Genomic DNA, 49,349 nt, shown 5'->3' with positions numbered 1-49,349 from the left:
ACCCGCCGAAGCGCTCGACGCGCTACTGTCCGAACACGACAACCCACCCGGTGTTGCACTCACCGGTTGAATCCACCCGCGACCGAGCGTGTCGAAACCCCGCAAGAAGGAATCAGACCGCAACCACTGCCCGCTCTCCGGGTAGCGAGCTGCACAAGTGACGGCTCGGGCACTTCCGAGCCCGCACAAGTGACGGCTCGGGCACTTCCGAGCCCGCACAAGTGACGGCTCGCGGCTAGGACGGTCCCGGGCCGACGACGGCGAGGATCTCGGGCTGGGAGAACAGCGCGTGGGCGACGGCCCGGACGTCGTCGTGGGTGACGGCGTCGATGCGGTCGAGGACGTCGTCGACGGCGAGCAGCTCGTCGTACACCAGCTCGGCCTTGCCGAGCCGGGTCATCCGGGCGCCGGTGTCCTCGAGGCCGAGCACCAGGCCGGCGCGGAGCTGGCCCTGGCCGCGCTCCAGCTCCGCGGTGGTGATGCCGTCGGCGGCGATCCGGGCCAGCTCGGCCCGGACGGTGGCGAGCACGTCGTCGACCCGCCCCGGGAGGCAGCCGACGCAGACGCCCACCAGTCCGGCGTCGGCGTGGTGGGACGCGAAGCTGTAGACGCTGTAGGCGAGGCCGCGGCGCTCGCGCACCTCCTGGAACAGCCGGGACGACGTGCTGCCGCCGAGGGCGGCGTTCAGGACGCCGAGCGCGTAGCGCCGCTCGTCGTGGCGGGTGAGCCCGTTGACGCCGATCACCAGGTTGACCTGCTCGAAGGGCCGCTCGGTCGCGATGCTGCCGGCATGGACGCGGCGGACGCGGCTGCTGGCCCGCGGCACCACCGGCGGTTCGTGGGAGGCGAGGAACCCGTTGCGCCCGAACGCCTTGCGGACCTGCCGGACGACGGCGGTGTGCTCGACGTTGCCGGCCACCGCGACGACCGTCTGGGACGCTCGGTAGTGGCGGCGGTAGAACCGTGCCACCTGGTCGCGGGAGAGCCCCTCGACGGACGCCGAGGTGCCCGCGATCGGCCGGCCCAGCGGGCTGTCGCCCCAGGCCTGCTGCGCGAAGAGGTTGTGGACGACGTCGTCGGGGTCGTCGTCGTGCATCGCGATCTCGTCGAGGATCACGTCACGCTCCGCCTCGACGTCGTCGGCGGCGATCTGCGAGTCGGTCACCATGTCACCGAGGACGTCGACCGCGAGCGGCAGGTCGTCGTCGAGCACCCGCGCGTGGAAGCAGGTGTACTCCTTGGCGGTGAAGGCGTTGAACTCGCCGCCGACCGCGTCGAGGGAGGCGGAGATGTCCATCGCGGACCGGCTGCCGGTGCCCTTGAAGAGCAGGTGCTCGAGGAAGTGGGAGCAGCCGTGGAGCGCCGGGGTCTCGTCGCGCGAGCCCACGCCGATCCAGACCCCGACGCTGGCCGAGCGGACGCCGGCCATCTGCTCGGTGATCACGCGCAGCCCGCCCGGCAGGACGGTACGCCGGATGCGCGACGTCACCTGTCCGGAGCGGTCGCGCACCGTCTCCAGCGTCCGGGTGACGCCGGTCTTCTGGTCCACGGACAACCGGCCGGCCGCGCGCCGCGGCCGGCCGGTCGTCGTGCGGGTGCTGCTCGAGGTCACTCGGACTCGTCTTCGTCCTCGTCGCTTGCGGCCTCCTCGGCCTCCTCCACCACGGGAACCAGCGACAGCTTGCCGCGGTCGTCGATCTCGGCGATCTGGACCTGGATCTTCTGGCCGACGGCCACGACGTCCTCGACGGCCTCGACCCGCTTGCCGCCGGCGAGCGCCCGCAGCTTGCTGATGTGGAGCAGGCCGTCCTTGCCCGGAAGCAGCGAGACGAACGCACCGAAGTTGGTCGTCTTCACGACGGTGCCGAGGTAGCGCTCGCCGACCTCGGGCATGGTCGGGTTGGCGATCGCGTTGACCGCAGCCCGAGCGGCCTCGGCGGCCTCGCCGTTGGTGGCACCGATGTAGACGGTGCCGTCGTCCTCGATGGACAGGGTGGCGCCGGTGTCGTCCTGGATCTGGTTGATGACCTTGCCCTTCGGGCCGATGACCTCGCCGATCTTGTCGACCGGGACGGTGATCGTGAGGATGCGCGGCGCGTGGACCGACATCTCCTCGGGCGCGTCGATGGCCTCGGCCATCACGTCGAGGATCGTCATCCGGGCGTCGCGGGCCTGGGTCAGCGCCGAGGCGAGCACCTCGGCCGGGATGCCGTCGAGCTTGGTGTCGAGCTGCAGGGCCGTCACGAACTCCCGGGTACCGGCGACCTTGAAGTCCATGTCGCCGAAAGCGTCCTCGGCGCCGAGGATGTCGGTCAGCGCGACGTACTGGGTCTCGCCGTCGACCTCACCGGAGATCAGGCCCATCGCGATGCCGGCCACCGACGCCTTCAGCGGGACACCCGCCTGGAGCAGGGCCAGCGTCGAGGCGCAGACCGAGCCCATCGAGGTGGAGCCGTTGGAGCCCATCGCCTCGGACAGCTGCCGGATGGCGTAGGGGAACTCCTCGCGGGAGGGCAGCACCGGCAGCAGCGCCCGGCGGGCGAGCGCACCGTGGCCGACCTCGCGGCGCTTGGGCGAGCCGACCCGGCCGGTCTCGCCGGTGGAGAACGGCGGGAAGACGTACTTGTGCATGTAACGGCGGTGCTTCTCCGGGGAGAGCGTGTCGAGCTGCTGCTCCATCTTGAGCATGTCGAGGGTGGTGACGCCCAGGATCTGGGTCTCGCCCCGCTCGAAGAGCGACGAGCCGTGGACCCGCGGGACCACGCCGACCTCGGCGTGCAGCGGCCGGATGTCGGCCAGGCCGCGGCCGTCGATGCGGACCTTGTCGCGCAGCACGCGCTGGCGGACCAGCTCCTTGTTGACCGAGCGGAACGCCGCGCCGATCTCCTTCTCGCGACCCTCGAACTGACCGGCCAGCTGCTCGAGCAGGCCGGCCTTGATCTCGTCGAGCCGCTCCTCGCGCTCCTGCTTGCCGGCGATGGTGAGCGCCTCGGCGGTCTGGGTGCGGATCGCCTCGTCGACGGCCTGGTAGACGTCGTCCTCGTAGTCGAGGAAGACGGGGAACTCCTGGACGGGCTTGGCGGACTGCTTGGCCAGCTCGACCTGCGCCTCGACCAGCTGCTTGATGAAGGGCTTGGCCGCGTCGAGGCCGCCGGCGACGACCTCCTCGGTCGGCGCCTGGGCGCCGCCGCGGACCAGCTCGACGGTCTCCTCGGTGGCCTCGGCCTCGACCATCATGATGGCGACGTCGCCGGTGTCGGTGACCCGACCGGCGACGACCATGTCGAACACGGCGCTCTCGAGCTGCTCGTGGGTCGGGAAGGCGACCCACTGGCCGTCGATCAGGGCGACGCGGACGCCGCCGACCGGGCCGGAGAACGGCAGGCCGGACAGCTGGGTCGACATCGACGCGGCGTTGATGGCCAGGACGTCGTAGGGCATGTTCGGGTCGAGCGCCATCACGGTGATGACGACCTGGACCTCGTTGCGCAGCCCCTTCTTGAACGTCGGGCGCAGCGGCCGGTCGATCAGGCGGCAGGTGAGGATCGCGTCCTCGCCCGGCCGGCCCTCGCTCCGGAAGAACGAGCCGGGGATCTGGCCCACGGCGTACATCCGCTCCTCGACGTCGATCGTCAAGGGGAAGAAGTCGAAGTGGTCCTTGGGCTGCTTGCCGGCAGTGGTCGCCGACAGCAGCATCGTCTCGTCGTCGAGGTAGGCGGTCACCGCGCCGGCAGCCTGGCGGGCCAGCAGGCCCGTCTCGAACTTGACGGTGCGGGAGCCGAACGAGCCGTTGTCAATGACGGTCTCGACGGCGGAGATGGTGGGTTCGGAGCCGGTCATGGGGCTCTCTTTCTGTTTCGCGGAGCGATCCCGCGAATGACCCGCGCGGGACCGCTGGTCTGTCCTGGGTCCCGTGGAGCTGGCCGGTCTTCGATCGAGGCCCGCAGATCGCCGCGTGACGCGGCAGCACCATGAAGGGATCTGAGAGCCACTACCGAGGACCGGGCCGACGTTCGCGGATCGCTCCTTGGATGGGTTCTGGTGTTCAGTTGTGAATCTAGCGCGTGGGATGCAGCAGGGCCCGCACCCCGTGGTCGGGAAGCGGGCCCTCGCGTGTCAGCGGCGCAGACCGAGCCGCTCGACGAGCGAGCGGTAACGATCGATGTCGGTGTCGCGCAGGTAGTTGAGCAGCCGGCGGCGCTGGCCGACCAGCAGGAGCAGCCCACGACGGCTGTGGTGGTCGTGCTTGTGCTGCTTGAGGTGCTCGGTGAGGTGGCTGATGCGGTGGCTGAGCAACGCGACCTGGACCTCGGGAGACCCGGTGTCCCCGTCCTTGGTGGCGTACTCGGCGATGATCTTCTTCTTGGTCTCCGCGTCGGTTCCGATGGCCAAGGCGGGCTCCTTCCGGTGTCTTCCGTTGCGCGGCGCGCCGGGGCCTGTTCACCCGGGCACTCTCGATCCGCGGCCGTTGCACGGCAACCGTCGGAGATTATCAGCGCGCAGACCGGCCACCCAAAACGCCAGAGGTGGCAGGGGTCCGGGACAGGCGGCGCGGCTGCGGCGGGTCGGCCACTTCTCCGTGGACACCGACCAAGGTCAGACCGCGGGCGGGGGATCCTGCCGCTCGGTGGTGCGCTGCTCGGTGGTCTGGCTGCCGTCGCTGTGCGTGGTGGTGGCCGTGGTGGTGTGCTGCCGCCGGGCGTTGGTCTGCACCGCGGTGAGCACGAGCACCAGGACACCGGCGAGTGCCAGGATCCAGCCGATCAGCGTCAGGTCGATCGCGTCGATCACGTCCTGCACGGCCAGGGCCAGGATCAGCCCGAGCGCGGTGAGGAAGACTCCGAGTCCGTAACCCATGTTCGTCCCTTCCGTGGGCCGGTCACGGTTGACCGGCTCCCGGGCAGGTTAGACCCAGTCCCTGCCCCCGACGGCGTCCCCCGCCGCGACTCACCCGGTCGGGTGGAGCGCGACGTCACGTCCTGCTCCGCCTACTCACCACCCGAACGGTTCTTCGCCCCCGGCTGGTCCGCCTGCGGGGCGGGAGCCGGCAGGGCAGCTCGACCGGCACCACACGCTGAGCACGACCGCCAGCCGTGTGAGCAGCGGGCCAGGGGCGGCCACCATCGACACGCCGTGTGGGAGGGTCGAGCCGTGGCTCCCACGACCAGGATCGGCGTCTGCAACATCTGCGAGGCGATCTGCGGGCTGCGGATCACGATCGACGGCGACCGGGTGACAGACGTCCGCGGCAACCCCGACGACCCGCTGTCGCGCGGGCACATCTGCCCCAAGGGCGTCGCCGTCGGCGACCTCCACCACGACCCCGACCGGTTGCGACGGCCGGTACGCCGCGACCGCGCCACCGGCGAGTGGCACGAGGTCTCGTGGGACGAGGCGCTCGACCTGGTCGCCGACGGGATCGCCGGAGCGATCAACGAGCACGGCCGCGACGCGGTCGGCGTCTACCTCGGCAACCCCAACGCCCACTCGCTCGGGTTCGCCACCCACGGCGTCCCCATGGTCAAGGCGCTGCGCACCCGCAACCGGTTCAGCGCCAGCACCGTCGACCAGGTCCCCCACCAGCTCGTCGCCCACCTGCTCTACGGCCACCAGCTGCTGATCCCGGTCCCCGACATCGACCGGACGTCGTACTTCCTGGTGTTCGGCGCCAACCCGATGGCCTCCAACGGGTCGCTGATGACGGTCCCCGACTTCCCGCAGCGGCTGCGCGACCTGAAGGCCCGCGGCGGCCGGATGGTCGTGGTCGACCCGCGCCGCACCGAGACCGCCCGGGTCGCCGACGAGCACGTCTTCGTCCGACCGGGCACCGACGCGGTGGTGTTGCTGGCGATGCTCCAGGTGCTGTTCGCCGAGGGGCTCACCCGCCCGGCGGCGTACGTCGACGGGGTCGAGCGGGTCGGCGATGCGGTGTCCGGGTTCACGCCCGAGCACGCCGAAGCGGTCAGCGGGGTGCCGGCCGAGACGGTCCGCCGGCTCGCCCGCGAGCTCGCCGCGGCCGAGGGTGGGGTGGCCTACGGGCGGATCGGGCTGTCGACCCAGGGGTTCGGGACCGTCTGCCAGTGGGCGATCGCGTGCCTGAACGCGCTCACCGGCCAGCTCGACCGGGAGGGCGGCGCCCTGTTCACCGAGCCCGCGATCGACTTCGTGACAACGCGCCTGATCGGCCGCGGCCACCACGACCTCTACCGCAGCCGGGTCCGCCGGGCGCCGGAGTACGGCGGCGAGCTCCCGGTCTCGGTGTTCGCCGAGGAGATCGAGACCCCGGGCGAGGGCCAGGTCCGCGCGGTGCTCACCATCGCCGGCAACCCGGTGCTCTCGACCCCCGACGGGAAGCGGCTGGGCGCGGCGTTCGAGTCCGTCGACTTCATGGCGGCGGTCGACGTCTACGTCAACGAGACCACCCGCCACGCCGACGTGATCCTGCCGCCGACCACGATCCTCGAGCGGGACCACTACGACATCGTCTTCCACGGCCTCGCGGTCCGGAACACCGCGCGCTTCACCGAGGCCGTGTTCGACAAGCCGCGCGACGCCCGCCACGACTGGCAGGTCTTCCGCGACCTCACGCAGCGGATCACCGATCGCCTCGACCGCAAGCCGTCGCGCCGGGCGCGACTGCGCACCCGGCTGCGACTGGCGACCAGCCCGACGTTCGCGATCGGGATGCTGCTGCGGCGCGGTCGCCGGACGACGATCACCGACCTGCGTCGCGCCCCTCAGGGGGTGGACCTCGGCCCGCTCCGCCCCACGCTGCCGGACCGCCTGCAGACCGCCGACCACCGGATCGACCTCGCCCCGGCGGTGGTGCTGGCCGACCTCGAGCGGGTACGCCGCCACCTGAGCGGGTCGCCCGACGGGCTGCTGCTGATCGGTCGCCGCCACCAGCGTGACAACAACTCCTGGATGCACAACGTCGAGCGGCTGACCCGCGGCCGGCCCCGGCACCAGCTGCTCATGCACCCCGACGACCTGGCCGAGCGCGGCATCACCGACGGCGCCCGGGTGTCGGTGTCGTCGCGGGTCGGGTCCGTCGAGGTCGAGGTGGCGGCCAGCGACGACATGATGCCCGGCGTGGTCTCCCTCCCCCACGGCTACGGACACCAGCAGCCCGGCACCCGGATGGCCGGCGCCGCCACCGTCCCGGGCGTCTCGATCAACGACCTCACAGACCCCGACCGGCTCGACCTGTCCGGGAACGCCGCCCTCAACGGCGTCCCGGTCTCGGTCGAGCCGGCGGGTCGGACCTAGCGGCCGGCCAGCGCGTACGCCGGCTCGGTCTCCACGACCTGCTGGCCAGGCTGGCCGGACCGGCGGCCCGGCCACCAGGCGCGCTCGCCGAGCAGGACCAGGATCGCCGGCAGCATCACGAGGCGGATCACGGTCGCGTCGAGCAGGATCGCGGCCGACAGGCCGACGCCCATCATCTTCATCTCCAGCATCGACAGCGTCGCGAAGATCGCGAACACCGAGACCATGACGGCGGCCGCGCTGGTCACCACGCCTGCGGTGTCGCTGACGCCCCGCTCGACGGCCAGCCTGGTCGGCAGCCCGCGGCCGACGTGCTCACGCACCCGGCTCAGGACGAACACGTGGTAGTCCATCGAGAGCCCGACCAGGACCACCATCACGAACAGCGGGATCCAGTCGATGACGAAGCCCGGGCTGGTGAAGTCGAGTGCGCCCTCGAGGTAGCCGTGCTGGAACACGACGGTGAGGATGCCGAAGGCGGCCGCGACCGAGGCCAGGTTCAGCACGGTCGACACCAGCGCGATCGGCATGCTGCGGAAGGCGATCCCCATGAGCAGCAGGGTCAGCAGCAGCACGGTGCCGATCACGATGGGCAGCCGCTCCTTCTGCTGGTTCACGAAGTCGAGCGACTCAGCGGCCCCGCCGCCCACGGCGTACTCCGCGTCGAGGTCGTCGAGCGCGGCCGGCGCGAGGTCGGAGCGCAGCTCCTCGATCGCGGTGTCGACGCGGTCGTCGGACTCGTCGTACGGCATCGCGAGCCGGAGCACCGACGTCGTCCCGTCGTCGGAGACCTCGACCTGCTCCTGTGCGGTGTCGACGAAGTGGTCGGTCGCCGCGGCCTCGGACGCGAGCTGGTCGAGCGCCTCCGTCACGGAGTCCTCGTCCGAGGCGTGGGCCTTCACCACGAGGGCCGCGGTCGTGCCCTCGGCCGGGAACGCCTCGGTCATCCGCTTGAACGTCTGCACCTCGGCGATGTCGTCCGGCAGGGTCTCCAGGTTGGCGGAGTGGAGCTTCAGCCCGAGCGCCGGCAGCGCCAGCAACCCGACGACGGCGGTGGAGGTGGCCAGCGCGACGACCGGGTGCCGGGTGACCGGGGCCAGGACGCGGCGGCTGATCCCGCCCTGTCCGATCCGGCGGTTGAGCCGCCACAGCAGCGGCACGCGGGGGCGGTCGACCCAGCGACCCAGCTTGGCGAGCAGGGCCGGAAGCACCGTGATCGAGCCGAGGACGGCGACCGCCACGACCAGGATCGCCCCGGTCGCGAGGGAGTCGAACGTCGCGTCGCCGATGACGTAGAGGCCCGCCATGGACGCGATCACCGCGCCCCCGGAGACGAGGATGGAGTGGCCCGACGTGGCCGCGGCGATCTCGACCGCGTCGACGGTGCCGTGGCCCTTGGCCCGTTCCTCGCGCTCACGCTTGAGGTAGAAGAGCGTGTAGTCCACGCCGACGGCCATCCCGATCAGCACGATCATGCTGCCCACGGTGGGCTCGGCCGGGACCAGGTAGGACAGCGGTGCGGTGATGCCGATGGTGGCGGCCACGCTGGTGGCGGCGATCAGCACCGGGATCCCGGCCGCGATCAGCGCGCCGAACGCGAGCAGCATCAGGACCAGGGTCACCGGGATGCTGAACTTCTCGGCCGACGACAGATCCTCGGCGACCCGCTCGTCGATGCTCTCGTCGATGGTGATGTCACCGGCCTGGCTGATCTCGAGAGCCGGCTGCTCGTCCTGCACGCGTTCGGTGAGGTCGACCAGCGGCGCGACGTCGTCGTGGTCGCGGGCCAGCTGGATCTCCAGGAGCAGCGCCGAGCGGTCGGGGCTCCAGACCGGGTCGGACACGGCGTCGACCCCGTCGAGGCCGGCCGCGGCCTGCCGGATCCGGGCGGCTGCGGTCTCGGCCGCCTCCTCGTCGACGGCCTGGTCGCCGCGGGCGGTGATCAGCACGTTCTCGGTGTCCGCGCCCTGGAGACCGGCCTCGTGCACCATGGCGTCCGCCCGGCCGGACTCGCCGAGGCGGTAGTCCGCGTCGGTCGGCTCCTGGGTGGGGATGGCGATCGCCAGGCCCACCGCCACGAGGACGAGGACGAGCCAGGCGAGGATGGCGCGCCACGGGTGGGTGGCGCTCCAGCGGGCGGCCCGCAGCGGGACGCCGGTGAGTGGGTTCCGGACAGACATGGCGCATCTCCTGGGTGTGAGGACGGGTGCGAACTGCGTGTGTCCAGCCTCACGAGCGCGGGTCCACAGGTCAGGGGCGTCAGGTCCCTGACCGGGGTGGACCCAGCACCACTGTCCGACGCGAGGTCATCGGCGAGAATCGAGCCATGACCACCGCGGTACGGCGCCCACCCGGCCGGCTCCGGCTGACGTCGTACGCCGCCTGGCAGCTGGCGCTCTGGGTGCCGTCGCTCCTGGTCCTCATCTTCCTGGTCGTCGGCGGGGTGCTGGCCATCGTCGTGGTCGGCGTGCTCCTCCTGCTGGTGGCGGTCCCGAGCTGTCGCTGGATCGCCGACGAGCACCGGCGGATGGCGGCCGACGTCCTCGGCACGCCGATCCCCGACCAGTACCGCCGCACCGAGGCCGGCGGCGTCGGCCGGGTGACCGGATGGGCGCTGGACCCCATGACCTGGCGAGACCTCGGCTGGCTGGTGGTCTCGTGCACGCTCGGCTTCGCGGTCTCGCTGATCGCGGTGCTGCTGCTCCTGCTGGTCGTGACGGGGCTGTTCTGGTGGTACGGGATCGAGCCGATCATGCGTGCCCGCGCCTCGCTGGACCGGTGGATGCTCTCCTACGGGCACACCGAGGTCCTCGAGCAGCGGGTGCAGCGGCTGACCGAGACCCGGGCCGACGCGGTGGACCACTCGGCGGCGGAGCTGCGCCGGATCGAGCGGGACCTCCACGACGGCACCCAGGCCCGGCTGGTCGCGATGTCGATGAACCTCGGCCTCGCGGAGAGCCTGATGGAGAGCGACCCGGAGGCCGCCCACCGGATGATCGCGGAGGCGCGGTCGACCAGCACGGCCGCGCTCGGGGAGCTGCGGTCGGTCGTCCGCGGCATCCACCCGCCGGTGCTGGCCGACCGCGGCCTCGGTGGCGCCGTCGAGGCCTTGGCGATCGACATGGCGATCCCGGTCTCGGTCGACGTCAGCCTCCCGGGCCGACCGCCCGCACCGGTCGAGTCCGCCGCCTACTTCGCGGTCGCCGAGTGCCTGGCCAACATCGGGAAGCACGCCGACGCCGACCACGCGTGGATCACGGTGGTGCACGAGTCGGGGGTCCTCCGGGTGACCGTTGGCGACGACGGACGTGGCGGCGCCGACCCCGGCTCGGGGACCGGGATGCGGGGCGTCATGCGGCGGCTGTCCGCGTTTGACGGCACGATGAGGGTGTCGAGCCCCGAGAGGGGGCCCACGATCGTCACCCTGGAGGTTCCGTGCGACTTGTCCTCGCCGAGGACCACGCCCTCCTCAGGGCCGGCCTGATCCAGCTGCTCGAGCTCTCCGGCTTCACCGTCCTGGCCGCGGTCGACAACCTGCCCGAGCTCGAACGGGTGCTGCAGGACCCCGCGGCCGAGGCGGCCGTGCTCGACGTGCGGCTGCCGCCGACCCACACCGACGAGGGACTGCGCGCCGCCATCGCGGTGCGGGAGGCCCGACCGGGGTTCCCGGTGATGGTGCTGTCGCAGTTCGTCGAGCACCTCTACGCCCGCGAGCTGCTCGCCAGCGGCGAGGGAGCGGTCGGGTACCTCCTCAAGGACCGGGTCTCCGACGTGGCGGAGTTCGTCGACGGCGTCCGGCGGGTGGCGGCCGGCGCCACGGTGCTCGACCCCGAGGTGGTGGCGGCTGTCATGGCCAAGCAGCGCGAGCAGCCGCTGGAACGCCTGACGGCCCGCGAGCGCGAGGTGCTGGCGCTGATGGCCGAGGGCCGGTCCAACGGCGCCATCGCCGCCGCCCTCCACGTCACCGAGAAGGCGGTCGCCAAGCACATCAACAGCATCTTCAGCAAGCTCGACCTCCCCCTCGCCGACGACGACCACCGCCGGGTCCGCGCGGTGCTGGCGTGGCTCGGCGTCTGACCCGCGACAGCCGCGCGCGGGGCGGCGTACCTTGGCCCGGGAAGGAAAAGTCCGTGGCGGCTGTCGAGTCGCGCCGCTGCCGTTCGTCAGGGACATGTCCCGCAACCACACGAGGAGTGACGACATGACCGACACCTGGGTGTTCCTGATCCGCGAGCCCGACTGGGACTCCGACCGCTACCTCCCCGAGAACCTGTCGGCCGACTTCCGGCCCGACCTCGACCAGGAGATGGCGGCCCACGGCCGCTTCATGTCCGCCGTCGAGGAGCTCGGCGGCAAGATCGTGAGCAGCTACGCGCTGCAGAACCACAAGTACGGCGGCACCGTGACGCCCGGCAAGGACGGTGCCGACGACGTCTGGAGCGACGCCCCGCTGCCCGACAGCAGCGAGGTGATCACCGGCTTCTACGCCGTGGAGTGCGACGAGGACGTCGCCCGGAAGCTCGCCGTGCAGGTGCCCACCGGCCACGTGATCGAGATGCGCAAGGTGCATCCCTTCGAGTGACCGACGGCCCGCACCACGACGTCGAGCGGGCGTTCCGCGCCGCCTGGCCGCAGGTGGTGCGGGCGCTCGCCGTCGCCACCCGCAGCCTCGACCTCGGTGAGGAGTACGCCGCCGAGGCGTTCGCCCGCGCCGCCGGACGGCCACCCGGTGAGGTCGACGACCTCGCCGCGTGGTGCGTCCAGGTCGGTCGGCGGGCGTGGCTCGACGACGTCCGGCGGCAGCAGCGCTTCGACCGGCTGCTGCCCGACCTCGCGGCGGGCCACGGACCCGACCCCACCGCCATGGAGAGCGAACACACCCCCGGGGACGACCTCGACGACCGGCTCGCGCTGCTCTTCGTCGCGTGCGACGAGGCGCTCGCCCCGGGCGCCCAGCTGGTGCTCGCGATGCGCGTGGTGCTCGGCCTGGACACCCGGCGGATCGCGAGCCACCTCGGCATCGCCGAGGCGACCGCTGCCGCCCGCCTGACCCGGGCCAAGGGCGCGCTCGCCCGCGCACGCGGAGAGTTCGTGGTCCCCACCGGTCCCGCCCGGCGCCAGCGGCTCCCGGTCGTGCTGGCCTGCGTGGCCGGGCTGCTGACCGTCGGCCAGCGCGACGTCGTCGCTCCCGCGGACCCGGCCGACGACCCGGCGCGTGATGCGCTCAATCTCGCCGAGGCCCTGGTCGCCGAGCACCCCGACTGTGCCGAGGCGGTCGGGCTGCGGGCGGTCTGCCGGCTGGCCCTCGCCCGACGGCCGGGCCGGGTGCGGGACGGCGTGGCCCTCCCGATCGACGAGGTCGACCGCACGGCGTGGGACCCCGCGCTGCTGACCGCCGGCCTCGACGACGCCTCGCGCGCGGCCGGGCTGTCCCCGTCTCCGCCCGGCCGGTTCGTGCTCGAGGCCGCGATCTCCGGTGTCCACGCTGCCGCGCCGAACGCGGCCCGCACCGACTGGGACCGGCTGACCCTGCTCTACGACGCCCTGGTCGAGGCCTGGCCCTCCCCCGCCGTCGAGGTGGGCCGGCTGGTCGTCGCCGGTCGCCGCGGGCTCAGGGACGGCGCCGACCTCGGTGACGTCGAGGCCCGGCTCGAGGCGCTGGTGGCCGACGGCCCCGCCTACGCGGCCCGCGACGCAGGGCTCGCCCTCGCCGACCTGGCCCACCGCGCCGGTCGGCGCGAAGAGGCCGCAGCGCGCTACCGCGAGCTGGTCGAGGTGGTCCCGGAGGGACCGCTCCGCGAGTTCTGCCGGCGCCGGGCGGTCTGACCGCACGACCCCGGACACGACGTACGGCGCCGAAGCGGCTCCCTCCAAGCCACCCCGGCGCCGGACGCCGTCTGCGATCCGTCAGGCACGGACCCCCTCGAGGACCGCCTGCACCTCCTCGGGAGTGGTGGCGGACCTGAGTCGTGCGACCTGCTCGTCGTCGGTGAACACCTCGGCGATCCGCGACAGCAGCGCCAGGTGGTCGTCACCGGCACCGGCGATGCCGATCACGAACTCGGCCGGCTTGCCGTTCCAGTCGACCGGCTCGGGGTAGCGGACGAAGGAGATCGCCGTACGCCGGATCGCCGACTTGGACTCGTTGGTGCCGTGCGGGATCGCGAGCAGGTTGCCCATGTGCGTCGACACCGAGCGCTCGCGCTCGTGCATCGCGTCGACGTAGGACTGCTCGACCGCCCCCGCGGCGACCAGCAGGGCACCGGCCTCGCTGATCGCGTCGTCGCGGGAGCCGGCGCGACCGGCCAGCACCACCGAGTCGACCTCCAGCACCTGGGCCGGTCCACCGGCGGCCGCCTCGGCCGGGGTGGCCGCAGCCGCGCCGCCGCCCCCACCTCGGTTGGTCTGGTCGAGCAGCTCGACGATCTCGTCGTACTTCGGGCTTCCCATGAAGTTGTCGACCGAGACGTGGACCGCCGAGCCGGTGCGCTGGCGGGCGCGCTCGGTCAGGTCCTGGTGGGTGATCACCAGGTCCCACTCGTCGGAGAGGTTCGCGATCGACTTGTTGACCACGGTGACGTCGTCGTGGCCGGCGGACTGGATCTTCTTCCGCAGCACCGACGCACCCATCGCGGACGAGCCCATCCCGGCGTCGCAGGCGAAGACGATCTTGTGGATCGCGTCCGGGACGCCCGAAGCGGTCAGGGTCGAGCTGGCGATCGACTTCTTGCCCTTCATCGACTCCATCTGGGAGGTGGCCGCGGTGAGGTCGCCGTCCTCGCTCCGGTCGGTCTTGAGCAGCAGGCTGGCCACCAGGAACGAGGCCGCGGCCGCGCCGAAGACACCGATCGTGACGCCGAGGAAGTCGCCGCCCGGAGTCTGCGCGTAGACCGCGAAGATCGAGCCGGGAGCAGCCGGGGCCCGCAGGCCGATGTCGAAGAGCACGAACAGGAAGATCCCGGTCATGCCGCCGGCGATGGTCGCCAGGATCATCTTCGGCTTCATCAGCACGAACGGGAAGTAGACCTCGTGGATGCCGCCGAAGAACTGGATGATCGCGGCGCCGGGCGCGGAGGCCTTCGCCATCCCCCGCCCGAAGACGCTGTACGCCAGCAGCAGGCCCAGACCGGGACCGGGGTTGGCCTCGAGCAGGAACAGCACCGACTTGCCGGTCTCGGCCGCCTCGTCGATCCCGAGTGGTGTCAGGACGCCGTGGTTGATCGCGTTGTTCAGGAACATCACCTTCGCCGGCTCGATGAACAGCGAGGTGAGGGGCAGGATGCCGTTGTCGACGAGGAAGCTGACCGCGTCGCCGAGCCAGGCGATCACCTGGCGCAGCACCGGGGCCAGCGCGAACATGCCGAAGATCGCCATCAGGCCGGCGAGGATGCCGGCCGAGAAGTTGTCGACGAGCATCTCGAAGCCGGGCTTGATCTTGCCGGCCCAGAGCGCGTCGACGCGCTTCATGGCGTACGCCGTCAGCGGGCCCATGATCATGGCGCCGAGGAACATCGGCGACCCGCCCTGGTCTCCCACGAACTCCGGGAAGTAGGTCGCGACGATCACGCCGATCGTGGCGGTGGCGCCGACGACGCCGCCGCGGGTCTCGTAGACGATCCGCCCGCCCGTGTAGGCGATCATGAGGGGCAGCAGGTAGAAGATCATCGGCTCGACCATCAGCGCGATCTTGGGGTGGGGCGTCCACCCGACCTCGATGAAGAACGCCGTGATCAAGCCCCAGGCGATGATCGCGCCGATGTTCGGCATGATCATGTTGGACAGGAACGTGCCGAACTGCTGGACGCGGACCCGTGCCCCGACCCGGGTTCCTGCGTCCTCCGTGGTGATGCTGGCCATGTCACTCCTCCAGTTGCCACGACCGGGTCGTGAGCCCGGTCACATCAGATCATCAGTGAACCACGCAACCGGGCACGTTGCCAAGCACTCGGGCACATATTTGTGCCCGTCCATGTGGATTTGTGCGCGGGTTTGCCCGTACGGTGAGGTCGGACAGCTCGTCCCCACCCCTTCCCGCTGCCGGCCCGAGGCGCGGGCCCTGCGACCAGAGGAGAACCATGAAGGCACTGCGCTTCTACGCCCCCGAGGACGTGCGGCTCGAGGACGTGCCCGAGCCCGCGTGCGGCCCGCGCGAGGTGAAGATCAGGGTGCGCAACTGCTCCACCTGCGGCACCGACGTGAAGATCAAGAAGAACGGCCACGTCAACATCACCGGCGAGACCACGCTCGGCCACGAGGTGGCCGGCGAGGTGGTGGAGGTCGGCGCCGAGGCGCGCGGGGGCTTCGCGGTCGGTGACCGGGTGCAGTGCATCGCCGCCGTACCGTGCGGCGAGTGCCACGAGTGCCGCAAGGGCTGGATGGAGGTGTGCCAGAACCAGACCTCGGTGGGCTACCAGTACGACGGCGGGTTCGCCGAGTTCATGGTCGTGCCCGAGCAGGTGCTCAAGGTCGACGGCCTGAACCGGATCCCCGACAACGTCGGGTTCGACGAGGCCTCGGCGGCCGAGCCGTTCGCGTGCGCGATCAACGCCCAGGAGCAGCTCGGCATCGAGGAGGGCGACTTCACGGTCGTCTTCGGCGCCGGCCCGATCGGCTGCATGCACATCCGGATCGCCCGTGGCGTCCACCGGGTCGGCACGGTGGTCCTGGTCGACATCAACAACGAGCGGCTGCAGATGTCGGCGGACGCCGTCCAGCCCGACCACGTGATCAACGCCTCGGAGGTCGACGTGGTGGAGAAGGTCATGGAGCTGACCGGCGGGCGGGGGGCCGACGTGGTGATCACCGCGACGCCGGCCAACGTCACCCAGGAGCAGGCGATCTCGATGGCCGCCCGTCAGGGCCGGATCTCCTTCTTCGGCGGCCTGCCCAAGAACGACCCGTTCATCAAGGCGGACTCCAACCTGATCCACTACCGCCAGCTGCACGTCCACGGCGCCAACGGGTCCTCCCCCGACCACAACAAGCGGGCCCTGGAGTACCTCTCCACCGGCCAGGTCCCCGTCAAGGACCTGATCACCCGCCACGTCCCCCTCGACGACGTGATGTCCGTCTTCGACATCGTCGCCCGGGGCGAGGCGATCAAGGTCACGGTCGAACCCTGACGCGGCAGGGTTGGCGACCGGGAGGTTGAGGTGCGAGCCGTGAAACCCGGTGAGGACTGCAGGGCGGTGACCAGCGGGCGCCAAGCCTGCGCCTCCGAGGTTTCGAGGCTCGCTGCGCTCGCACCTCAACCTCCGGTGAGCACCTCACGTACCGCCTCACGCGCGGCCATCGGGTCGCTGGCGGCGAGGGCGGCCTCGGCGGCCTCCTCGCACTGCCCGGAGCTGACGGCCGACAGCCGCGCCCCGACCGGGCGTACGGCGGCTGCCGCCATGGACAGCGAGGTGATGCCCATGCCGACCAGCGCGCACGCGAGCAGCGGGTCGGCGGCAGCCTCGCCGCAGACGCCGACCGACTTGCCGGCCTGCCGCCCCGCCTCGGCCGTGATCGCGATCAGCTGGAGCACCGCGGGTTGCCAGGCGTCGGTGAGGTGGGCGAGGTCGGTGGCCATCCGGTCGGCGGCCATCGTGTACTGCGTCAGGTCGTTGGTGCCGATGGAGAGGAAGTCGACGACCTCCAGCATCCGGTGGGCCAGCAGGGCCGCGCTCGGGACCTCGATCATCACGCCCGCCTTGAGCCCCCGGCCGTGGACCGCCTCGGCGAACTCGGTCGCCTCGGCCACGGTCGCGACCATCGGCGCCATCACCCAGGTCTCGGTGCCGGCGTCGTCGGCCGCCTTGGCGACGGCGTCGAGCTGGCGCTCCATGAGCCCCGGGTTGTCGAAGGAGAGACGCAGTCCGCGGACGCCGAGGGCGGGGTTCTCCTCCTCCAGCATGTTGGCGAAGGCGAGTGGCTTGTCGGAGCCGGCGTCGAGGGTCCGGACGACGACGTAGCGGTCCCGGTCGCCCGGGCCCTTCCCCCGGAAGGCACCCAGCACCTGCCCGTAGATCTCGGCCTGCTCGTCGACCGTCGGCTCGTCCTTGCGGTTGAGGAAGCTGAGCTCGGTCCGGAACAGCCCGACCCCCTCGACCGGAGCCGCCTCGACCGCGGACCGCGCCGACTCGCCGTCGGCGACGTTGGCGAGGATCCGGATGGGCTTGCCGTCGGCGGTCAGCCCCGGGCCGGACCACGCGTCCAGCGCGGCGCGCTCCTCGCGGTCGGCGGCCACCCGGCGCGCCGCCTCGTCCTCGTCGGGGTCGACCTCGACGACGCCGGTCGTGCCGTCGACCAGGAGCCGGCTGCCCGACGGGACGTCGAGCGCCCCCGACGTACCGACGACGCACGGGATGCCGAGCTGGCGGGCGATGATCGCGGTGTGACTGGTCGGGCCACCGCGCTCGGTGACCAGGGCCAGCACCCGGGCCGGGTCGAGCCCCGCGGTGTCGGCCGGTGCCAGGTCGGCCGCGACCAGCACGCACGGCTCCTCCGGCGCGGGGACGCCGGGTTCGGGCTCGCCGACGACCCGGGCCACGATCCGCCGCTCGATGTCGCGCAGGTCCGTGACCCGCTCGGCCATCAGCCCGCCCATGCCGGTGAACACGGTGACGAAGGAGTCGACGGCGGCCCGGACGGCCGTCAGCAGGTCGTCCCCCGCCTTCAGCTGCTTGAGCACGGCCGAGCGCATCCCCTTGTCGCGCGCCAGTCCCGCGCTGGCGGTCAGCACCTCGGCCGCCGCGCCGGACGCCTTGTCCGCCTTCGCGGCGAACCCGTCGGCCACGGCCGCGGCGACGTCGTCGTAGCGCGCGATGGCCGCGTCCTCGGTCAGGTCGGAGCCGTCGAAGGCGTCGATGGCCGCCTGGGAGACCTCGGTCCGGGCGAGCAGGACCGGGCCGTGAGCGATGCCGGGCACGACGGGCGTGCCGGTGAGGGTTCCCGCCTCGGGATGGGTGGTCGTCGTGGCCATGCGCACAAGTTACTCCCGGAACCCCCTTGACAGTCAACACGTTCGGGCGTAAAACCACAGATACAAAAACCGGAGGAGGTCCGGATGTACGCCGAGGAACGGCAGCAGGCGATGGCGCAGCTGATCGGCCAGGAGGGTCGTCTCTCCGTCGCGCACCTCGCCGGCACCTTCGAGGTCACGACCGAGACCGTGCGCCGCGACCTCTCCTCGCTGGAACGTATCGGACTGGTACGCCGGGTGCACGGGGGCGCGGTCCCCTCCAGCTCGTTGTCGGTCATCGAGTCCGCGCTCGGGGAGCGCGACCAGTCCAACATCAGCGCGAAGGACGCGATCGCCGCGGCGGCGCTGGGCCAGCTGCCCCCGCCCGCGTCCGTGGTGGTGATCGACGCCGGCTCGACGACGGTCCGCCTGGCCGCCGTGCTGCCCCGCGAGCACCGGCTCTCCGTCGTCACCCACGCCGTCCCGATCGCGGCGCGGCTGGCCGGGCTCCCCCACATCGACCTGCACCTGCTCCCCGGACGCGTCCGCCCGACCACGCACGCCGCGGTCGGCACCGACACCGTGGCCGCCCTGGCCGAGCTGCGCGCCGACGTGGCCTTCGTCGCCACCAACGGGCTCAGCGCCGAGTTCGGGCTCACGACGCCCGACCGCGACGAGGCGGCGACCAAGCGGGCGATCGTCGCCTGCGCCCGGCGCACGGTCGTGCTCGCCGACTCCTCCAAGATCGGCGTCGAGACCCCGGTGCGGTTCGCGGCCCTCCGTGACATCGACGTCCTCGTCACCGACTCCGGCATCTCCGAGTCCGACCGGACTTCGCTGGAGAAGGCCGGCCTCGAGGTCGTGGTCGCATGATCGTCACGCTGACCGCCAACCCGAGCCACGACCGGACCGTCACGCTCACCGAGCCACTGCGCCACGGCGCCGTGCAGCGGGCGGCGTCGGTGCTGTCGCAGGCGGGCGGCAAGGGCGTCAACATCTCCCGCGCCTCGGTCGCGGCCGGCGTCCCGACGCTGGCCGTTCTGCCCGCACCCAGCCACGACGACCCGTTCGTGCTCGAGCTGCTGGCGGCCGGCATCGACTGCCGCCCGGTCGACCACCCGGGCGACCTGCGGGTCAACATCACCATCAGCGACCCCGACGGCACGACCACCAAGCTGAACAGCCCGGGCCCGGCGATGACCGACGCGACCCGGGCCGCGCTGGCCGACGCCCTCGCGCGTCGTACCGGCGAGGGCGACTGGGTCGTGCTCGCGGGCTCGCTGCCCCCGGGCGCGCCCGTGGGCTGGTACGCCGACCTGGTGGCCGGGCTGGCCAGCACGGGTGCCCGGGTGGCGGTCGACACCAGCGACGAGCCGCTCCGCGCGCTGGTCGACCGGCTGGAGGACGGCGCCCCCCACCTGATGAAGCCCAACGGCCACGAGCTGGCCTCGCTGACCGGCCACGACGGCGACGACCTCGAGAAGGAACCGGTCGCCGCCGCCCGGGCTGCCCTCGAGCTGGTCGACCGCGGGGTCGAGAGCGTGCTCGTGACGCTCGGCGGCAACGGCGCCGTCCTCGTCACCGACGGGCGTGCCTGGCACGCCACCCCGCCCCCGACGACCGTGGTCAGCACGGTGGGGGCGGGCGACTCCAGCCTCTTCGGCTACCTCCTCGCCGCCATCGAGGAGCGGCCGCCGGCCGACCGGCTGGCCCTCGCCGTCGCCTACGGCAGCGCCGCCGCAGGCCTTCCCGGAACGACCATCCCCCACCCGCACCAGGTGGACCCCACCCAGGTCCTGGTCACCGACCTCGACCTCACGCAAGGAGACTGACCCGTGTCCGACCTCATCACCCCGGCGCTGGTGCGCCTCGACGCCGCACTCGGCGCGACCAAGGACGACGTGATCCGTTCGCTCGCCGCGCTCGTCGGCGACGCCGGCCGTGCCTCCGACGTCGACCAGCTCGTCACCGACGCGTTCGCCCGCGAGCAGACCTCGGCCACCGGCCTCGCCGGCGGCATCGCCATCCCCCACTGCCGCACCAGCGGGGTCGACGAGCCGACCCTGGCCTTCGCCCGGCTCGACCCGGGCGTCGACTTCGGCGCCAAGGACGGGCCGGCCGACCTGGTCTTCCTGATCGCCGCCCCCGCCGGTGGGGACGCCGACCACCTGCAGATCCTCACCAAGCTCGCCCGCGCGCTGGTGAAGCCGGCGTTCACCGACGAGCTCCGGCGCGCCCGCTCCGCCGAGGACGTCGTGGGCCTGGTCAGCCACGAGCTGGGGGTCACGCCCGAACCGGCGGCGGCACCCGCAGCCGCGGCCGGCGCGTCCGCTGCTCCGGCCGCGCCCGCCGGGACGTCCGAGCCGGCCCCCGCGGCCGGGGGTCACCGTCGGCTGGTCGCGGTCACCGCGTGCCCGACCGGGATCGCCCACACCTACATGGCCGCCGAGGCGCTCGAGGCCGCGGCCGAGCGGGCCGGGGTCGACATCCAGGTCGAGACCCAGGGATCGGCCGGGTCGACGCCGCTCACCCACGACACCATCGCCGCCGCCGACGCGGTGATCTTCGCCGTCGACGTCGGGGTCCGGGACCGGGGCCGGTTCGGCGGCAAGCCCGTGGTCAGCTCCGGGGTCAAGCGCCCGATCGACGACGCCGACGCGATGATCGAGGAGGCGCTCCGCTACGCCGACGACCCGAACGCCCCCAAGGTGGAGGGCACCGGCGGCACGGCCGAGGGCGAGACCGTCGAGGAGACCTGGGGCGGTCGGATCCGCCGGGTGCTGATGACCGGTGTCTCCTACATGATCCCGTTCGTCGCCGCGGGCGGCCTGCTGATCGCCCTGGGCTTCCTGTTCGGCGGCTACGAGATCACCGGCCCCGCTGGCGAGATCCTGGTCAACAACACGCTGTTCAACCTGCCGGACCCCGACGCGCTCGGCCTCGACCACGCACTGTTCGGCAGCGGGTTCTTCGCCTACCTGGGGGCCGTCTTCTTCGCGCTCGGCGCCACGGCGTTCAAGTTCCTGGTGCCCGCCCTGGCCGGCTACATCGCCTACGCCATCGCCGACCGGCCCGGCATCGCGCCCGGGTTCGCGATGGGCGCGCTGGCCATCGACCTGGCCGGCTTCGGCACCCCGCAGAGCGGGTTCCTCGGCGGCATCATCGGCGGCGTCCTGGCCGGGGTGCTGGCCCACTGGATCTCCGGCTGGAAGGTACCGGCCTGGGCCCGCGGCCTGATGCCGGTGCTGGTGATCCCGCTGCTGGCGACCCTGATCAGCGGCTTCATCATGGTGGTCGTGCTCGGCCGGCCGCTCGGCGCCCTGATGGAGGCGCTGACCGACGGCCTGACCAGCATGAGCGAGAACACCGGCCTCGCGGTCGTGCTCGGCGTCGTCCTCGGCCTGATGATGGCCTTCGACATGGGCGGTCCGCTCAACAAGGTCGCCTACGCGTTCGCGACCGCCGGGCTCGGCACCGCGGCCGCCGCGACGGGCGACGCGCCCGAGCTGAAGGTCATGGCCGCGGTGATGCTCGCCGGCATGGTGCCGCCCCTGGCGCTCGCCCTGGCGACCGTCGTCCGGCCCAACCTGTTCACCGTGCCGGAGCGCGAGAACGGCAAGGCTGCGTGGGCGATGGGCGCCTCGTTCATCACCGAGGGAGCCATCCCGTTCGCCGCCGCCGACCCGCTCCGCGTGATCCCGTCGATCATGCTCGGCTCCGCGGTGACCGGCGGGCTCGCGATGGCCCTCGACGTCACGCTGCGGGCGCCGCACGGCGGGATCTTCGTCCTCTTCGCCGTGGGCAACATCATCGGCTTCCTGATCGCGCTCGCCGCCGGCGTCCTCGTCGGGGCGGTGGCCGTGATCGCGCTGAAGTCCGTGGGAGCCCGCGACACCGACCTGGCCACCGTCTGACCACCGCACCCCTACCGGAAAGGCACCTCCATGCCCAGCAAGTCCGTCGTCGTCGGCTCTGCCGTCGGCCTGCACGCCCGCCCCGCCGCGATCATCGCCGAGAAGGCCGGTGAGCTCGGTGCCGACGTCACCATCAACGGTGTCGACGCCAGCTCCTCGCTGATGATCATGACCCTCGGCGCCAAGAACGGCGACACCGTCGAGGTCGAGAGCGACGACCAGGCCGCGCTCGACACGATCGCCGGCCTGGTCGAGCAGGACCTCGACGCGGACTGAGGGCCGCCCCCCGGAAGCGGCGCCGGGAGCGTCCTCGCTCCCGGCGCCGTCGGCCGTCCCGGTGACCGACCGCGACGCAGGGGCCGCGCTCACCCGACGCCGATCACCCCGCAGTGTCGGCGGTGGTCTCGCGCCCCGACCCGTCGGCGTCGCGCAGTGCGAGGTATCCCGCGCGGACGCCGACCGCGCGCTCGAGCTCGTGGAGCACCTCGCTGAAGAACTGCTCCTTGTAGGTCTCGTCGGTCATCACCGCGACCGCGAAGTAGAGCCCCGAGAACGCCGCCAGGAACACCGAGACCTGGAGCAGCTCGACCGACAGGTTGCCGAGGTTGCGCAGCTCCTCGACGTCCTGCTCGCCCGTCCAGGCCGCCTGGACCTCCGGATCCATCACGATCGCGCCGAAGAGCACGAAGAACCCCAGCACCGCCAGCGCCAGGAGCAGCACCTGCGCGGCCTGCGTGACGAGCAGCACCAGGATCAGGTTCCAGCGCTCGTAGCCCTGCACGTCGCCGTACCGCTGGAGCGGCAGCTCGTCGGCCCGCTCGTCGAGGATCGCCCGGACCGGCTCCTCGATCGGGGTCGCCCGGGTCGCCCGCCGCACCAGGTCGACGTCGATGAAGTCGTCGACCTTGTCGACCTCCTCCGGCAACCGCACCAGCAGGAAGCCCACCGCGATCGCACCGAACAGCAGCAGCGTCAGCCACAGCACGGAGCCGTCCAGGGTCGCCGAGAGCTGCCACACCTCGGCGTTGATGAACAGGAAGGTGATGAAGAGCAGCAGCAGCGGCAGCGCCCGGGTGACCATCTGCAGCAGCTGGCGCAGGCTCCCCCGGGTCCGGCGCAGGGCCCACACCAGGATCGGCCGGGCGCGCAGCGCCGTGACCGCGTACAGGAGAGCGGCCAGCACCGCGATCAGGGTCAGCGTCGCCGGCGCGAACGACGCCTGCCCGGTGAGCTCGGTCAGCGCCCACGCCGCCGCGACTGCGGCGAGCGCCACCAGGGCCATCAGCGGCACGGTCGTGCGCGGCCGCAGCGAGCGACGGGCGCGTTCCCGCTCCTCGGGCACGAAGTAGGGAAGCCCGTGGCGCACGAACCAGGGCTCGATCTCCTGCTCCCAGCGCCGACGCCGCATCAGACGCCCAGGGCGGAGCGGGTGCGGCCCACGTCGTCGGCCATCGTCGCGAGCAGCTCGTCGACGTCGTCGAACGCGACCATCCCGCGGAGCCGCTCCACGAAGGCCACCTCCACCTCGACGCCGTAGAGCTCGAGGTCGTCGCGGTCCAGGGCGTAGGCCTCCACGCGCCGCTCGCGCTCGCCCTCGAACGTGGGGTTGGTGCCGACGCTGATCGCCGCCGGCCACTGCTCACCGCTGTCGCGGCGCCGCAGCCACCCGGCGTACACGCCGTCGACGGGGGCGGCACGGCCCGCCGCGAGCGGCACGTTGGCGGTGGGGTATCCGAGCTCGCGCCCGCGACGCTCGCCCTCGAGGACGACGCCGCGCACCGCGAACGGCCGGCCCAGCGCCTCCGCGGCGCCGGCGACGTCACCCTCCGCCAGACAGGTGCGGACGTAGGTCGACGACCACACCTGCGGGCCGCCGTCGAGCGGGACGCCCTCGACGGTGAAGCCGCGCTCCTGACCGGCCTCGCGGAGCAGCGCGACGTCACCCGCCGCCTTGGCGCCGAACCGGAAGTTGGCACCGACGACCACGGCCGCCGCGTGCAGGGCGCCCACGAGCACCCGGTCGACGAACTCCACCGGCGACCAGGCGGCGATCTCGCGCGAGAACGGGAGCGCGAGCACGTCGTCGACCCCTGCCCGGGCGAGCAGCTCGGCCCGCTCCTCGATCCCGGTCAGCATCGCGGGCGCGTGGTCGGGGCGCAGCACGGCCATCGGGTGGGGGTCGAAGGTCACCGCCACCACCCGCAGCCCCTCGCGGTCCGCGGCCTCACGGGCGCGCGACAGCACCGCCTGGTGGCCACGGTGGACGCCGTCGAAGTTGCCGACCGTCACCACCGAGGGGCCGAGTCCCGCCGGGACGTCGTCGTGGGAGCGCCAGACCTGCACGGCACGACCCTATCGACGCGGCCGGCACCGTCGTTCAGCCGGTGAACACCGCGACCGCGCGCGCCAGGTCGGGACCGGCGCCCTCGTAGAGCGCGAGGAACTCCCCGTCCGGAGCGAACAGCGCCACGGGACCGGGCTCCGGCAGGGCGATGGCGAGCGTGCGACCGACCCGCACGTCGGCCGACTGCCCCTCGTCGAGGTCGTGGACCGGGAAGGACGTCCGGGCGGCCTCGGCGATCGGGACCACCGCGAAGTCGTCGGTGAGCTGCTCCATCGTCCGCGCCCGGTCGAGCGTGAACGGGCCGACCGCCGTACGTCGCAGCGCGGTGAGGTGGGCGCCGGCCCCGAGGGCCGCGCCCGCGTCGCGGGCGATCGCGCGGACGTAGGTGCCGCTCGAGCAGCGCAGCGACAGGTCGACCTCGTCGCCGCGGACCGCCCGGACGACGAGCTCGTGGACCGTCACCCGGCGCGGGGCCAGCTCGACGTCCTCCCCGGCACGCACCCGCGCGTAGGCCCGCCGGCCACCGACCTTGATCGCCGAGACCGCGCTCGGGACCTGGTCGATCTCCCCGGTGAACGCGGCGAAGGCGTCACGGACCTGCTGCTCGTCGAGGCCGGCCGTCCCCGCGGTGGCGACCACCTCGCCCTCGGCGTCGTCGGTCGTGGTGGTGACCCCGAGCCGGACCGTCGCGTCGTACGCCTTCTCGGTCAGCATCAGGTGGCCGAGCAGCCGGGTGGCCCGGCCGACGCCCACCACCAGCACGCCGGTGGCCATGGGATCGAGGGTGCCGGCGTGGCCGACCTTCCGGGTGCCGGCGAGCCTGCGGACCCGGGCGACGACGCCGTGGGAGGTGAGGCCGCCGGGCTTGTCGACGACGACCAGCCCCGACGGGGTCACTCCTCCTCCGCGTCCTCGTCGGGGTCGGCGGCGCGGGGTGGTTCCTGAGGAGCCGAGGGACGAGGCGTCTCGAAGGGCTTCTTGTAGGGGTCGGCGTCGCCGGCGTACGCCGTACCGCGGCGGGCCGCGGCCTCCTCGTCCTGCGCCCTCGCCCGCGCCAGCACCTCGTCGAGGTGGCGGGCGTTCTCGGGGAGCGCGTCGTGGACGAAGGCCAGCGTGGGGGCGTGCCGCATGCCGAGCTGCTTGGCGACCTCGGAGCGGAGCAGCCCCTTGGCCGACTCCAGCGCCGCGGCCGTGCTCGCGAGGTCGGCCTCCTCGCCCAGCACGGTGTAGAAGATCGTCGCCTGCTGGGTGTCACCGGTGACCCGGACGTCGGTCACGGTCACGAACCCCAGGCGCGGGTCCTTGATCCGCCGTTCCAGCATCTCGGCGACGATGACGCGGATCCGGTCGGCGATCTTCCTGACCCGCGGGTTGGTGCTGCTCATCTGCTTCTCCGTTGAGTTGGGCCTGGCTCGCGGTTGAGTTGGGCCTCGCTCGCACCGAGCGCTCGACTCACGCCCAAGTGAACGCGAGCGAGGCCCAACTCAACATGTCAGTCGCGCGGGATCTCGCGCATCTCGAAGGCTTCGACGACGTCGTCGATCTTGATGTCCTGGTAGTTCCGGAGCACCAGACCGCACTCGAAGCCCTCGCGGACCTCGGACACGTCGTCCTTCTCGCGCCGCAGCGAGGCCAGGTCCAGGTTGTCCTGGACGACCGCGCCGTCGCGCAGCAGGCGGACCTTGGCGTTGCGGCGGATCACGCCGCTGGTGACCATGCAGCCCGCGATGTTGCCGGTGCGGGAGGAGCGGAAGATCTCGCGGATCTCCGCCTGGCCCAGCACCTGCTCCTCGTACTCGGGCTTGAGCATGCCCTTGAGCGCGGCCTCGATCTCCTCGATCGCCTGGTAGATCACGGTGTAGTACCGGATCTCCACGCCTTCCTTGTCGGCCATCTCGGTCGCCTTGCCCTGCGGGCGGACGTTGAACCCGATGATGATCGCGTCGGAGGCGGCCGCGAGGTCGACGTTGGTCTCGGTGATCGCGCCGACGCCGCGGTCGATCACCCGGAGGCTGACCTCCTCGCCGACGTCGATCTGCGACAGCGCGTCCTCGAGGGCCTCGACCGAACCGGACACGTCGCCCTTCAGGATCAGGTTGAGCTCCTGGCTCTCGCCCTTCTCCATCGAGGCCATGAAGTCCTCGAGCGTACGGCGCACCCGCCGCTTGGCCTGCATGGCCGCCCGCTCCCGGGCTTCCCGCTTCTCGGCGATCTGTCGGGCCATCCGGTCGTCGTCGACCACGATGAAGTTCTGCCCGGCGCTCGGCGCGGCGTTGAGGCCCAGCACCATCGCGGGACGCGACGGGTCGGCCTTCTCGATGTTCTCGCCGTGCTCGTCGAGCATCGCCCGGACCCGGCCGAAGGCCGGACCCGCGACGAGCGAGTCGCCGACCCGCAGCGTGCCGCGCTGGACCAGCACGGTCGCCACCGGACCGCGACCGCGGTCGAGGTGCGCCTCGACCACGAGGCCCTGCGCGTCCTGGGTGGGATTGGCCCGCAGGTCCAGCGACGCGTCCGCCGTCAGCACGATCGCCTCGAGCAGCGACTCGAGGTTGAGCTCGGCCTTGGCCGAGACGTCCACGAACATCGTGTCGCCGCCGTACTCCTCGGGGACCAGGCCGTACTCGGTCAGCTGGCCCCGGACCTTGGTGGCGTCGGCCTCGGGGAGGTCGATCTTGTTGACCGCGACCACGATCGGCACCTCAGCCGCCTTGGCGTGGTTGAGCGCCTCGACCGTCTGCGGCATCACGCCGTCGTTGGCCGCGACCACCAGCACCGCGATGTCGGTGGCCTGCGCACCACGGGCACGCATGGCCGTGAACGCCTCGTGACCCGGAGTGTCGATGAAGGTGATCCGCCGCTCGTTGTCCTCGACCTCGGTCGTCACCTGGTAGGCACCGATGTGCTGGGTGATGCCACCGGCCTCGTCCGCCACGACGTTCGCCTTGCGGAGCGCGTCGAGCAGCTTGGTCTTTCCGTGGTCGACGTGCCCCATGACCGTGACGACGGGGGGTCGTACGGCGAGGTCGTCCTCGTCGCCGACGTCCTCGCCGAACTCGAGGTCGAAGGACTCCAGCAGCTCGCGGTCCTCGTCCTCCGGGGAGACGATCTGGACGACGTAGTTGAGCTCCTCGCCGAGCAGCTCGAACGTCTCGTCGTTGACCGACTCGGTGGCGGTGACCATCTCGCCGAGCGAGAACAGCATCTGCACGAGCGCCGCGGCGTCGACGTTGATCTTCTCCGCGAAGTCGGTCAGTGAGGAGCCCCGTGCCAGGCGCACGGTCTCGCCGTCGCCCTTGCGGACCCGCACACCGCCGATCGTCGGGGCCTGCATCGCCTCGAACTCCTGGCGACGGGCCCGCTTCGACTTGCGACCACGGCGCGACGGGCCACCCGGGCGACCGAACGCACCCTGGGTCTGGCCGCGACCTCCGGGACGGCCACGTCCCGGAGGACCGCCGAAGCCGCGACCGGGGGCGCCGGCACCGGGACCACCGCCGGGACCGCCACGACCACGGGCCGGGGCGCCACCCCGGCCACCGCCGGGACCGCCGCGGCCACCGCCCGGGGAGGGACGACCGCCGGGACCGCTGCCGAACGCGGCCGGGGACTTGGGCATCATCGCGGGGTTGGGCCGCGGCATGCCGGGGCGACCGCCCGCGGGCGGGCGGGGCGGGCGGCTGTCGTCCTGCCCACCCTCACGGGGCGCGGGCGCCGGACGGCGGCCCATGCCCTGGCTGGACGCGAACGGGTTGTTGCCGGGGCGCGGCGCACCGCCGCGACCGACCGGGCGCGGGCCCGGGGTCGGCGGCTTGGGGCCGGGCTTGGGGGCGGCCGGCCTGGGGGCCGTCGCCTCCGCGGCCGGGGCCTCCGGCTCCGCGGGAGGCTCCTCGGCCAGCGGCTCCTCGGCCGGCGGCTCGGGGGTCGCCTTCTTGGCCGGACCCGGCTTGGGGCCGGGCTTCGGCGCGGACGGCGCCTCGGCGGGGGCCTCCGGCGCGGTGCCGTCGGTCGCCGGGGCCTCCGGCTCAGGGGCCGGCTTCGCGGCGGGCGCGGGCTTCGCGTCGGCCGGGGCGGCTGCCGGGGCAGCCGCCTTCAGCTGCTCGCCGTACTCCTTGCGGAAGCGCATCTCGGCGGGCAGCTCGACGGTCGAGCTCGCCGACTTGACGAACTCCCCCATCTCCTTGAACTTCTCGAGAACGAACTTGCTCTCGACTCCGAACTCCTTGGCGAGCTCGTGGACTCGGGTCTTGGCCACGTTTCTCCTTCTGGCCCGAGACCCGTGTCAGGGTGACTCTCAGACCGTTGGTGGTTGTGCTGCGAACAGCGGGCTCATCGCGAGGTACTCATCGAGTGCTCATGAGCTGTTGCTCCAGTCTCAGTCGGTCGGTTGGTCAGGTACGTGCGAGGCGAGGTAGTCCCCCACCGGTGTGCCGGCCAGCCCCTCCCCGGCCCGGAGGGCTCGGGAGAACGCTCGCCTGCGCACCGCGAGGTCGTAGCACGCCGTCGTGGGATGCAGGTGCGCCCCACGACCCGCCGCGGTGCCACCGGGGTCGGGTACGGCGGCCGGTCGGCCGTCGCTGCCCGTGCCGATGACGACACGCAACAACTCGCGCTTGGCGGCCCGCTCCCGGCATCCGATGCAGGTCCGGACCGGAGTCCGGGCAGGGGTTGACGGAAGGCTGGCCACCGCCGACAACCTTAGCCGGTCGGGCACACCTTCCTCCAACCGGCAGCGGGTCAGGAGTGTTCCCCACCGTTGCCCGGGACCCGGGCGAACGCGCGGATCAGCTCGCCCCGGGAGCGCAGCCCGCGCTTGCGGAAGACGCTCGAGAGGTGGTGCTCGACGGTCTTCGGGCTCAGGAACAGGGCCGCCGCGACCTCCCGGTTGGTGAGCCCCTCGGCGACCAGGCGCGCCACGCGGGCCTCCTGGGAGGTCAGTGCGTCACCGACGGCGGCCGCCGGGGTGCGGGTGGTGCCGGTCGCCGCCAGCTCGGCGTCGGACCGCTCCACCCACAGCGACAGGTCCATCGCAGCGAAGGCCTCCCGGGCCTGCCGGAGCCGTTCCCGCGCCTCCACCCGACGTCCGGCCCGGCGCAGCCGCGACCCCAGCAGCAGCGTCGTGTGGGCGGTCTCGAACAGCTCCGGGGCCTCCGCGTGTGCCGCGAGGGCCGCGCCGTACGTCGCCAGGGCCTCGTCGTCGTCCACCGCCGCGAGCGCGAGCGTGCGCAGCACCGGCGCGCGCTGGTGGGCCGGAGCGTCCGGCGAGGTCGCCGTCTCGAGGCGGCGCGCCAGGTCCAGCGCGTCCTCGCCCCGTCCGAGGGCGACGTAGGCCTCCACGAGCATCGGTGCCACGCCGAGCGGCTCGCCCATCGCCCCCACGCCGCCGTCGAGGTCCAGCCGCGGCTCCAGCTCGGCCACCACGGCGGCGACGTCCCCTCGGCAGAGCGCGCAGTACGCCGCGGTGAGGGCCTGGTGGGCCGCTACCGCCGTGGTCCCGGCCCGATCGGTCAGCGCGCGGGCACGCACGAGCGCCTCGGCGGCCTCCTCGTGCCTGCCACGCGCCGCCAGCTGCCAGGCAAGCGTCTCCTCGGCGACCGACACGTCGGCCACGTAACCCAGATGGGTCCCGAGCTCCACCGCCTCGCCGGCGTCCGCGAACGCCCCGACGTGGTCGCCGAGCCAGGCGCGCCCCGCGGCGACGATGGCCAGGGTGGACACCAGGACGCCGACCTCGCCCCGCGCGCGGAGCTCGGCGAGCAGCCGCAGCCCGGTCTCCATGGCAGGTCGCGGGTCACCCAGGAAGCCCGCGGCCATGGCCAGCAGCAGGGCCGCATGGGGCACCTCGGACACCGTCAGGTCGGCGGACTGCTCGACCACGCTGCGGAGCAGCGCCTGTCCCGCCTCCCGCTGGTCGTGGAGCAGCAGGGACACCCCCGTGGTGAAGTCGCGCGCGAGGCGCTGGTCGGCCCGGGAGCCGTCGGCCGCCTCCGCGATCCGGGTCGCGCAGGCATGGAACGCCTCCATGTCCCCGAGGCGGAAGCTCGTGAGCGCCAGCTCGGTCAGGGCGGGTACCCGCGCAGCCCCGTCGCTGCAGTCGACGGCCTCGGCGAGCAGGGTCGCTGCGGCCGGCACGGAGCCGGCGTACTGCTCCAGCATCCCCTGCGCGAGGCCTGCCACCGCGCGGGCCTCGCGCGGTGCGAGTCGGTCGTCGAGCACCGCCGCCGCGAGCCGTCGGGTCCGGACCATGTCGCCTCCCACGAACGCGTCCCGGGCTGCCGCGGCCCTCCGCGACGCGGCCTGGCCCGGGTCGGGGGTGAGCCAGGCGGCACGCTCCAGGGCTGCGGAGGCCGAGGCGTGTCCGGTCCGGCTGCGGCTGTCGGTGGCGAGCGCCGCGAGCCGACCGGCCAGGTTCTCGTCGGGCCGGTCGGCGGCGTGGGCGAGGTGCCACAGCGCGACGGGGTCGTCCGCCGCCGGGCTCGCGGCTGCGAGCGCACGATGGGCGGAGCGGCGCTCCCCGGCAGAGGCACGCCGCACGGCCGCCGCGCGTAGCAACGGGTGCCGGAACCCGTGGCCGCCGCCGGACTCCTCCCGCAGGACCTCCCGGTCGACCGCCTCGTCGACGGCCGCTCCGGCGTCGAGCCCCTCGGCGGTGAGTGCGGAGGAGACGACGGCGTCCGCCTCCGCGGGGTGCACGGCGGCCAGGAGTACCCCCCGGGCGGCGGCCGGTGAGAGGGACGCGAGGGTCCGGTCGAGGGCGGCACCGAGCCGGTCGCCCACGGGCAGCGGGTCAGGGAGGCCGGCGCCTCCGCCCGCCTGCGCCGCGCTCATCCGCCGCGCGACCTCGAGCAGGGCCAGCGGGTTGCCTCCGCTGGCGGCGTGCAGCCGCCGTGCCACCGCGGCGGTCACCGCGCTGCCGAGCAGGTGCCTGCTGCCGTCCTCGTCCAGGCCGGCGAGCGACAGGGTGGGGAGGCCCTCGACGAGCCCGGACACCGGCGTCAGGGGTCGGGACGCCAACACCACGGCGACCCGGTCCTGGTCGAGCCGGCGTACCGCGAACAACAGGGCGGACGCCGACTCGGGGTCCACCCACATCAGGTCGTCCACCACGACGAGGAGGGGCGACTTCTCGGCGGCCTCGGCGAGCAACGACAGCGTCGCCGCGGCGACGAGGAACCGGTCGACGGGGCCGCGCTCGGCCGACCAGCCCAGCGCGCGACCCAGCGCCTCGCCCTGCCCCGGGGGCAGCCGTCCCGCCAGCTCCCGCAGCGGGCCCAGCAGCTGCACCAGCCCGGCGTGCGGCAGCACCGACTCGGTCTCCACCCCCTGGGCGCCCAGCACCCGGAACCCCGACGCCATCCCGCGCGCCGCGTCGAGCAACGTGGTCTTCCCGATGCCCGGCTCTCCCTGGAGCAGCAGCACCCCGCCGTTCCCTGCACGGGCGGCGTCGAGCAGCCCGGCCAGCTGCCGCAGCTCGGCACCCCGGCCCACCGGCTCGACCCCGGGGTTGGGGGACTTCCCCGACGCGACCGCGCCGCCCCCGGTGCCACGGTCGACCGGAGACACCGCCGACGAGGGAGGGTCCGATGAGGACATTGCACCGGATTCTAGGGGCGTTGGGCCGCGACCTGACGTGGACGGGATGGCGCTACGGCTGGTACTACCACCTGCCACCCAGGGAGCTGTCCGGAGGACGTCCCGACCGTTCGTGAGTGGCCGGACGGGTCACCAGCGCACGAGCTTCCAGATCTCGGGCTCCAGCTGCTGACCCTCCCCCACCTCGGCGAAGATCTCGACCGCGCTCTTGAGGTGGCTCATTGCGTCCTCCGCCCGTCCGAGGGCGTGGAGGAGGTCGGCGAGGTTGTTGTGCAGGGCGGCCTCCCGGTGCCGGTCGCCGAGGGTGACGCAGGTCCGGAGCGCCTCCTGGGTCAGCTCCACGGCGACGGCCAGGTCGCCGCGTGCGCGGTGGGCCAGGGCGAGGTTGTTCAGGGCCGCGACCTGCAGGTCCCGGTCGCCGAGCTGCTCTGCCATCGCCCGGCTGCGGTGCAGGTGGGCGATCGCGGCGTCGACCGCGCCCTCCGTCGCCGCCATCATCCCGAGCAGGTTGAGCCCTTGGCAGAGAGCACGGTTCTCCTCCGCCTGCTCGGCCAGGGACACCGCCTCACTCGCCAGCAGCCGGGCGCGATCGGGCTCGCCCAGCGAGTACGCCGCCAGGGCCCGGTCGGCGGTGACGCCCGCCCGCGCGGCGGGGTCGTCCGGCAACGCGGAGAGCGCCGCCTCCAGGTGCGCCTCGGCCAGCGCGTACTCGCCGCGCCTCACGTGCAGCCGACCAAGCCGGTGCTCCAGTCGCGGCAGGTCCTCGGGTGGGGCGTCGGCCGCCGCCGCTCGCAGGCTCACCAGGGCACCGGCGTAGTCACCCAGCACCACCTGGACGTCGGACAGCGCGGTCTGCAACCCGCTGCGATCGGGGTGCCCGAGCTCGAGGGCCCGCCGGAGGTGGTCCAGCGCCTCCACGTTGGCGAACACGGCCCGCGCCTGGTCCCCGGCCGCACGGTGCGCGTCGGCGGCCGCGGCGTCCTGCCCCGCCAGCTCGTGGTGCCGCGCCTGCGCGGCCAGGGACGGGACCGCCGCCGCGGCACGTCGGTGGAGCAGCCGCCTCCGGGCCAGGCTGGTCTGGTCGTACGCGACGGTGCGCAGCAGCTCGTGGTCGAAGTCGTAGTCGACCTCACGCTCCTGCACCAGCCCGCGACTCACCAGCTCCTCCAGGGACGCCACGGTCTCCTCGTCCGATCGGCCGCTCACGGTGCGGACGGTGTCGACGTCGAAGCTCCGGCCGAGCACGGCCGCGGCGGACAGGATCTGCCGGGCCGTCTCACCGGCGGGCGCCAGCCGGGCCCGCAAGGCGTCGCGCGCCCCGGAGGGCATGACGTCACCGACGTCGCTGGCGCGGAGGTACTCCACCAGCATCAACGGGACGCCCTCGGTCGTCGCCCAGAACCGGTGCACCACTGCGGGGTCGACGTCGTCCGCGCGCACCGACCGGACCAGCTCGCCCACCGCCTCCTCGTCCAGCCGGCCGAGGAGGAGCTGGATGCCTCCGGCCCGGGCCGCGACGGACGCGGCGTCGCGTGCAGGGTGTTCGTGCGGGGTACGCCACCCGACCACGACGAGCACCGCACGGCCGGCCAGCCTGCGCAGGCCGAACGCGAGCAGTCGCAGGGTGGACACGTCGGCCCACTGGGCGTCGTCGAGCACGAGGACACCCGGCGCGGCCCCCGACACGGCCTGCGTCAGTGCGTCCCAGAGCGCCCCCAGGAACCGGCCCTCGGCGCCGGGGTCGTCGACCGTCGCCGGGTCGGCCAGGCTGCGCGTGGACACGGCCGGAGCCACCTCCGGCACGAGTCGCGCCACCTCCGACAGCACCCGGTCGTCGAGGGCATCGATCCACCCGGGGTCCTCCCGCGTCCGCTCGCGCAGCAGGTCGACGACCGGGCGGTAGGGCAGACCTGCCTCGTCCTCGTAGCCACGGGCCCATCCCACCGTGGCCCCGGCCCGCTGCGCCCTCCCGGCCAGCTCCTCGACGAGCCGGGTCTTGCCGATGCCGGCCTCGCCCTCGACCAGCGCGACCCGCCCGTCAATGGTGACGTCGTCGTACGCCGCCACGAGTGCCGCCAGGTCGGCACCACGACCGACGAACGCCGGCACCGGCACCGCAGCGACGTCGGGCAAGGAACCGTCGGGCGGTGCCGGAGCGGCCGGAGGCGTGGTCGGACGGGGCATCTCGAAGGACCCCTCGTTGATCGCCTCGTAGAGCGCGGTGGTCTCCGCCAGGGGCGGCACGCCGAGCTCGCGCGACAGGGTGCGCACGCACTCGCGGTACTGGACCAGCGCGCCGGCCCGGTCACCGGTGACGGCCAGCAACCGGATCAGGGCCTGGTGGGCCGGCTCGTGGAGCGGGTCGAGCGCCAGCCAGCGGCGGACCAGGGCCAGCGCCCCGACCCCGTCGCCGGCGGCCTCCCGCTCGCCGGCGAGCGCGCCCAGGGTCGCGGCGTACTCCCGCCGCAGCGTCGCCCCGTGGGTCTCGGCCCACTCCTCGAACGCCGGCGCGTCACGGACCGCGAAGCCCTCGAGCAGGTCGCCACCCCAGGCCGCGACCGCCCCGTCGAGGTCGCCTGCGCCCCGCCGGGACCGGAACCGGTCCACGTCCACCGCCAGGTCGGAGCCCCTCACCAGCCGTACCTGGTCCCGGGTGGCCTCGACGTGCTCGGCGCCGAGCGCACCGCGCAGGCTGGAGAGGGTGCGGCGGAGGGCGCCCCGGGCGTGGGACAGGTCCGCGTCGGGCCACAGCAGGTCGGCCAGCGCGTCGCGCGGTCGGGCCGTCTCGGTGAGGCAGAGGTGGGCCAGCAGCGCGGTCGCCTTGCGCGTGTCGAAGGACAGCGGGCGACCGTCCCGGACCACCCGAGGTGGGCCGAGCAGCTGCACCTCGATCATCGACACCCCCGTGACGCGTGGCGGCAACCGGTACGGCAGCCGTGCAATCACCGCAGATCGTAACGGAGACGTGCCTCCGACGCCGCGACACGAGGCACAGCACGCGCAGACACCAAGCGAGCCGGGCGACCGCGTCGTAACGTTTCCGGGACGACGACCGCCGACGGTGGTCGACGACGTCGTCCGAGTGGCCAGGAGGGGAGGTGCTCGGCGTGCGCCCACCGACCCGGGGATCGGCAACGGTCGCAGTGCTCGCCTGGGGCTCGTGCGCGCTCTTCGTGCTGATGTGGCTCGGCACGGCCATCCTCTACGTTCGCGGGAGCGGGGCGCTCGACGAGCTGCTGACCGTCCTGGCGCTCGGGTACGCCCTGACGGGAGCCATGGTCGCGGTCCGCGAACCGCGCAACGCGGTGGGCTGGCTGCTGCTGGTCATCGCGCTGTCGTTCGCCCTCCAGGGCCTGGTCGACGCCTACGTCGCCGAGCCCGGCCGCCCGTTCGCCGTCGCGGCCGCGTGGCTGAGCAGCTGCACCTGGTACGTCTGGCTCTACGTGGCGGCCGTGGTGCTCCCGATGCTGTTCCCGGACGGGCGGCTGATCTCGCCCCGGTGGCGGTTCGCGCTCTGGATCGGGTACGCCGCGCTCGCATGCGCGCTGGTGTCGGAGGCCTTCCGTCCCGGGGCGATCGACGTCGACTCACCGCAGGCCATCCCGAACCCGCTCGGGATCCCCGGCGCGGAGAGGGCGCTGTCCGCCCTGAGCCTCGCGAGCGACGTGCTGGTCACCGTGGGGTTCCTGCTGGGCGCGGCAGCGCTGGTCGTGCGGCTGCGCCGGGCACGAGGGCGCGAGCGACAGCAGGTCGCGTGGTTCGCCTACGTGGGTGCTCTCGTGGTGTGCAGCCTGCTGCTGGCCATGTTCGACGTCTTCGTCGAGCAGGTCGGCGCTCCTGGTGCACCCGACTGGGTGCGGGTCGTCGGCGCGATCGGCTGGTTCGGCACGCTGCTCTTCGTCGTCCTCGGGATCCCGGTGGCGGTGGGCATCGCGATCCTGCGCCACCGGCTCTACGACATCGAACTCGTGGTCAAGCGGACGCTGGTCTACGGGTCGCTCACGGTGACCCTCGCCGCTGTCTACCTGGTCTCGGTGCTGAGCCTGCGTCTGCTCCTCGCCCCGGTGGCCGGCACGTCCGACCTCGCCGTTGCCGCGTCCACGCTCGCCGTCGCTGCGCTCTTCCGACCCGTCCGCGGCCGGATCCAGCAGGTCGTGGACCGCAGGTTCGACCGGAGCCGGTACGACGCCGCCCTCACCGTGGGTTCCTTCGCGGGTCGGCTCCGCCACGAGGTCGACCTCGACTCGGTCAGCACCGACCTGGTCGGCGTCGTCCGTGACGCCGTCCAACCCACGCACGTGTCGTTGTGGCTGCGAGGCACCCCGTGAGCCCGCTGTCCGACTGGTCCGACCGCGCCCTGCGACGGGCCGGCTGGGCCACGTGGCTCTTCCACCTGTCAGTGCTGCTGGTCGGGCTCGCCCTGGCGCTGGCCATTCCGGATCCAACGTCCACGTGGGGAAGCGCCGGATTCGCCCTCGAGGCCGCGTTCGTCCTGATGGCCTTCAGCTTCCCCTGTGTCGGGCTCGTCATCGTGCACCGCAAGCCCCCCAACCGCATGGGCTGGCTGCTCCTGCTCGGTGTCGGGATGGCGCTCTCGCTTCCCTCGCTGCTCGACGAGTACGCGGCGTACACCCTGGTGGTCGATCCCGGCGTGCTGCCCGGTGGTGCCGTGGCCGCGGGGCTGGTGGAGAGCAGCTGGATCTGGCTGATCGGGTCGATCGGGATCTTCGTGATCCTGCTCTTCCCGGACGGCCACCTGCCTTCGCCCGGATGGCGTTGGCTACCACCGGTCGCGCTCTCGGCCATGGTGGTGCTCGCCCTGGGCATCACCGTGGGCTCCGAGACCCTCACGGAGGGACCGGTCGACGGGGTGGCGAACCCGATGTTCGTCGAGAGCGTCGAGCGCGCCCAGCTCTTCGTGCTGCAGCTGGTGCTGCCGCTCATGCCGGCGTGCATGGTGGCGGCCGCGGTCGCCCTCGTCCAGCGGTTCCGCCGCTCGAGCGGGGTCGAGCGGCAACAGCTGAAGTGGCTCGCCGAGGCCGGGGTGATTGTCGCCACCTGCTACCTGGCCGCGATGGTCGGGCAGTTCCTCAAGCCCGACGCGTTCTCGGCCGAGGATCCGGCCTGGCTGCTCGTGTTGCAGAACCTCTCCCTGGCGTCCTTCGGTCTGCTCCCGGTCGCGATCGGCATCGCGCTGCTGCGGCACCGGCTCTACGACATCGACCGGATCCTCAACCGCACCGTGGTCTACGCCGTGCTGACGGCAACCCTGGTCGGCACCTACCTGGTTTCGGTGCTGCTGCTCCGGGTGCTGCTCGACCCGGTGACCGGTGACTCCGACCTGGCGGTGGCCGCCTCGACGCTCGCCGTCGCCGCGCTGTTCCGGCCGGTGCGCGGACGGATCCAGCAGGCCGTCGACCGCCGCTTCTACCGGAGCAAGTACGACGCCACCCGTACCGTCGAGGCGTTCGCCGCCAGGCTGGGCCAGGAGGTCGACCTGGACGAGGTCAGCACCGACCTGCGCCTCGTGGTGCGCGACACCGTCCAGCCCGAGCATGTCTCGCTGTGGTTGCGGGAGCCGGCGTGAGGCCCGGCGCGCTGGGGTGGGCGACCACGGGAGTCTTCGTCGTCACGGCGACCGCGGGACTGGTCCTCCTCTCGCTCGTCCCGGACGAGGTGCTCCGGGAGCAGGGCAACTCGCTGCCCCTGACCGCTGCCTTCGCCGTCGGGACCCTGGCGTTCGGCGTGGTCGGGGCGGTGGTGGCCCAGCACCAGCCCCGCAACCCCATCGGCTGGCTGTTCCTCTCGCTGGCGGCGGTCGAGGGCTGGGTGCAGCTGGCCTACGGCTACGCGTGGTACTCGCTGGAGGTCTCCGCGCTGCCCGCGGCGACCTTCGCCGCCTGGTTCGCCACGTGGGCGAGCGTGCTGGCTCCTGGGTTCATCGCCCTGTGCCTCCTGCTCTTCCCCGACGGCCACCTGCTGTCGCCGCGCTGGCGGGTCACCGCGTGGTTCTCGCTCGGCCTGATGGCTCCGGTCGTCGCCCGGTTCGCCCTGGTCCCCGGTCCGCTGGCCGACTTCCCGACGGTCCGCAACCCCGTGGGCATCCCGGCCCTGGAGCCCCTGGTGGCGCTCCCGGAGGACCTGCTCTTCACACCCCTGATCGGGTGCGCGGCCGCAGCCCTGGTGGTGAGGCTGCGGCGCTCGCGCGGCGTGGAGCGCCAGCAGGTGAAGTGGTTCGCGTTCGCGGCGGCGATGATCCCCCTCTTCCTGCTCGTCGGCGGCGCGATCGCGTCGATCACGGACTCCCCCGACGACAGCGTGGCCGGTCACGCGTTCGCCTTCGTGTTCGCGCTGATCCTGGCCGGGCTGCCGGTCTCGGCGGGCCTGGCCGTCCTGCGCTACCGGCTCTACGACATCGACCGGATCATCTCCCGCACGGTCGTCTACGGAGCCCTCACGGCCACGCTGGTCGCGACGTACCTCGTCGGCGTGCTCGTCCTCCGGGTGCTGCTGGAGCCGCTGGCCGGTGGCTCCGACCTGGCGGTGGCCGCATCGACGCTGGCCGTGGCCGCGCTGTTCCGCCCGGTACGGGCGCGGATCCAGCAGGTCGTCGACCGCCGCTTCTACCGGAGCAAGTACGACGCCACCCGCACCGTCGAGTCCTTCTCGGGGCGGCTCCGCCAGGAGGTCGACCTCGACGCGGTCAGCGCCGACCTGCGCGGCGTCGTCCGCGAGACCGTCCAGCCCACCCACCTGTCCTTGTGGCTGCGGGCGGGCGGGGGCGCTCGATGAGCGGCGGGCAGCGGCGCTGGGTGGCCTGGGTCCCCTTCGCGGTGACCGTCCTGCTGGTCGCCGGCTCGCTGATGCTGCCCCAAGAGCGCCGCTACGACACGGCCGACCTGGTCCCGGTGTGGGTCCTCAACCTGGTCCTGGACGTGCAGGCGCTGACCTTCGCCACCGTCTCCCTGGTCATCCTGAGGGCGCGGCCGGGGCACGCCATCGGCCGGCTCTTCGCCGGCGTCGGGATGTTCGTCGGCCTCTACCTGTTCGCCGAGCGGTACCAGTACTACTCCCTGGTATTCAGCACGGGCGACCTTCCCCTCGACGAGCTCGCGGCCTGGCTGCAGTCCTGGACCTACGTGCCGGCGCTGGCGATCGTGGTGACGGTCCTGCCCCAGCTGTTCCCCGACGGTCGGCCCGTCTCGCCCCGCTGGCGCTGGGGCCTGTGGCTGGCGGGGGTCGCGTTCGTCGGCATGGTCGCCAACGACGCCCTCACTCCCGGCACCATCGACCAGTCGGTGATCGAGAACCCCACGGCCATCAGCCCGGCCGCCTACGAGGTCGTCAGCTCGGTGTCCATCCTGCTGTGGGTCGCGTCGGCCGTCGTGGCGTTCGCCTCGATCGTGGCGCGGTGGCGACGGGCGGGGCGTCGCGAGCGCCAGCAGCTGAAGCTGTTCGCGTACGCCGCGTTCCTGCTGCCGTTGTTCGTGGTGGCCTCCGGCATCTCCGACGGAGGCGAGACCGGTGGCCCGGTCCTGCGCATCGCGGCGTTCCTGCTCGCGTTCGGGGCCTTCCTCGGACTGCCGATCGCGACGGCCGCCTCGATCGTGCGGCACCGCCTCTACGACATCGACCTGGTCATCAACCGCACCCTCGTCTACGCCATCCTGACCACGCTGCTGGTCGCCACCTACCTGGTGTCGGTCCTGCTGTTCCGGCTGGTCCTGGACCCGCTGACCGGGAAGTCGGACCTGGCCGTCGCGGCCTCGACGCTCGCGGTGGCCGGGCTCTTCCGTCCGCTGCGCTCCCGGGTGCAGGCCGCCGTCGACCGGCGCTTCTACCGGTCCCGGTACGACGCCGCCCTGACCCTGTCGGCCTTCACCGACCGGTTGCGCCACGAGGTCGACCTCGACTCGCTCGGCACCGAGCTGCGCTCGGTCGTCCACGACACCATGCAGCCGACGCACGTCTCGCTGTGGATCCGGACCGACCCATGAGGCGCCTCGTGGCCGTCCTCGCGGTCGTCGCCGTGACGCTGACCCTCCCGGGGGTCGTCCTGACCACGTGGCTCGGGTGGATCGACTGGTTCGACGGGCTGGTCGCGGTTGCCTTCGCCGCCATGGGCGTCGGGTGCGCAGTGACCGGCTCGGTGGTCGCCTCCCGCGTCCCCGGCAACGCCGTCGGGTGGATCATCCTCGGGCTCGGGCTCGGCACCGGTGTCCTCCTCGCGACGGGCGCCTACGCCGAGGTGGGGGTCCTCACCCCGGCCGGTCCGCTCCCCGGTCAGACCGCGGCGGCGTGGGTGGGCGACGTCCTCGGCATCCCGGTCTTCTTCGGGTTGACCGGCTTCCTGCTGCTCCTGTTCCCGGACGGCCACCTCGTGTCCCCCCGCTGGCGGGCGCTGGCCTGGGTGCTGGGCCTTACGGTCGCCGCGGCGACGCTGAGCTACGGCCTGGCCCCCGGTTCGATCGGGCCGGGTGTCCCCAACCCGCTCGGGCTGCCCGGCGACGCGGGCCGGCTCAGCCGTGAGGTCGCCGACGTGACCGACCTGCTGGCGATGCCGGCCATGCTGCTCTGCGCTGCGGCCGTCGTGACCCGACTGCGTCGGTCGCACGGGGTGGAGAGGGAACAGCTCAAGTGGTTCAGCTACTGCGCCACCGTGGCCGGTGTCGGACTCGGGTTCGCCGTCCTGCCGGCGGGCGGCCTCCTCGCCGACGTGGGCTTCACGGTCGGGCTGGTCGGCGTGGTCATGCTCCCGATCACCGCGGGCGTCGCGATCCTCCGCTACCGGCTCTACGACATCGACGTGGTCATCAAGCGCACGCTGGTCTACGGGTCGCTCACCGCGGCGCTGGTGGCGACGTACCTGGTGCTGGTGCTGACGCTCCACCCCCTCCTGCGCCCCGTGGCCGGTGACTCGAACCTGGCGGTCGCCGCGTCGACGCTGGCGGTGGCCGCACTGTTCCGTCCCCTGCGCTCGGCCTTCCAGCGGGGGGTCGACCGCCGGTTCTTCCGCTCCCGCTACGACGCCGCCCGGACCCTCGGGGAGTTCTCCGAGCGGCTGCGCCACGAGCTCGACCTCGACTCCCTGGGCACCGACCTGCGTGCCGTGGTCACGGACACCATGCAGCCGAGGCACGTCTCGCTGTGGCTGAGGGAGGACCGATGAGTCGCCTCACGCTGTCGGTGTGCTTGGTGGCGTGTGCGCTCACCGTGACCGGCGCGGCCGTGGGCGCGTGGGCCGGCCCGACCGACGGGGAAGATGTGCTCCTGGCCTTCTCGTTCTCGTGGGTCGGGATCGCCTGCGCTGTCACCGGCGCGATGCTGGCGGGCCGGCTCCCCGGGAACGCTGTCGGCTGGCCGATCCTGACGATCGGGCTCGGCATCGGCGTCCTGTGGTCGACCGCGTCCTACGCCGAGCTCGGGATCGACACGTCGGCCGGCCCGCTACCGGGGCAGGAGGGGGCTGCGTGGGTGAGCATGACCCTCGGCATCCCGGTCTTCTTCGGCCTGCCCGGCCTGCTGCTGCAGCTGTTCCCCACGGGCCGCACGATGTCGCGGTCCTGGACGTGGACGGCGTGGGTGTTCGGCGTCGTGGTCACAACGGCGATGGTGAGCTACAGCATCCTACCGGGCGTCATCAGACCCGGCATCGAGAATCCCCTCGGCGCCACCGGCGCCGCCGGCGACGTCGTCGAGGTCGTCGCACGAGCGACGGACTGGCTCGGGTTCCCGGCCGTGGCGCTGTGCGCCTTGGCCCTGGTCGTCCGCACCTGGCACTCCACCGGCACCGAACGGCTGCAGCTGAAGTGGTTCACGTCCGCGGCGACGCTCGTGGGGGTGTCGGTGGCCGTGGCGATCCTGGCGCCCGGCCTCTTCTCCGACGTGGCGCTCGTGCTGACGCTCGTCGGGCTGACGCTGCTCCCCGTCAGCGCCTGGGTCGGGATCCTGCGGCACCGGCTCTACGACATCGACGTGGTCATCAAGCGCACCCTCGTCTATACCGCTCTGACGGTCGTACTGGTGGCGACGTACGTCGTGCTGGTGCTGCTGCTCCAGACTGTGCTGAGCCCGGTCGCTGGCGACTCCGACCTCGCCGTGGCCGGGTCGACGCTGGCTGTCGCAGCCCTCTTCCGCCCGCTGCGTTCCGCGATCCAGCGGGGCGTCGACCGCCGGTTCTTCCGGTCCAGCTACGACGCCGCCCGCACCCTCGACGACTTCTCCGAGCGACTGCGGCACGATCTCGAGCTCGACTCGCTCGGCACGGACCTCCGCGCCGTGGTCACGAGCACCATGCAGCCGGAGCACGTGTCCCTGTGGTTGCGGATGGGGGGACCGTGAGACCGCGGCGGACCCGCGTGCTGGCGTGGACGGCGGCCGGCACCGGAGTGGTCCTCATCGTCGTGAACTGGGTGCTCGGGCTGGCCGCGGGCGCGAGTCCGGAGTTCGACCTCGCCTCCAGCCTGGTCGTCGCCGTGCTGCTGGCGGTCGGTGCGTTGGTCGCGTCCCGGCACCCGCACAACGTGATCGGCTGGCTCTTCCTCGGGTCCGGCCTGCTGCTCGCGGTGTCGGGAGCGTCGTACAGCTATGCCGCACTCGCCCTCGACGGCGGCCGCTCCCTGCCCGGGGGCATCGCAGCGGCCTGGCTGACGTCGTGGGTGTTCCTCCCTGCCCTCTTCGGCGTCCCGCCGCTGCTGTTCCTCCTCTTCCCCGACGGCCGTCCCCTGAGCCCCCGCTGGCGCCCGGCGACGTGGCTCACCCTGCTCAGCCTGACGGCGATGTCGGCCGGTGCGGCCCTCCGGCCGGGTGCCCTCTCGGACTCGCCGGTGGCGGGCGTGCCGAATCCGCTCGGGGTTCCGGGTCCTGCCATGCCGCTCGTCGAGATCGTCGGCTGGACCGGAACCCTGGTCACGGTCCTGCTGGGCGTCGGCTCCCTCGTGCTCCGGTTCCGCAGGTCGCACGGCGAGGAGCGGCTGCAGCTCCGGTGGTTCACGCTCGCCGCGCTCCTCTTCCTTCTGTGCTGCGCGGTCAGCGTCGGCCTGTTCCTGACATCCGTCGCCTGGGTCGGGCAGGCGCTGGTGGTGGCGGGGTTCAGCACCATCCCGCTGGCGGCCGGTCTGGCGATCCTCCACTACCGGCTCTACGACATCGACCTGGTCATCAAGCGCACCCTGGTCTACACGTCCCTCACCATCGTGCTGCTCGCGACGTACGCCGTGCTGGTCCTGGTGCTCCAGGTCCTGCTTCGGCCGCTGGCGGGAGAGTCCGACCTCGCCGTGGCCGCCTCCACGCTGACGGTCGCCGCGCTGTTCCGTCCCGTGCGCTCAGCCATCCAACGCGGAGTCGACCGCCGGTTCTTCCGCTCCCGCTACGACGCCGCCCGGACCGTTGAGGAGTTCTCCGAACGCCTCCGCAACGAGCTCGACCTCGACTCGCTCGGAACCGACCTGCGCGCCGTCGTCCGAGAGGCGATGCAGCCGGCCCACGTGTCCCTGTGGCTGAGGAGGCAGTCGTGAACCGGGTCGCGGTCTTCCTCTGGACCCTGATCCTCGTCCTGGTCCTCGCCAGCACCGCGATGTCGGCCGGCCGCGACGTGGCGTCCGACCTGGTCCTCTACGCGGTGCTGCCCCTCAACCTCGCCACCGTCGGAGCCCTGGTGGTCTCCCGCGCCGGCGGCAACCGGGTGGGCTGGCTGTTCCTCGGGCTGGGGCTCTACGTCGCGGTCGCCGAGCTCGTGGAGGGCTACGGGCTGCTGGCCGCCGACACCGGATGGTCGGACGGCCAGGTGGGTGCGTGGTCGGGTACCTGGGTGTGGGTCGGCGAGATGGCCGCCTGGACAGCCATCGTCGCCCTCTTCCCGGACGGGCGGCTCTCAGGACGCCGCTGGCGCTGGGTCCTGTGGGGAGCCACCCTGGGCGCCTTGCTCGCCGTCACCGGCATGGCCTTCGGCACCTGGGCGAACCCCGAGTTCGCACCGGACCAGAACCCGTTCCTCGTGGACCACGTCGTCGTCGAGCTCTGCTTCCCCGTCGGCATGTTGCTGCTGGCCGGCTCGCTCGCCGGCGCGGCGGTGTCCCTGGTCCAGCGGATGCGGCAGGCCACAGGCGTGGAACGTCAGCAGCTGAAGTGGTTCGTCTTCGCCGCGTGCGTGGTGGCCGTGGTCGCCCCGTTCGTCGTGGCACTGTGGAACGTCGTGCCCGGGGTGGCCGTGGTGATCGCGGTGGTCGTGAACCTGATCCCGGTCGCCACGGGCATCGCGATCCTGCGCTACCGCCTCTACGACGTCGACCTGGTCATCAAGCGCACCCTGGTCTACACGGCGCTCACCGTCGTGCTGCTGGCGACGTACGTCGTGCTGGTGCTGGTGCTGCAGGTCGTGCTGAACCCGGTGGTGCCGCGTGACTCCGACCTCGCGGTTGCGGCGTCCACGCTGGCCGTGGCCGCGCTGTTCCGCCCCGTGCGCGCCGCCCTCCAGCGCGGCGTCGACCGCCGGTTCTTCCGCTCCCGCTACGACGCCGCCCGCACCCTGCAGGACTTCGCCGACCGGTTGCGACAGGAGGTCGACCTGCCGACGACGACGTCCGACCTGCGCGACGTGGTGCGCGAGGCGATGCAGCCCGAGCACGTGTCCCTGTGGTTGCGGCGGGAGAGCCCCGACCGGCACCAGCCTGCCCTGCACGGTAACGATTCCCGGACGCCAGGCCCGTAGAAAGGTCACACCATGACGACCATGACCGCACTCCGACGCCGGATCCTCGGCCGGGCGAGCTCCCGCCCCGCCGCGGCGCGCGACGCCGTGGCCGAGCCGGACACCTCCACGGACGTCGCGCCGGTCGACATCGGGCCGAACGACCCGCTCCTGGCCTACCTGCAGAGCGCCAGCGGCGTGGTCGACGTCGAGGAGCTGGAGCTGAAGTCGCCGGCCCTGGAGCAGATGAAGGCGGCCGGTGTGAAGCTGGCCGTGCCGCTGGTCAGCCAGGGGGAGCTGATCGGGGTGCTCAACCTCGGCCCGCGCCGCTCCGAGCAGGAGTACTCCTCCGACGACCGCAAGCTGCTGGACAACCTCGCCGCCCAGGCCGCGCCGGCGCTGCGGGTCGGGCAGCTGGTGCGGGAGCAGCAGGCCGAAGCAGCCACCCGGCAGCGGTTCGAGCAGGAGCTCGAGGTCGCGCGCCTGATCCAGCAGAACTTCCTGCCCAAGCAGCTGCCCGAGCTGGCCGACTGGCAGGTGGCGGCGTACTACCGTCCGGCGCGCGAGGTCGGAGGCGACTTCTACGACGTCATCCCGATCGCGCAAGACCGCATCGGCTTCGTCATCGGTGACGTCACCGACAAGGGCGTGCCGGCCGCGCTGGTGATGGCCGCGACCAGGAGCGTGCTCCGCGCGTCGGTCCAGCGGATGATCGACCCGGGGGAGGTGCTCGAGCGGGTCAACGAGCACCTGTGCCCCGACATGCCCGAGAAGATGTTCGTCACCTGCCTCTACGGCGTCCTCGACACCACGACCGGCCGCTTCCGGTTCGCGAACGCCGGCCACGACCTCCCGTACGTCAAGACCGCCGACGGCTCCATCGAGCTGCGCGCCCGCGGCATGCCGCTGGGCCTGATGACCGGCATGACCTACGAGGAGAAGGAGATCGTCCTCGCCCCGGGCGACTCGTTGCTGCTGCACTCCGACGGGGTCGTCGAGGCCCACAGCCCGGCCGGCGACATGTTCGGCTTCCCCCGCCTGAAGGAGGCGGTGGCGCAGTACCCGGGCGGCCACGAGCTGATCGACCGGGTGCTGGCCGACGTCCGCGAGCACACCGGCGACGACGCGGAGCAGGAGGACGACATCACCATGGTCACCCTGAGCCGCTCGGTGACCTCCGGCGGCCACGGGTTCGCCGACGGGTCCCGCCAGCTCGTCGAGTTCGAGGTGCCGAGTGCCGAGGGGAACGAGCGGATCGCGCTCGAACGGGTCAGCGCCCTGGTGGAGCCGCTGGGCCTCGAGGAGGCCCGGCTGAAGCGGCTCGAGACTGCGGTCGGCGAAGCCACCATGAACGCGATGGAGCACGGCAACCACTACCGCACGGACGTGCCGGTCACCATCCGGGTGTTCACCGACGCCGACCGGGTCCGCGTGCAGGTCGTCGACCAGGGCGGCGCCCCGGCGGGCCGCGCCACCGAGGAGCCCGACCTGGAGGCCAAGCTCGCCGGACTGCAGCGGCCCCGCGGGTGGGGCCTGTTCCTGATCAAGAACATGGTCGACGAGGCCCACGAGTCCAGTGACCAGCACGAGCACGTGCTGGAGCTGGTGATGCATCTCCAGCCCGACACCGACGAGGCACCCCCGGGAGGTAGCCATGACGACGAGTGACGCGACCGGCACGACCGTCCGGACCCGAGCCGACGTGGCCGTGATCGACCTGGCGGGCGACATCGACTCCCACGCGGAGTCGTCGCTCGACACCGCGTGGAACGAGGCCATGGCCTCCTCGCCGACGGCCGTGACCCTGAACTTCCACGACGCCGGCTACATCAACTCCACCGGCATCGCCCTGATCGTCGGGATGCTGGCGAAGGCCCGGGCGCGCGGGATCCCGCTCAGCGCCTACGGCCTGACCCCGCACTACCGGGAGATCTTCGAGATCACGCGGCTCGCCGACTTCATGGCGATCGAGGCCGACGAGGAGAGCGCCGTCCAGGGCGCAGATCACAACCGCGCCGGAGGCGCAGATCACAACCGCGCCGGAGGCGCAGATCACAACCGCGCCGGAGGCGCAGGGGGGAGCACGACATGACCGAGGCAAACGCCACGTTCGACGTACGCCGCGAGGGCGCCGCGGGGGTGGTCGACATCAAGGGCGACGTCACCGCGGGTTCCGAGGGCGTCCTGATGGCCGCCTACGACGAGGTCGGGGACGCGACTGCGGTGGTCCTCAACTTCAGCGACCTGTCCTACATGAACAGCGGCGGGATCGGGTTGCTGGTCACCCTGCTGGTCCGGGCGCAACGGCACTCCCAGCAGCTGCACGCGTTCGGGCTGTCCGACCACTACCGGCAGATCTTCGAGCTGACCCGCCTCGACGAGGCGATCGGCATCCACGACGACGAACCCGCCGCTCTGCGAGCGGTGTTCTAGGAGACCATGATGAGCGAGAGCAGCCAGCAGAGCGCCGCCCGCGACGCCGCCCACTGGGCGAAGTCGGTGACGGAGCTGAAGGTCTCGGAGGTGCCCGAGGGCGCGACCGGCATCAACGTGGCCGGGAAGAGGCTCGCCAGCCCGATCCAGGGCTTCGGCAAGATGTGGCAGAAGACCTACCAGGTGCGGCTCCCGGCCGAGCGGGCGTCGGCGGTCGACCTGATCGCGATGTGGAAGCAGCGGTTCCCCGACTTCTGGCCGGACGGCAACCACTTCTACGGGCCGCTCACCGGGATCGCGCCCGGGGAGGTCGCGCTGATCGAGGGCACGCTGCCCGGCAAGCTCCGGCTGTCGACAGGTGTGATGGTGCTGTACGCCGACGACGAGTCGTTCACCCTGATGACCCCGCAGGGGCACGTGTTCGCGGGCTGGATCACCTTCAGCGCCGCCGACCAGGGCGACCAGACCGTCGCCCAGGCCCAGGTGCTGATGCGGGCCTCCGACCCGATCTTCGAGCTGGGCCTGGTCCTGGGAGGACACCGCCAGGAGGACATGTTCTGGGACACCACGCTGCGCAACGTCGCCGCGCACTACGAGGTCACCGACCCCGAGGTCGACACGGCCGTGGTGTGCGTGGACAAGAAGCGCCAGTGGAAGCGCTGGACCAACATCTGGCACTCGGCGGCGATCCGCTCCACGCTCTACACGCTGAACGCCCCCTTCCGCGCGATGGCCGGGCTCTTCCGGCGCGAGCGCCCGTGACCCCGAGGTGGTGGCAGACGTGACCGAGCCGGTCCAGCGGGACGGCGAGCAGGCTGGAGCGCCGGGAGCCCCTCAGGAACAGGCCGACGCCCGGGACGTGGCGTACTGGGCGAAGTCGGTCTCGCGCCTGAACGTCTCCGCCGTCCCTGCGGGCGCGACCGGGATCAACGTCTCCGGCCGGCGCCTGAACAGCCCCATCCAGGGCTTCGGCAAGATGTGGCAGAAGACCTACCAGGTCCGGATCCCGGCCGACCGGGTGTCGCCGGTCGAGCTGGTGGCGACCTGGAAGCAGCGCTTCCCCGACTTCTGGCCGGCCGGCAACCGGTTCTACAGCTCCCTCACCGGCATCGCACCGGGTGAGGTGGCGCTGATCGAGCGGACCCTGGCGGGGCCGCTGACGCTGTCGACCGGCGTGATGGTGCTGTACGCCGACGACGAGTCGTTCACGCTGATGACCCCGCAGGGCATGGTGTTCGCGGGCTGGATCACCTTCAGCGCCGCCCAGCAGGACGACCAGACCGTCGCCCAGGCCCAGGTGCTGATGCGGGGCTCGGACCCGCTCTACGAGCTGGGGCTGATGCTGGGCGGGCACCGGCAGGAGGACACGTTCTGGGACTCGACCCTGCGGGCGCTCGCCGCCCACTTCGGAGCACCCGATGCCACCGTCGACACCGCGGTCGTCTGCGTGGACAGGAAGCGGCAGTGGAGGCGGTGGAGCAACATCTGGCAGTCCGCCGCCATCCGCTCCACGCTGTACCTCATGACCGCTCCGTTCCGGGCGCTGACCGGGTTCCTCCGACGCTCGCGTGCCGACCGCTGACCGGGGGCCCGTGGTCCGGGGCCGCGACGCCGTCGTCGTCGGCTCCGGACCCAACGGGCTCAGCGCCGCCATCACGCTCGCGCTGGCGGGACGGTCGGTCACCGTCGTCGAGGCCGCCGACCAGCTCGGCGGCGGTTCGCGCTCGGCCGAGCTGACCCTGCCGGGCTACGTCCACGACGTCTGCTCGACCGTGCACTCGCTCGCCCTCGCCTCGCCGGCGTTGCGCGCCCTCCCGCTGGAGCAGCACGGCCTCGAGCTGGTGCAGCCCGAGGTGCCGCTGGCCCACCCGCTGGACGACGGCTCCGCGGTGCTGCTGCACCGCTCGGTCGAGGAGACGGCGGACGGGTTGGGGGACCCGGACGGACGGGCGTACCGACGGCTCCTCGGCCCCCTGGTGCGGCATGCCGACCAGCTGATGCCGGGGGTGCTGGCGCCGCTCCGGGTCCCGCGTCACCCGGTCACCATGGCGAGGTTCGCCCTGGCCGGTGTACGGTCGGCCGCCGGGCTCGCGCGTTCCCGGTTCGACGGCCCGGGCGCCCGGGCCCTGCTGGCGGGGAGCGCCGCTCACTCGATGATGCGGCTGG

Annotated in this window: 39 protein-coding genes (1 of these 39 running past the window's edge); 24 read left to right on the top strand and 15 right to left on the bottom strand. The window is 72.6% G+C overall.

What is annotated here, in order from left to right; genetic code table 11:
• Positions 1-235 precede the first annotated feature (235 nt).
• The 4 genes from ACQ1X7_RS15260 to ACQ1X7_RS15245 all read right to left on the bottom strand — a co-directional run bounded on the left by ACQ1X7_RS15260 (position 236) and on the right by ACQ1X7_RS15245 (position 4,857).
• Positions 236-1,612 (bottom strand): M16 family metallopeptidase, encoded by a 1,377-nt coding sequence (locus tag ACQ1X7_RS15260; RefSeq protein WP_432479069.1) that lies wholly within the window; start codon positions 1,610-1,612, stop codon positions 236-238.
• Complete coding sequence (locus tag ACQ1X7_RS15255; RefSeq protein ID WP_432479068.1) at positions 1,609-3,840, bottom strand: polyribonucleotide nucleotidyltransferase; 2,232 nt, start codon at positions 3,838-3,840, stop codon at positions 1,609-1,611. The genes ACQ1X7_RS15260 and ACQ1X7_RS15255 overlap by 4 nt, the downstream gene beginning before the upstream one ends.
• 276 nt (positions 3,841-4,116) lie before the next feature.
• Positions 4,117-4,392: a 30S ribosomal protein S15 gene (gene rpsO, locus ACQ1X7_RS15250; protein ID WP_432479067.1), complete on the bottom strand. Its 276-nt coding sequence runs from the start codon at positions 4,390-4,392 to the stop codon at positions 4,117-4,119.
• Between the two features lie 204 nt (positions 4,393-4,596).
• Positions 4,597-4,857 carry a DUF6458 family protein gene (locus ACQ1X7_RS15245; RefSeq protein ID WP_432479066.1) on the bottom strand — a complete coding sequence of 87 codons (261 nt, stop codon included), beginning with the start codon at positions 4,855-4,857 and terminating at the stop codon, positions 4,597-4,599.
• A gap of 294 nt (positions 4,858-5,151) precedes the next feature.
• Here ACQ1X7_RS15245 and ACQ1X7_RS15240 point away from each other — a divergent pair, with 294 nt between their 5' ends.
• A complete protein-coding gene (locus ACQ1X7_RS15240) occupies positions 5,152-7,269 on the top strand; it encodes a molybdopterin-dependent oxidoreductase (protein ID WP_432479065.1) in 2,118 nt (705 codons plus the stop codon).
• Here ACQ1X7_RS15240 and ACQ1X7_RS15235 read toward each other — a convergent pair.
• Positions 7,266-9,449 (bottom strand): MMPL family transporter, encoded by a 2,184-nt coding sequence (locus ACQ1X7_RS15235; RefSeq protein WP_432479064.1) that lies wholly within the window; start codon positions 9,447-9,449, stop codon positions 7,266-7,268. The two genes, ACQ1X7_RS15240 and ACQ1X7_RS15235, sit on opposite strands and share 4 nt — an antisense overlap.
• Positions 9,450-9,595: 146 nt before the next feature.
• Here ACQ1X7_RS15235 and ACQ1X7_RS15230 point away from each other — a divergent pair, with 146 nt between their 5' ends.
• The 4 genes from ACQ1X7_RS15230 (at position 9,596) to ACQ1X7_RS15215 (ending at position 13,095) form a co-directional block, all read left to right on the top strand.
• Complete coding sequence (locus ACQ1X7_RS15230) at positions 9,596-10,753, top strand: sensor domain-containing protein (protein WP_432479063.1); 1,158 nt, start codon at positions 9,596-9,598, stop codon at positions 10,751-10,753.
• Positions 10,705-11,346, top strand: coding sequence for a response regulator transcription factor (locus ACQ1X7_RS15225; protein WP_432479062.1), 642 nt, complete (start codon positions 10,705-10,707; stop codon positions 11,344-11,346). The genes ACQ1X7_RS15230 and ACQ1X7_RS15225 overlap by 49 nt, the downstream gene beginning before the upstream one ends.
• Positions 11,347-11,470: 124 nt before the next feature.
• Complete coding sequence (locus tag ACQ1X7_RS15220; protein ID WP_432479061.1) at positions 11,471-11,851, top strand: hypothetical protein; 381 nt, start codon at positions 11,471-11,473, stop codon at positions 11,849-11,851.
• Positions 11,848-13,095, top strand: a complete 1,248-nt coding sequence (locus tag ACQ1X7_RS15215; protein WP_432479060.1) for a DUF6596 domain-containing protein — start codon at positions 11,848-11,850, stop codon at positions 13,093-13,095. The genes ACQ1X7_RS15220 and ACQ1X7_RS15215 overlap by 4 nt, the downstream gene beginning before the upstream one ends.
• A gap of 81 nt (positions 13,096-13,176) precedes the next feature.
• Here ACQ1X7_RS15215 and ACQ1X7_RS15210 read toward each other — a convergent pair whose 3' ends face one another.
• Positions 13,177-15,126, bottom strand: coding sequence for a PTS mannitol transporter subunit IICBA (locus ACQ1X7_RS15210; protein ID WP_432479059.1), 1,950 nt, complete (start codon positions 15,124-15,126; stop codon positions 13,177-13,179).
• Positions 15,127-15,344: 218 nt separating this feature from the next.
• Here ACQ1X7_RS15210 and ACQ1X7_RS15205 point away from each other — a divergent pair, with 218 nt between their 5' ends.
• Entirely contained in the window at positions 15,345-16,391 is a 1,047-nt protein-coding gene (locus tag ACQ1X7_RS15205; protein WP_432479058.1) for a zinc-dependent dehydrogenase, read from the top strand.
• Positions 16,392-16,516: 125 nt separating this feature from the next.
• Here ACQ1X7_RS15205 and ptsP read toward each other — a convergent pair whose 3' ends face one another.
• A complete protein-coding gene (ptsP, locus tag ACQ1X7_RS15200) occupies positions 16,517-18,232 on the bottom strand; it encodes a phosphoenolpyruvate--protein phosphotransferase (protein WP_432479057.1) in 1,716 nt (571 codons plus the stop codon).
• Between the two features lie 84 nt (positions 18,233-18,316).
• Here ptsP and ACQ1X7_RS15195 point away from each other — a divergent pair, with 84 nt between their 5' ends.
• Genes ACQ1X7_RS15195 through ACQ1X7_RS15180 form a run of 4 tightly spaced genes read left to right on the top strand, consistent with a single transcriptional unit; the run spans position 18,317 to position 22,401 of the window.
• Entirely contained in the window at positions 18,317-19,084 is a 768-nt protein-coding gene (locus tag ACQ1X7_RS15195) for a DeoR/GlpR family DNA-binding transcription regulator (protein ID WP_432479056.1), read from the top strand.
• Entirely contained in the window at positions 19,081-20,043 is a 963-nt protein-coding gene (locus ACQ1X7_RS15190; RefSeq protein WP_432479055.1) for a 1-phosphofructokinase family hexose kinase, read from the top strand. The genes ACQ1X7_RS15195 and ACQ1X7_RS15190 overlap by 4 nt, the downstream gene beginning before the upstream one ends.
• A 3-nt stretch (positions 20,044-20,046) precedes the next feature.
• Positions 20,047-22,125 (top strand): PTS fructose transporter subunit IIABC, encoded by a 2,079-nt coding sequence (locus tag ACQ1X7_RS15185; protein WP_432479054.1) that lies wholly within the window; start codon positions 20,047-20,049, stop codon positions 22,123-22,125.
• 30 nt (positions 22,126-22,155) lie between these two features.
• Complete coding sequence (locus ACQ1X7_RS15180) at positions 22,156-22,401, top strand: HPr family phosphocarrier protein (RefSeq protein WP_432479053.1); 246 nt, start codon at positions 22,156-22,158, stop codon at positions 22,399-22,401.
• Positions 22,402-22,504: 103 nt separating this feature from the next.
• On the opposite strand, the gene ACQ1X7_RS15175 is transcribed toward ACQ1X7_RS15180, so the two are convergent.
• The 8 genes from ACQ1X7_RS15175 to ACQ1X7_RS15140 form a co-directional block, all read right to left on the bottom strand.
• Positions 22,505-23,533, bottom strand: coding sequence for a hypothetical protein (locus ACQ1X7_RS15175; protein ID WP_432479052.1), 1,029 nt, complete (start codon positions 23,531-23,533; stop codon positions 22,505-22,507).
• Positions 23,533-24,468 carry a bifunctional riboflavin kinase/FAD synthetase gene (locus tag ACQ1X7_RS15170; RefSeq protein WP_432479051.1) on the bottom strand — a complete coding sequence of 312 codons (936 nt, stop codon included), beginning with the start codon at positions 24,466-24,468 and terminating at the stop codon, positions 23,533-23,535. The genes ACQ1X7_RS15175 and ACQ1X7_RS15170 overlap by 1 nt, the downstream gene beginning before the upstream one ends.
• A gap of 34 nt (positions 24,469-24,502) precedes the next feature.
• A complete protein-coding gene (gene truB / locus ACQ1X7_RS15165; protein ID WP_432479050.1) occupies positions 24,503-25,366 on the bottom strand; it encodes a tRNA pseudouridine(55) synthase TruB in 864 nt (287 codons plus the stop codon).
• Positions 25,363-25,854: a 30S ribosome-binding factor RbfA gene (gene rbfA, locus ACQ1X7_RS15160; protein ID WP_432479049.1), complete on the bottom strand. Its 492-nt coding sequence runs from the start codon at positions 25,852-25,854 to the stop codon at positions 25,363-25,365. The genes truB and rbfA overlap by 4 nt, the downstream gene beginning before the upstream one ends.
• Before the next feature lie 107 nt (positions 25,855-25,961).
• On the bottom strand, positions 25,962-28,724 hold the full coding sequence (infB, locus tag ACQ1X7_RS15155; protein ID WP_432479048.1) for a translation initiation factor IF-2: 2,763 nt from the start codon (positions 28,722-28,724) through the stop codon (positions 25,962-25,964).
• Between the two features lie 120 nt (positions 28,725-28,844).
• Positions 28,845-29,156 carry a YlxR family protein gene (locus ACQ1X7_RS15150; protein ID WP_432479047.1) on the bottom strand — a complete coding sequence of 104 codons (312 nt, stop codon included), beginning with the start codon at positions 29,154-29,156 and terminating at the stop codon, positions 28,845-28,847.
• 50 nt (positions 29,157-29,206) lie between these two features.
• On the bottom strand, positions 29,207-32,062 hold the full coding sequence (locus tag ACQ1X7_RS15145) for a helix-turn-helix transcriptional regulator (RefSeq protein ID WP_432479046.1): 2,856 nt from the start codon (positions 32,060-32,062) through the stop codon (positions 29,207-29,209).
• Positions 32,063-32,191: 129 nt separating this feature from the next.
• Complete coding sequence (locus ACQ1X7_RS15140; RefSeq protein ID WP_432479045.1) at positions 32,192-35,008, bottom strand: ATP-binding protein; 2,817 nt, start codon at positions 35,006-35,008, stop codon at positions 32,192-32,194.
• A gap of 161 nt (positions 35,009-35,169) precedes the next feature.
• Between ACQ1X7_RS15140 and ACQ1X7_RS15135 the strand changes: the two genes are divergently transcribed.
• The 14 genes in view from ACQ1X7_RS15135 to ACQ1X7_RS15070 are tightly spaced (at most 21 nt apart) and all read left to right on the top strand, a layout consistent with a single transcriptional unit that may run on beyond the window.
• Entirely contained in the window at positions 35,170-36,390 is a 1,221-nt protein-coding gene (locus tag ACQ1X7_RS15135; RefSeq protein ID WP_432479044.1) for a hypothetical protein, read from the top strand.
• Entirely contained in the window at positions 36,387-37,649 is a 1,263-nt protein-coding gene (locus tag ACQ1X7_RS15130) for a hypothetical protein (protein WP_432479043.1), read from the top strand. Before ACQ1X7_RS15135 ends, ACQ1X7_RS15130 begins: the two co-directional genes overlap by 4 nt.
• Positions 37,646-38,854: a hypothetical protein gene (locus ACQ1X7_RS15125; RefSeq protein ID WP_432479042.1), complete on the top strand. Its 1,209-nt coding sequence runs from the start codon at positions 37,646-37,648 to the stop codon at positions 38,852-38,854. The genes ACQ1X7_RS15130 and ACQ1X7_RS15125 overlap by 4 nt, the downstream gene beginning before the upstream one ends.
• Positions 38,851-40,059, top strand: a complete 1,209-nt coding sequence (locus ACQ1X7_RS15120) for a hypothetical protein (RefSeq protein ID WP_432479041.1) — start codon at positions 38,851-38,853, stop codon at positions 40,057-40,059. Before ACQ1X7_RS15125 ends, ACQ1X7_RS15120 begins: the two co-directional genes overlap by 4 nt.
• Positions 40,056-41,231, top strand: a complete 1,176-nt coding sequence (locus ACQ1X7_RS15115) for a hypothetical protein (RefSeq protein ID WP_432479040.1) — start codon at positions 40,056-40,058, stop codon at positions 41,229-41,231. The genes ACQ1X7_RS15120 and ACQ1X7_RS15115 overlap by 4 nt, the downstream gene beginning before the upstream one ends.
• A complete protein-coding gene (locus ACQ1X7_RS15110; RefSeq protein WP_432479039.1) occupies positions 41,228-42,403 on the top strand; it encodes a hypothetical protein in 1,176 nt (391 codons plus the stop codon). The genes ACQ1X7_RS15115 and ACQ1X7_RS15110 overlap by 4 nt, the downstream gene beginning before the upstream one ends.
• Positions 42,400-43,578 (top strand): hypothetical protein, encoded by a 1,179-nt coding sequence (locus tag ACQ1X7_RS15105; RefSeq protein ID WP_432479038.1) that lies wholly within the window; start codon positions 42,400-42,402, stop codon positions 43,576-43,578. The genes ACQ1X7_RS15110 and ACQ1X7_RS15105 overlap by 4 nt, the downstream gene beginning before the upstream one ends.
• Positions 43,575-44,771 (top strand): hypothetical protein, encoded by a 1,197-nt coding sequence (locus tag ACQ1X7_RS15100; protein WP_432479037.1) that lies wholly within the window; start codon positions 43,575-43,577, stop codon positions 44,769-44,771. The genes ACQ1X7_RS15105 and ACQ1X7_RS15100 overlap by 4 nt, the downstream gene beginning before the upstream one ends.
• A 21-nt stretch (positions 44,772-44,792) precedes the next feature.
• Positions 44,793-46,418 carry an ATP-binding SpoIIE family protein phosphatase gene (locus tag ACQ1X7_RS15095; RefSeq protein WP_432479036.1) on the top strand — a complete coding sequence of 542 codons (1,626 nt, stop codon included), beginning with the start codon at positions 44,793-44,795 and terminating at the stop codon, positions 46,416-46,418.
• Positions 46,405-46,842, top strand: coding sequence for an STAS domain-containing protein (locus ACQ1X7_RS15090; RefSeq protein ID WP_432479035.1), 438 nt, complete (start codon positions 46,405-46,407; stop codon positions 46,840-46,842). Before ACQ1X7_RS15095 ends, ACQ1X7_RS15090 begins: the two co-directional genes overlap by 14 nt.
• The gene (locus tag ACQ1X7_RS15085; protein ID WP_432479034.1) at positions 46,839-47,183 is read left to right on the top strand and encodes an STAS domain-containing protein; all 345 of its coding nucleotides are present in this window, start codon (positions 46,839-46,841) and stop codon (positions 47,181-47,183) included. Before ACQ1X7_RS15090 ends, ACQ1X7_RS15085 begins: the two co-directional genes overlap by 4 nt.
• Before the next feature lie 9 nt (positions 47,184-47,192).
• Positions 47,193-47,945 carry a hypothetical protein gene (locus ACQ1X7_RS15080; RefSeq protein ID WP_432479033.1) on the top strand — a complete coding sequence of 251 codons (753 nt, stop codon included), beginning with the start codon at positions 47,193-47,195 and terminating at the stop codon, positions 47,943-47,945.
• Positions 47,946-47,964: 19 nt separating this feature from the next.
• On the top strand, positions 47,965-48,765 hold the full coding sequence (locus ACQ1X7_RS15075; RefSeq protein ID WP_432479032.1) for a hypothetical protein: 801 nt from the start codon (positions 47,965-47,967) through the stop codon (positions 48,763-48,765).
• On the top strand, positions 48,752-49,349 hold the start of the coding sequence (locus tag ACQ1X7_RS15070) for a phytoene desaturase family protein (RefSeq protein ID WP_432479031.1). 857 nt of this gene lie beyond the right edge of the window; the window shows 598 of its 1,455 coding nt (coding positions 1-598); the start codon lies at positions 48,752-48,754; the stop codon falls past the right edge of the window. Before ACQ1X7_RS15075 ends, ACQ1X7_RS15070 begins: the two co-directional genes overlap by 14 nt.

Origin of the sequence: Nocardioides sp. GXQ0305 (assembly GCF_050880345.1) — a bacterium.
In the GTDB taxonomy this organism is placed as follows: Bacteria; Actinomycetota; Actinomycetes; order Propionibacteriales; family Nocardioidaceae; genus Nocardioides.
This window is presented reverse-complemented; position numbering and strand designations above follow the sequence as displayed.

What these genes read in the sequence shown, in the direction of transcription:
- ACQ1X7_RS15120 (WP_432479041.1), top strand. Translation starts at nt 38,851, where the DNA reads ATGAGCGGCGGGCAGCGGCGCTGGGTGGCCTGGGTCCCCTTCGCGGTG.
- ACQ1X7_RS15145 (WP_432479046.1), bottom strand. Translation starts at nt 32,062, where the DNA reads ATGTCCTCATCGGACCCTCCCTCGTCGGCGGTGTCTCCGGTCGACCGT.
- ACQ1X7_RS15220 (WP_432479061.1), top strand. Translation starts at nt 11,471, where the DNA reads ATGACCGACACCTGGGTGTTCCTGATCCGCGAGCCCGACTGGGACTCC.
- rbfA (WP_432479049.1), bottom strand. Translation starts at nt 25,854, where the DNA reads ATGAGCAGCACCAACCCGCGGGTCAGGAAGATCGCCGACCGGATCCGC.
- ACQ1X7_RS15190 (WP_432479055.1), top strand. Translation starts at nt 19,081, where the DNA reads ATGATCGTCACGCTGACCGCCAACCCGAGCCACGACCGGACCGTCACG.
- ACQ1X7_RS15085 (WP_432479034.1), top strand. Translation starts at nt 46,839, where the DNA reads ATGACCGAGGCAAACGCCACGTTCGACGTACGCCGCGAGGGCGCCGCG.
- ACQ1X7_RS15210 (WP_432479059.1), bottom strand. Translation starts at nt 15,126, where the DNA reads ATGGCCAGCATCACCACGGAGGACGCAGGAACCCGGGTCGGGGCACGG.
- ACQ1X7_RS15195 (WP_432479056.1), top strand. Translation starts at nt 18,317, where the DNA reads ATGTACGCCGAGGAACGGCAGCAGGCGATGGCGCAGCTGATCGGCCAG.
- ACQ1X7_RS15080 (WP_432479033.1), top strand. Translation starts at nt 47,193, where the DNA reads ATGAGCGAGAGCAGCCAGCAGAGCGCCGCCCGCGACGCCGCCCACTGG.
- ACQ1X7_RS15095 (WP_432479036.1), top strand. Translation starts at nt 44,793, where the DNA reads ATGACCGCACTCCGACGCCGGATCCTCGGCCGGGCGAGCTCCCGCCCC.
- ACQ1X7_RS15115 (WP_432479040.1), top strand. Translation starts at nt 40,056, where the DNA reads ATGAGGCGCCTCGTGGCCGTCCTCGCGGTCGTCGCCGTGACGCTGACC.
- ACQ1X7_RS15090 (WP_432479035.1), top strand. Translation starts at nt 46,405, where the DNA reads ATGACGACGAGTGACGCGACCGGCACGACCGTCCGGACCCGAGCCGAC.
- ptsP (WP_432479057.1), bottom strand. Translation starts at nt 18,232, where the DNA reads ATGGCCACGACGACCACCCATCCCGAGGCGGGAACCCTCACCGGCACG.
- ACQ1X7_RS15255 (WP_432479068.1), bottom strand. Translation starts at nt 3,840, where the DNA reads ATGACCGGCTCCGAACCCACCATCTCCGCCGTCGAGACCGTCATTGAC.
- ACQ1X7_RS15205 (WP_432479058.1), top strand. Translation starts at nt 15,345, where the DNA reads ATGAAGGCACTGCGCTTCTACGCCCCCGAGGACGTGCGGCTCGAGGAC.
- ACQ1X7_RS15180 (WP_432479053.1), top strand. Translation starts at nt 22,156, where the DNA reads ATGCCCAGCAAGTCCGTCGTCGTCGGCTCTGCCGTCGGCCTGCACGCC.
- ACQ1X7_RS15110 (WP_432479039.1), top strand. Translation starts at nt 41,228, where the DNA reads ATGAGTCGCCTCACGCTGTCGGTGTGCTTGGTGGCGTGTGCGCTCACC.
- ACQ1X7_RS15245 (WP_432479066.1), bottom strand. Translation starts at nt 4,857, where the DNA reads ATGGGTTACGGACTCGGAGTCTTCCTCACCGCGCTCGGGCTGATCCTG.
- ACQ1X7_RS15175 (WP_432479052.1), bottom strand. Translation starts at nt 23,533, where the DNA reads ATGCGGCGTCGGCGCTGGGAGCAGGAGATCGAGCCCTGGTTCGTGCGC.
- ACQ1X7_RS15235 (WP_432479064.1), bottom strand. Translation starts at nt 9,449, where the DNA reads ATGTCTGTCCGGAACCCACTCACCGGCGTCCCGCTGCGGGCCGCCCGC.
- ACQ1X7_RS15230 (WP_432479063.1), top strand. Translation starts at nt 9,596, where the DNA reads ATGACCACCGCGGTACGGCGCCCACCCGGCCGGCTCCGGCTGACGTCG.